Here is a 52,676-nt window from a genome sequence, read left to right as displayed (position 1 = left end):
CTATATGGACTACTACAACAACCGACGTATCAAGATAAAGTTAAAGGGCTTGCCACCTGCTATTCACAGACAACAAGCCCTTTTTGCCCTATAATAAAAGTGTCTAGCTTTTGGGGGTCACTTCAATTATACCAACCCCTTTTCCTCATATCCCTACCTGCGCTAAAGCTCTGGCGGACAAGCCTATCCCCGCCAGCAGGGAGAGGGACGATTGTTGGCAGTTTGGAAGGGGAAATCAAATACCAAATCTTCCCGATTCACTTCGTTCATCGGGATGCCTGATGAGGTAAGGAATCGGCACAAAGATACAGGGTAAAAATAAAAAAGGGGGGAAGGGTGTGCGCGGCTGAAATAGCGGGAGGGAAAGCGGTGAGATTGCTGCGTCACTAGGTTCCGCGCAATGACAGGAGGCAGAGGTCATGAGGCGGACGGCGCTTTTTTGCCGCGCCTGAGGGAGAGCATAAAGAGCTTGATGGCCGCCACTTCCACCCAGAAGACCATATTGGCCACCAGAAGGCGTTCGGCCAAGCCGAACCAGCCGCTGCCCTCCTGGGTTACCCGTACGATAATCAGGAGCACGACCGCCAGGATGAAGGTCACGCCGGAATAGCGGTAGAGGTCGCGCCAGTTTTCGTCCCGCTTGATGCTGGGGATAAAGCACAGGACAGCCACGGGGAAGAGGGAAAAGGTGAGGGTGGCGGTCTGCCCATGAATCCGTCCCTCGATAGTGCGCGCCATGCCAACGGGGTCGGTACGGAAAGCGCCGATAAGCAGCATGGCGAACCCGAAAAGGACAAAGAGAGCGACGCCCGCATGGAACCACCGCGCCTGTTTTATGTTAAAGAGCAGGCCGGCGGCGAATATCTCAATCAGCAGCCCCAGCGCCAGGAAACCTATCGTCTGGAGCCAGCCGATAGGCGTTAACGCCAGACTGCTGATAGAGTCCCGCACCATATTATAGCCATGCGTCGAGAAACCAGCGGTAAGGTCGCCGATAATGAGCAGCAGCGGTCCCAGCATACCGGCGACCGCCATGGCGCTATAGCCGTTCAAACGCCCGGTAAAAGCCGACAGGCGAACATTCAGCTCCGCGACGGCTTTCTTAGACCTCGTGAGAACAAAATCGCTGCCGTCTTTAAAAAAATCTTGCATCTGCACCGAAAAAACGGGCTTTCCGTATCGTCTATTGAGTCCCGATGGGCATGGATATCTCCCCGGTGGCGGGGTAAATAATATCAAAAAACACGGTGGCCCCGGCAGTCTTGTTAGTGCCGGTCTTGACGGGGTTGAGCTTCAAGATATAGGCGATGCCCTGCGCCTGGCTGGCCACAAAGGAGAACCTGTCAGAATCCACGCCGGTCACCGCTCTGGCCGAGGCATAGATACCGGAGTTGCCCGCGACGGTGAAGGTGACGTTATCACCGGAGGTGCAGTAGAAATAGCCGTCCACCTTATCCCCGGCGGCCAGAATGAGCACAATCTGCGTTTCCGATTTCAGGGTGATTTCCATCTGCTTGACGGCCCAGCCGGAAGTGATTTCCGCCTCCCGGATTATTTTAACGCTGGCGGGTTTTTCCGTGGTATTCCCGGCGGCGGCGCAGCCGAGCAGACCAACCAGAGACAACAGGACGGCGACAACTAAAAGTTTCTTAACCATCACACGACCTCTCAATAGCCCCTATAATATATATATCGTATATCCGGCGTGGAAGTTAGTCAATGGGTGGGGATAAGAAGGAAGGGGGTTTACAGTTTACAGTTTACAGTTTACAGTTAATAGTTGACAGTTGGGGTAAAAGGAAGAACGCGGGCTGCGACTTCTTTTTATCCGGATGGCTGAACGCTACGTCTTTACCACATGAAATGCCGGCGGTACCACCAGAAAGCGGAGCCGACGGTGATAAAGATGATGACCCACATGATGAGGACGATGACGCCCAGTACCAGGCCCGCCATGGCCATGCCCCGGCCCTTGAGGGCGGGGTTTTTATTGGTCTCGCTCAAGCCGAGAGCGCCGAAAATAATGGCCGGTATGGCCAGGAAATTCAAGAAAAAGCCGATTATGCCGAGCACCAGAGCAGCTAACGCCATACTGCTGGTGCGTTCAGCGGCGGGTTGGGATGGGGGCGAAAGCGCCGGCGCTGCCGGGGGCGGCGGGGATACAGGGGGCGGCAGGGCAGCGCCGCATTTATTGCAAAAGCTGCTGCCGTCCGGGTTCGGCTGGCCACATTTAGGACAGTACATTTCTTTTATTATAGCATAAGGGGGAAAAGGAGTTGACAGTTAACAGTTGATAGTTAATAGTTGGGGGTAAGGGGAGTAAGTGGCAAGTGACAAGTGGCCAGGAAGTGGTGAACTCTAAAGGGGGGAAAGGGGAGAAGAGACCGGAGGAAGCGAAGAACCACTTAGCTGTGTTTAAGCCGCTGGATAATGTCTTCTTTGGTAATGTTGTTCCAGAGACTCACTTTGTTGACGATATCATTGAGGGTACCTTTGGCGACGACTTTATGTTCTGGGACAGTAATGGCATGTTCACCTGAAGCTGTTATTTTTCTCATACGGATATGACTGCCGCGCTGTCTTACCATGCTATAACCCAAAGCCTGGAGAATTTTAACCAGCTGTGAGCCGCTAATTTGAGGCAGCTTTGGCATGTTCCAACTTCACCTCGGATATCGTAAGAATAGTAATGGGCTCATCAGTTTCCCCAAAATGGGTCTCTACAGCTTCTTTAATATTGGCATATAACTCATCCAGAGTACTGCCTTGCGTAAAGATATCCTCGCCGATACCGCGGGCGCACCAAAACTCGCCGTCAAAGTAGGTCTCCATCTTAACCAACATGTCCGCACCTCCCTGTTAAGGACATTATAGCATAAGGGGGAAAGGGAGTTGACAGTTAACAGTTGACAGTTATCAGTTGGAGAGAGGGGGTTAAGAATGATTATAAAAGACCGGCAAATGTCTCCTGGCTTATATCGGCCTGCTTTAAGATTGAGTGTAGAGTTTTTGGCGCGAGCACTTCACGATGGTAAGGAATAGTCACACGGCGACCTGTTTCCGGATGTTTGAGAATATAATGACTACCATGAACGCGATGTACGATAAAATCAGCTTTTAATAGTGTTTCAACCGTTTTTTTGCCGCTTACCCGGGGCAGCCTCATGCAATAACCTCGACAACGGCTTCTTCAACCGAATCCTCCGAAGGAACAGGCTCGCCGTCATCGGTGAGGCTGGCAATATAAAGCTCTATGGCTTCTTTGATATTAGCCAGAGCTTCTTCGCGGTTATCTCCTTCGCTGATACAGCCAGGCAGGATAGGAACAGATACCGTATACCCGCCCTCTTCATTAGGCTCAAGTATTACCCTGTAACTCCTTACCATGTCCGCACCTCCCTGTTAAGAACATTATAGCATAAGGGGGAAAAGGAGTTGACATTTTGCAGTTTACAGTTAACAGTTATCAGTTATCAGTTGGGGGGAGGGGGTTAAGTGACAAGTGGCAAGGAAGTGGTAAATACTAAAGGGGAAAAAGGAGAAGTTGACAGTAAACAGTTGAGAGTTGGAGGTAAGGGAGGTAAAATCCCTCTCTTATTTTCTTACGATTTCATCGGAATCTTCGACTTTACGAAAGGGAGACGTCAATACCCCTGATTTGTTTTAAGCCTAATATGGATTCCCGCTTGCTCCTTCGACAAGCTCAGGATGAGCGGGGATGACGGCTTGAGATGTTCAGGTCAATCCATTGATTGCGGTGAATGGGGGGGGGGGAATCCCCCTCTAACTCCCCCTTTTACAAAGTGGGAGGATGATTTGGCTGCGCCCGGCGGGGATGACGGCTTGAGACGCTTATGTCAATCCCTTGATGATGCCTTCCAGGGTGTTGCGCCAGCCCTTGCCTATTTTCTTGTAGTCGATGCGTATCTGGGTGCGGCCGATGGTAACGTCTTCGGTTAAGGAGGCGACGAACTTCCGGGCGTTGAAGGGCAGTCCCTGGAAGCGGCGCAGGATGATATGGTCTTCCTCCGTGGAGATGGACTCGATGCCGGCTTTGACGGCGAGGCCTTTGATACGTACCGCGTAGAGCAGGTTCTGCACCTCCGGCGGGGGGGTGCCAAAGCGGTCAGTATATTCCTTCAAAACATCGTCCAGGGAGGCGGCGGGGGCAATGCTACCCAGGGCGCGGTAAAGCTCCAAACGGGTATCAACATCGGATACATAAGTTGCCGGGATAAAGGCGTCCAGGGGGAGGTCAACGGTGGGAGGGGGCAGTTTGGGGGCCGGTTTTTCCTTACCGGCCATGACGGCTTTCTGCTCCTCGACGGCGTCCGCGAGGAGACGGGTATAGAGGCTAAAGCCGACAGCGGTGATGTGGCCGCTCTGGCGGTGACCCAAAAGCGTGCCGGCGCCGCGGATTTCCAGATCTTTCATGGCGATGCCGAAACCGGCGCCGAGCTCGGTGGCTTCATATATCGTGCGGAGTCGCTTATGGGCGACGGGGGTCAGGTGCTTGCCGCCATCGTAAAGGAAATAGGCGTAGGCCATGTTAGCGCCGCGGCCCACCCGGCCCCGCAGCTGGTAAAGCTGGGTGAGGCCGAACTTATCCGCCTTATTGACAATCATGGTGTTGGCGTTGGGCATATCCAGCCCGGACTCGATGATGGTGGTGCAGACCAGGATGTCCACCCTGCCCTGGGTGAAAGCGGTCATGACCTTTTCCAGCTCTTCCTCCGGCATCTGGCCGTGCCCGACGGCCACCTCCGCCTCCGGCACCAGCTCCCGCAGGCTGGCGGCCACCATAGCGATGCTCTGCACGCGGTTATGCACGAAAAAGACCTGGCCGTTGCGCTCCAGCTCCCTTAAAATAGCCTCTTTAACGAGGTGGTCGTTATATTCGGCGACATAGGTCTTGACGGGGAGGCGGGCTTCCGGCGGGGTCTCCATCGTGCTCATGTCCCGGACGCCCACCAGCGACATATGGAGGGTGCGGGGAATAGGGGTGGCGCTCAAGGTAAGCACGTCCACCTCCCGGCGCATCTGCTTGAGATACTCTTTATGGTTGACGCCGAAGCGCTGCTCTTCATCGATAATCAGGAGACCGAGGTTTTTAAAGACGATGTCCTTCTGGATGAGGCGGTGGGTGCCGATACAGATATCCACCGAGCCCGCCGCCAGGCCATCCACCACCTGGCGCTGCTCGCGGTCAGAGCGGAAGCGGCTCAAGACCTCGACCTTAACCGGGAAAGCCTCCAGTCGCTCGGAAAAAGTCTCAAAATGCTGCTGGGCGAGCACGGTGGTGGGCACCAGCACGGCCACCTGCCGTCCGTCCATGACGGCCTTGAAAGCGGCGCGGATAGCCACCTCCGTCTTGCCGTAGCCCACATCGCCGCAGATGAGGCGGTCCATGGGCTTGGGCTTTTCCATATCCTCTTTCACTTCATGCACGGCGTCAAGCTGGTCCGAAGTCTCCACGTAAGGGAAAGCCGCCTCCATCTCCTGCTGCCAGACAGTATCCCGCGAGAAAGAGAACCCGGGCACCACCTCCCGGGCGGCGTAGAGATTCAAAAGCTCCCGGGCCAGCAGGTCGGCGGCATCTTTGGCCTTCTGGCGGGTGCGCACCCACTCCTGGGTGCCGAGGCGGCTCAAGACCGGGGTGCGGTCGCCGGCGCCCACATAGCGGCTGACGCGGTCAATCTGGTCGGTGGGGACATAGAGCACATCGTTGCCGGCATATCGCAAGACCAGGTACTCCTTGTCCGAACCGGCGGCGTTGAGCATGGTGACGCCGGTAAATTTGCCGATGCCGTGCTCGATGTGCACAATGTAGTCGTCCGGAACGAAGTCGATAGTCAGTTTGCGGCGGGCGGCGGGACGCTTCTTGACCAGGCGGCGCTGCTTGACGAAGCCGAAAATCTCGGCGTCGGTAAACAGATACGTTGCGCCGCCCATCACCCAGCCCTCCGGCAGCGAGCCCTGCACCAGCACCAGCGTGCCCGGCTCCGGCGACTGCGTTACCGATTCGACCGGGGCGACGACGATATCTTCCGCATCGAACAGCTCGGAGAGGCGGCCGGCCTGGTGGCTGACGATGACGATACGTTTTTGCTGTCCCAGCAGCTCCACGATTCTGGCAATGAAAACGGGCAGCTTGCCGGCGTAGCCCGGCGAGGAAATAAAGTCCAGCGTCTCCCCGGCGCCCCAGGCCTCCAGCCGGAGAGACGGGCGGGCACTAATTAACGGCTCCAGCTCCTCCCAGTTAAAGTAAGGGCGGGGGAAATTCACCGGCAGCTCGCCGCGCTCGATTTTTTCCGAGCGCATCGCGGCGGCCTCGGCATCAGAGTCGCCGACCGTCTGCTCAATATATGCAGGCTCGTCCAGCACCAGCAGGGCGCCGGGCGGCAGGTAGTCCAGCAACTGGCCGCCGTTAAACAGGGGCGCGTAGAACTGCGCCTCCCGACCCAGCTGCCCGCCCAGGAACATCTCCTTATCACGGCGCAACTGCTCCTTGACCCCGACGGCGCAGCCCTTAAGGTCCAGGGTGTTTAAAATATCTTCCAAAGACGTTTTATCCAGGCGGCGGGGGGAAAGAAGCTCCGCAGCCGGGCCGACAATTATCGATGGCAGGTTGGTGACCGAGCGCTGGGTAGAGGGGTCGAAGGTGCGCAGGCTGTCTATGGAGTCGCCGAAGAACTCCAGCCGGACGGGGAGGGGGGCGGTGGGGGGAAAGATATCCACGATACCGCCGCGGTGGCTCATGGCACCCGGCACTTCCACGGTGTTTTCCAGCCGGTACCCTATAGACTGCAAGTCCGCCAGCAGGCGGAAGGGGTCGATGGTCATGCCCAGGGTAATAGTCTTCGGCGCGGCGGCGAACTCCCGGTAAGCGGCGGTGCGGGACATCAAAGCCGCCGCCGAGGCGATAATGAAGGGAGGGTCATCGTTGGTTTCAGCGCCATACCCGGCCAGGGCGGAAAGCACCTGAACGCGCTCCGTTTCCGTGGAGGTTTCCGGGGTGAGGCGCTCGTAAGGCAGGACGTCATGCTCCGGGAAAAGCATGATGCGCCCCGACCCGCACCAGCCGGAAAGCTGCTCGTGGAGTTTCCTGGCCCGCTCCGGCTGGGCGGTTACCAGGAGCAGCGGCAGGCGCAGGCTTCGATACAGGGCGGACGTGAGGTAAGGACGGGCGGCATCCAGCACCGCCACGGTAACGCCTTCCCGCGCGCCGAGCCTTTTTACCAGGCTTTGCCAAGCGGGCAGGGGCCGGACAAGGTCAATTAACCTGCTTAAATCCATGCTAAATCCCTTTTAACACAAACGCCGATAGGGCTCGTCCATAGATATGGGCCAGCCCTTTTCATGACATTCTAGCATAGACGGGGGGGACGGGAAAAGAAGTAGTTGGGGAGAGAGGGAGATAAGTGACCTTTCCTCCTAGCCCCCTCTCCGCTGGCAGAGAGGGGGGACGGGAAAGGGGGTATTTGGTAGTTAGTAGTTTGGAAAGGGCGGAGATAAGTAGAGATTAATGTAGAGATTAATAAAGTACAGTACCGGCTATATTCTGCCGAGTCGCGCTAACATGTCAATGATAATGGTGGACATGCCAAGTCCCGGCTGGCCCAGGCCTTTGCCGGTGAGGGGGTTATAGTATTCCCAGATGCCGTGCTTGAGGTAAAGCTCCGTCCACCTATCCAGAATGGCGGCGGCTTCCGTTTTAAAACCGTGCTTGAGCAGGCCTTCCATGACCAGCCAGTTGGCGGCGGGCCACATGGGGCCACGCCAGAGCAGCCCGGACTTACCGGGGTTAAAGGTCGTTTCCGACATGGCCACAGAGGGCACCGGGTAGGGCAGCCAGAATTTAGAGGGGTCGTTGATTTTACGGACCAGCTCGTGCTGCAAATTCAGCGGCAGGTCATCGAGGAGGAGGGGCAGCAAAGTCTGGATGGTCTCCGCGGGGGAGGCTATTTCGACCCCGCCCCGGTGATAATAAGAGACAAACTGACCGCGGGCGCCGTCCCAGCACTTGCGGATAACGGCCGCCTGGTATTTACGGCTCTGCGCGCGGCAGCGGGCGGCCAGGGCGGGGTCGAACTCATCGGCCAATAAAGCCAGGACACCCCAGTTATCGGCATAGACGCTGCATACGCCCACGTCCTCAACGTTAAACCACCCCGCCCGCAGTATCGCCGGCAGGTCCCAGCCCACCCGGCGGTAGCGGCGGAGCAAGCGCCAGAAACGGGGGTACATATCCCAGAAACGGGGGTTATCCAAATGAAAAACGGGGTCGTAAACCGGGCTGGCATCCATGCCCGACTCCCAGGGATGGATGATGGAAACCAGCCCGTCATCATCACTATCACGGGACTGCCACCATTCCAGGAAACGGACAACCGGGGGCACGAACTCAGCCAGCAAGGCTTTATCATGAGCGGCCTGCCAGACAGCCCTGACGGCATAGGCCAGCATGGGCAGCTGGGTGAGGGGGGAAAATCTGTCCCCGGTATAGCCGGTAAAAAAGCCCGCCAGCTTACCCAGCCACCGGTTGCGCCGCCAGAAGATGACGCCGGGAATAAAGCCGTCCGGCTGCTGGAACCGCAGCATGGTGCGCAGGTCAGCCACGGCGTTTTCCGGGCGGCGGCGGCTCCAGACTATCATGTGCCAGCCGGAGTCCCAGAGCCATTGAAAGGGGCCGTACTTGGTCAGGGCGGGGCGGTAGGTATGGAAAAGTTTACCCCAGCGGGAGCCGCGTATCTCCAGAGACGCCAGCAAAGCGTAGCAGCCGGCAACCAGCTCAGGCACATCATTATAGGACGCTACACTTGCTCTAATCATAACTAATTACGGGGCGGGGATATGGTGGGGCGATTCAAACCGAACTGCTGCGACCTTTCCTCAAACTCTTCCTGGGTCTCATCCTCCCAGGGGAGGTATTCCAGGGCGGCGGGGCTGCGGAAGGTATAAAGGAGCAGGTTAATAACATCCGACGAAGTATTACCGAGCTTCATCACCGAGCTTTTACGCACGGCGAACACCTGCCCGGTGACCAGAGTGGGCACGTTGGCGAAATAGACGTTAATCATGGCGAACTGGGCTTTGACATTCTTGATATTTATCTTCTCCTCCGAGAGTATCCAGCCGTAAGAAATACAGGTGGGGGAATATAAAAAGAGACAGGGCTGCATGTGGCTCAACCGGCCGATAGTCATGATTTCACCCTGCCCGAAAAAGATGCCGATAAACGGAATCCGGGAAAGGACTTTCCCGACGTTGGTCAGCTTCAATAAAATCCCGGACAGATAGACTATTACCAGGCAAAGCAGAAGACCGATACCGGAAAACAGGTAGGTATCATCCCCGGCCAGGTCCAGCATCGACCGGCCGATTTTGTCAGCATTGCTGTAGATGAACATGCCGATATAGACCACCAGCAGGACCGGCAGCCAGAAAACGAAACCGTAAAATAAAAAGGTTAATTGCTTTTTAATCAGTCCCATGCGCTTATCCTCCCGGTTATCGCCCCAAGGTGAGATTTCGAACGGTTAAAGAGTCGCTATACATATTCCTGTCACCCATAATTTTATCAGCGCGGGTAGCACAAGTCTACACCCTATCTAATATTCACACTTTTCCCCAGAAAATAACAACTCCAACCGGAGAGATAAAAATTTATCCAACCCGTTCCGCCTTATGCTATAATGTTACGAAGCTAATATTTTTACGAATATGAACAGCAAAAAAACACCAAAATCATCAAATCCGGCCTACCGGCGCATCGTCATAAAGCTGGGGACCAAGCTGCTGACCGGCGGCACCAACCACCTGGACCAGGCGATGATGTCCAGCATGGCCGGGCAGATAGCCAGACTGCACGAGCAAGGCGCGGAAATCATCATCGTGTCTTCCGGGGCGATAGCGGCGGGGCGGCATAAGCTGGGCATCACCGGGGCGGTGAAAGGCATCCCCTACAAGCAGGTGCTGGCATCCGTGGGGCAAAGCCGGTTAATGAACACCTACGAGCAGATTTTCCAGCCGTACAACATCACCGTGGCGCAGGCCCTGCTGACCAAAAGCGCCATCGCCGACCGGGCCGGGTACCTCAACACGCGCAACACCCTGATGGCGCTGATGGAGATGGGGGTAATCTGCATCGTCAACGAGAACGACGTGATATCCATCGACGAAATCAAGGAAGCCAAATTCGGGGATAACGATAACCTTTCCGCGATGGTGGCGAACCTGGTGGACGCGGACATGCTGATGATACTGACGGACATCGCCGGTTTATATACGGCCGACCCCGCCAAAGACCCCGAGGCACAGCTCATACCGCTGGTCAAGAAAATAGACGCGGGGATAAAGCGGCTGGGGGCGAATACCGCCAGCAACCTGGGAACGGGCGGCATGATAACCAAGATAGAAGCGGCACAGGTGGCCACGGCCTCCGGGGTGCACGCGGTCATCGCGGACGGCAAGGAAAAAGATATTATCTTGAGATTAGCTTCCGGCGAGAACGCCGGCACGCATTTCCCCGGCGCCGGCGAGCACCTGGAAAGCCGGAAACGCTGGATGGTCTCCGGGCTGTGCACCAAAGGCACGCTGATAGTGGACGCCGGCGCCGCGGCGGCGCTGCAAAAGCAGAACCGCAGTCTGCTGGCGGCGGGCATACAGCAGGCGGAAGGAAAGTTCAGCCGGGGGGATATCGTGGCGGTATGCGATACGGCAGGGACGCAGATAGGCTGCGGCATCACCAACTACAGCGCCGCGGACATCAGCAAAATCAAGGGAGCCCGCTCCAACAAAATCGCCGGGCTGATTAGCATCGATTACGGACCGGAGGTAGTGCACCGCAACAACCTGGCGCTACTGGAAAGAGAGGACACAAGTGCCCACAGGTAAACTCTATGACTCCCACACCGAGCAGCTCATCGCCAACGTCAACTACCAGTTCCAGAACGAGGAAGACCACAGCTGGTGGGGGGAGCTTACCCTGATAGAGTACCGGCAAGTCAAGGACGGCCCGGGCTATACCATCGAGCTGGAGGACGGGAGGAAGTGCCGCTGCAATATGAAAAAGCGGGTGAACCGGGCGGTAACGAGCCTGCCGCCGCGCTACGTATATCACTTCAGCGGGAGCGGGACGTTTGAGTAATCAGGCTTGACAATTGTATACATGTTGTATACAATAATAAAGATTGGATATCTACCAAGTGTTGCGGATCGAGTCGCTGGAAATAGATGACCACATACTGGACAAGATAGAATCCAAGCATAAAATAACTTTTGAAGAAATAGAACAAGCCTGCCAAACAGAAACACACCATGTCCGCCGCAGTAAAGAAGGCCTTTATAAATTGTTCAGCCAGACAAATAGCGGACGCTACATCCTGGTAGTACTGGTAAATACAAGCGGAAGTAATTGGAAGATAGTCACGGCCAGAGACATGATTGACAGCGAAAGACGTCTTTTTAAAGCGATGGGAGGTAAGTGAGATGGCGGATATAGATAAAGATATTGAGAAAATCGACCGGGGCGATAACGCCTGGGAAGAAACGGATGAAGTGGTAAATATCGAGACCAGGAAGCCATTGGATAAAGTAATCCCGGTCCGCCTGCCGGCGGACAAGTGGGAACAAATCCGGGAAGAGGCCCGGGAGCTGGGTATCGGCCCTAGCACACTAAGCCGCATGTGGATACTGGAACGTCTCCGCCAGAAAGTGAAAACACCCCTAAGCGGAGCGGCGAGGAGCGATAAATGAAAAACGCCACCGATGATTTGAAAGCCAGGGGCCGGGCGGCCAAGGTTGCCGCGCACCGGCTGGCTTACCTTTCCACCGATATCAAGAACCAAGCCCTGAACAACATCGCCGATGATATCTTATCGAGGAAAGACGAAATCCTGGCCGCCAATGAAAAGGACTACAAAGCCGCCAAGGCTACCGGCATGGGAGAAGCTTTGCTCGACCGCCTGATGCTGAACGACAAACGGCTGGAGGGCATCGCGGCGGACACCCGCGCCGTGGCCGCTTTGCCGGACCCGGTGGGCGATACCTACGAAATGCGCACCATGCCCAACGGACTGCAAATGGGTAAGAAACGGGTGCCCATCGGGGTAATCGGGGCGATATACGAAAGCCGGCCCAACGTCACGGTGGACATAGCCTCACTGTGTTTGAAGTCCGGCAACGCCGTCATCCTGCGAGGCGGCAAAGAGACCATCAACTCCAATACCGCCATCGTGAAAGTGCTACAGGCGGCCTGCAAACGCGCGGGAATGCCCGCGGGGTGCGTACAGTTCGTCGATAATACCGACCACGCCCTGGTGGACGTGATGCTCAAGATGAATGACGTCATCGACCTGATTATTCCCAGGGGCGGGGCCGGCCTGATAAAGTCGGTGGCGGAAAACGCCGTAATGCCGGTGCTGACCGGGGGCATCGGCGTGTGCCATACCTACGTGGACAAAGCCGCGGATATCCGCAAGGCGGTGGACATAGTTTACAACGCCAAGGTGCAGCGGCCCACCGTCTGCAACGCCCTGGACACGGTGCTCGTCCACGCCGACATCGCGGAGGAATACCTGCCGGAGATGGCCGCCGCGCTGAACCGGGACAAGGTGGAGCTGCACTGCGACGAAAGGGCGCTGGCGGTGCTGGCGGCGGAAGAAGGACTGAAACTGATGCCCGCCACGGAGGCGGACTGGGGCAAGGAGTTCCTGGCGCTAATCGCGGCGATAAAGGTGGTGGACTCCCTGGAGGACGCGCTGGAGCACATCGAGAAATACGGCTCCGGGCATTCCGAGGCGATAGTCACCGAGGACTACGGCAGCGCCATGCGTTTTCTCAACGAGGTGGACGCCGCCGCCGTTTACGTTAACGCCAGCACGCGGTTCACGGACGGGGGGCAGTTCGGGCTGGGGGCGGAGGTGGGGATAAGCACGCAAAAGCTGCACGCGCGGGGGCCGATGGGGCTGAAGGAGCTGACCACCTACAAGTGGATTATCTTCGGGACGGGGCAGGTAAGGCCGTAGAGTTATTGACAGTCCGTTCCGGCCGATGTAAAATCGCCGAGAAAGTAAAAAGAGATAACGATGTTGACCGAATATGTCCAGGCGGCGCTGAAAAAGGCCAAATACGAGATTCTGCCTGACGACGGCAGCTATTACGGTGAAATACCGGGCTTCAAAGGCGTCTACGCCAACGCCGCAACGCTTGAAGAATGCCGCAATGAGCTCCGGGAAGTCCTGGAAGACTGGATATTGGTGGGTATTTCCCGCCATTCACCTTTACCCATTATCGACGGCATTGAACTGAAGGTGAAGGAAACCGTATAGTGCCGCGCTTCGGGCCTATCAAGCGGGTGGCTTTCATCAAATTCATGCGAGCGCTCGGTTTTGAAGGGCCTTATTCCGGCACCAAACACCAATTCATGATAAAAGGCGAGCTGCGCCTGCGTTTACCCAATCCACACCAGGGTGAAATAAGCAGCGGGCTTCTTTCCCGGATTCTCGAACAGGCAGGAATCAGCCGGGAGAGCTGGGAAAAGCTTTAGTCGATACCAATGATTTCTTTTCAGGGGCGGTAAGGCCGTAGAGGTCTGGTGTCATTCTGAGCATATATACCCAGAATGACAGATGATTGATTAATTTGATGTTTCGTGCAATTAGCATGACAATCCACTCAGGGGCGATTACTTCCCAGCCTTCAAAACATCCTGCTGGGCTTTGAAAAGCTGCTGTATCCCCTTTTCCCCCAGCACCAGGATGTCATCTATGGACCGGCGGGTGAAGGGGCTGCCCTCGGCGGTGCCCTGGACTTCCACGAACTCCCCTTTGCTGGTCATGACGATGTTGAAGTCCACTGCCGCCCGGGAGTCCTCGTCATAGCAGAGGTCCAGCATCATGTAAGTGTTGACGATGCCGACGCTGGTGGCGGCCACCCCGCTTTTCAGCGGCATGCGGGCAATCATGCCCATGTGCATGAGCTTTTCCATTGCCCGGTACAAAGCCACGTAAGCGCCGGTGATGGAGGCGGTGCGGGTGCCGCCGTCCGCCTGGATGACGTCACAATCCACAATTAGCGTCCTCTCCCCTAAAGCGGACAGGTCCGCCACCGCCCGCAGCGAGCGCCCGATGAGGCGCTGGATTTCCTGATTGCGCCCGCCCACACGCCCCTGAACGGAGTCGCGCTGGGAGCGGGTGACGGTGGCGCGGGGCAACATGGCGTACTCGGCGGTTATCCAGCCGGTGCCGCTGCCCTTGAGGAAGGATGGCACGCGCTCTTCCACGGTTACGGCGCAGAGGACATGGGTCTTGCCCAGCTTGATTAAAGCCGAGCCCTCCGCGAAAGCCTGGTAATCCGGAATTATCTGGAAAGGCCGCAGCTCATCATAGTTACGCCCGTCAACTCTTTTCACGTGAAATCTCCAATCTTAACTCATTTTAAGCCGCTCATGGTGAGCCTACTGAACCATGGAGGTACTATAATTTCACCCTTCGACAGGCTCAAGGTGAGCGGTGAAGTAAAAATATTCTGAGCAAGTCATTAATACGGTCAGAGTATAGCATTGATGGTGGGGGATGGCAATAAAATAAAGGCAGTTTACGATATTGACATTTGAGCTGGTTAAGAGTATATTTTGTGCCGAATGTAGACAAGGAGGGGAAATATGTCAAACGGCGACGATAAGCATCCTTTCATGTCAAAGCATTTGATTCTAGTATTAGCTTTACTACTTGCGCTGCTGGTCACCGAATGCCTGATATTTTGGCTAATCGGAACGAATGATCAAAAAGACCTGCTGGCTCTAACGTTCGGGACCTTCGGTACTTGGATTGGAGCCGGCGCCGCCTATTTTTTTGGGCGGGAGAACATGAAAACGGCGACCGAATCCATGCTTAAAATCAATCGTTCAACAAAAGATATTTTATCAAATGTATCCATAAAAGAATTGAACCCAAGAGGCATTAATAAACTTACACTATCCGATACAATCTCAAAAGCCCTAGAATGGGTAAATCAAAAAGTACAGGAGTATATCCTGGTCATAATTGATGACAACGGTAAATTTTGTGCGGCCGTAAGCGACGAGGCTATTTACCAATATATTTTGAAAAAGAAGGACCTGATTTCAGACAAGAGTATCACAGTAGCGGATTTTTATAAAGGCATAGAAGAAGATACGATGAAGGATCTCATCGACTTTTACGAGTCCTCGAAAAACAAGGACCTGGTTCATCTAACTAAATTTGCCGTTGAACTGACTGAAGACATGACGGCAGCCGCGGCTACCCAAAAAATAGAACAGGGCCATACCTACCTGGGCGTTATCCTGGATTCCGAGAGAAAGCCGACCGGCTATATCAGCACCAACGACCTGCGGAAATACCTCATGAACTATTGATGCAACGGTACGATATATTCCGGTATTTACTATTCATTCGAGGCCAAGCAAATATTCTTTAACCCATTTCAAGGCCGTTTCCGCGGCGGCGAGTTTGTTTTCCTCCCGCGCGGCGTGGAACTCGTGTTTACGGCTGAAGGCGCCGCCTTGATGGGCCAGGCCGATATAGAAAAGCCCTACCGCTTTACCCGGCGTGGCGCCGCCCGGCCCGGCTATCCCCGTATCCGCCACGCAGATATCCACCGCTAAAGCTTTGCGGCCGCCGGCGGCCATTTCCTCGGCGACCTGCGGGCTGACCGAGCCGTACTTTTGCAGCGTGGCCGTTTTGACGCCGATAACCTTCATCTTGGTCTCGTTGGCGTAAGCGGTGACCGAGCCTTTAAAGTAGTCCGAGCTGCCGGGGACGTTAGTGATAAGGTGGGATATCAGCCCGCCGGTGGCGGACTCCACCGCGCCCAGGGTGAGGCCCTTTTGCCTTAATAGCTCACCGATTTCATATGCGATGCCGTGCATGTTATGTCACCTCCCGGGGACGATACCACCCACCTTATTCCCTTCCCATGGATTCCAGCTTTCGCTGGAATGACAACGAAATTATAACCACGGGACAATGTTATTACCGATATATGAGGAAGTCAATGACAAGCTATTCAACCCACCCCCTTGATTCCCGTTTTCTCCTTCGACAAGTCCCGATTCCTGCGTCATGTCCCGATTCCCTATGGTCATGCGGGACACCGGATGAGGTACGAATCGGTGCGGGATGGCGACAAAGTCGCTCACTCAGGATGAGCGGGAATGACGGCTATTTTAAAGCCACAGGAAAAATACCATTTTTAATTAATGAGCAAGTCTATAATCTATTATTCACCCCCACACCCCGAGATTCTTCCCCCGATTACATCGGGGTCAGAATGACAACGAGACTAAAGCCACGGAAAAACGTTATTCCTGATATGCTCGAAGTTACGCTTGACCCCGTCCGCCCCAGCGACGCCACCCATGTGACCGGGGAGCAGCAGCTCGATGTCCAGCCGGGAAAGGGCTTCAATAGAAATCTTGAGGTCGTCGGCGCTGCCGCCGGGCAGGTCAACGCGGCCGGTGTTCATCTGAAACAGAACATCGCCGCAAAAGAGTACCTTGGGCTCCCGCCAGTAATAGCAGACGCAGTCCGGCGAGTGGCCGGGGGCGGGAATCAGCTCCAGGTCAATGCCACCGAAAGACAGGCGGCTTTCACCCAACAACAGGTCCTCTTTGAACTCCGCCGGCTCCTCCCCGAAAAGGCGGGTGCCGTCCACCACCACCATCTGATAGTTCCGCTTCTGGACGGGGTGCAAGGCAATCCTGGCGCCGGAAAGGGCCTTGAACGCCTCGTTGGCGGCGGAGTGGTCGATATGCAGGTGGGTATTGACGATAAGGCCGATATTCTTAATATCAATACCGTCCTCTTTCATCCCCGCCACCTTCACGTTGAGATAGGCCGGATTGCCGGGGTCCACGATGATGCCGGGGCCGCCGGCGATGACGTAAGTATTGCAGTCCATCATGCCCTGCTCCGGGTAGCCGTATAGATTATTTGCCAGTTTCATGTTATATTATCTCCGAACGAACCTTTATTAAGCACTCGACCACATTATATATCATCCGCGGGGCGGCGATAAACTGAAGAGGAGGCCTGAATATGATAATCGCAGCATGGATAATCGCCGGGCTGGGTGTTATCAGCGCGGTACTGGGTACGCTCTCCATCATCCAGGTGCCATCCGACCCTATTTTTACCTACAAACTCACCTGGCAATACTGGATGGCGCTGGCAATCGTGCTGGTACTGCTTTCGATTACCTGTTTCCTGGGACGCAGACAGGACATCGACTAGCCGCATGAATCATTGACCGGCAGGAATATCAAAACTAAGTGAGCGCAAACAAGGAAGAACAGGGTATCCGGCTGGCGGTAAAGGTGACGCCCAACGCCGGCCGCAACGAGATAACCGGCTTTGATGAAGACACACTGAGGGTAAAGATTGCCGCGCCGCCGGACAAAGGCAAAGCCAACAAGGAACTGGTGGATTTTCTCAGCGGGCGGCTGGGGGTAAAAAAGACTTCCGTGGCCATTATCCGGGGGCTGACCAGCCGCAATAAAGTAATCAGCGTTACCGGCATCAGCCGGGAAGAAATCATCAAGCGCATTTCAGGCTAAAACAGCTTGGTATTATGAGCTCTTCCTAAGAATTCCTTCCCAAGAAGGACGGCTCAATAATCCAGGAGCGGAAGGGAAATCCCCAACCCCCCGAGATTCTTCGCTACCCTGCGGCATGGTTCGACGAGCTCACCACAGGAGTTCAGGGTAACCGCTCAGAGTGACAGTGTTTTTATGTTATTCCGGCGAGATTCCCGCTTTCTCCTTCGACAAGTCCCGATTCCTGCGTCATGTCCCGATTCCCTATGGTCATGCGGGACACCGGATGAGGTACGAATCGGTGCGGGATGGCGACAAAGTCGCTCACTCAGGATGAGCGGGAATAATGGCTTTTTTAGAGCCAGGAATCACTTTATTGCTAATTCAGCAAGTCAATAATGAGTCATTCTTCCCCCACTCCGAGATTCTTCCCCCGATTGCATCGGGGTCAGAATGACACGTGCATGCTGCTTTCAGGTTAAAAAGAGAGGGGGGCGTTGGCCCCCCTCCGTTTTTTTTACTTATGATAGTGAGCTAGCCTATTGCGCCTGCTTCCTGTTCTTGCGCCGGCGCCACCAGGCGAAGTACAGGATTATCAGGATGGCGATCCAGATGGGGCTGAAAATACCCAGCCAGATGAAGAAGGCAGCCACGCCGCGGAAGAAAGCCAAGAGGGCGTTCCAGGCGTTGCCGCCCACGCTGCCGCCGCTCCAGCCTCCCATCACGGTGATATAGTCCGTCCGGGTATACTCGGCGGGATTGCCTTTATCGTCGGTTATCTTAACGGTGACGGTGAAGTTGCCGCTCTTGTGGTAGGCATGGGACGGGTTGGCCTCGGTGCTGGTTTCACCGTCGCCGAAGTCCCACGTATAGCTGTAAGGGGCGAACCCGCCGACAATGCTAGGATAGAACTGCACAGCTTCCCCCTGGTTGACAGTCCGGGTATTGGCGTTGAACTCGACGGTAAGCTTGGACTGCTCCAGGGTAACGTTAATCAGGGCCAGGGCGGAGCTTTCCTCCAGGTACTGCATCTGCCCTTTAATCTGCTCGATTTGGCCCCGGGTATTGGTAAGCTCGCGCTGGACATTGAGAATATCATCGACATCGCCAGCCATTTTCATCAGCTCGAGGAGCTGGGCTTCAGAGGCCTCAAGATTGGTCAGCCGGGCGGAGAGGTCGACGTACTGTTCGGTCACATCCTGTCCCGAGGTGCTTTCCGCCCTGATATCCACGGCCAGGGCATGCAGCGCGGCGAGGGTCTCATTGTATTTAGCGGAGTCCACGCGGAAAGCGATGCTGGCGTAGAGCCGGTTCTGGTCTTCCTGGAGGCTGGAGCTGATGACGAAACCCCCGTTGGCGCCGGCCAGAGCGGTTATCTGCGACATGGCGATGGAAACATCATCGACGACCAGGGTCAGGTAGCCGTTCATGATAACCATACGGTCGGAGGAAGAGGTCGTCTGGGCGGAGCTATAAGCATAGTCCCCGCCTTTAGAACTGTCCCCCGACATAATCACGGTGGGAATGGGCAGCGTTATAGTTGCCGGGGGCGTTATAGCGCCATCCCAGGAAATCGCCGCTTCATTGTGCGCGTAAGTTGCGTCCGGCAAAGTGACCTTGGCGGGGCTTTCATTCCGGGCACAGGCAACCACCGTGCCGGTAAGCATGATGAGAATCAACAGACCGAGTAAAATTTTTTTCACTTCAGCCTCCTTGCTATTGGCGTTCTGCTATATTATAACGCCGCAGGCGGCCAAAGGTTACTGCTATGAAGAAAAATATATGGCGGCGAAGAAATAACGAGGGAAGCAACGGGGCTAGCGGTTGACGGCCTCCCGGACGCTGGCGCGCTTTTCCTTGAATTCCCGGATGATTTCCCGGCCCTCGTCAGTCAGGCGGGCGAAGCCGCCCTTAGCGCCCCCGGTGGACTTTACCACCAGCGGCCGGGGCGAGAGGCGGTTCATCGCCTCCACCCAGAGCCAGGCGTTGCGGTAGGTCAGCTTCATGGAGCGGGCCGCCGCCGATATCGAGCCCAGCTCGTCAATGCGCTCCAGCAGCATCGCCCGGCCCCACCCCATTAAAAGCTTACCGTCTTTTTCCAGCCAGACCTTGCTTTTCACCACGATGCCGGACTCCGGCGGGTGGCCGAAACGCTGCCCGTGCTTCACCCCGAACTCCGGTACGCTTTTACCCGCGGCTTTTTTCTTACCCATAATAATTACCCTGAATTCTTATATTATCAACAATATAACGTACTGTCAATTTCCCGATACCGCGGGCGTCACCGCGGCCATCCGCGGAGGCTACGGGGAATCAGGCCTTTTGTGACTATTTTGTGACACCGGCCCGGATTATTGTGACGCCGCTGTTACCTGCTCTTCCTATGCTATGTGTAATACGTTCGTTTCGTTAAAAACACGCAAAATAAAGGATTATCGCTTTCGATAGTAAGGAGCCCTACTTGCCAGCTAAAAAACATCCGGAAACGGTAAAGTTAACCTCCAAGAATATCGCGGACTATTGCCAGGTAAGCAAAAGCACGGTGCTGGAATGGATCAAGAGCGACCGGCTTAAAGCTTTCCGGCTGCCCAGCGGCCATTACCGCATCGATAAAAAGGACTTCAAGGACTTCCTGGTCAAGTGGAACATGCCCGTCAAGGGATGGCCTTTCGATAACAAGCTCAGGTAAGAAAGGGGGTGATTCACCGGGAAAATACCATGGCATTATGCGCACCGGATGAAGGAGTCAGCACTTATTAATCTTGCCCTACAAGGAGAAAATCATGATGAAGACGGTAAATACCATCGAAACCGCCGGTCAAACCAGGAAAGCGGCCCAGAGATTGAGCTCCAGGATGGAAGCGATAGCCCGGGGCGTGCAGGCACGCTACGAGGAAAGCACGGGATACACCAAGACAGTGACCGATGAAACCATTAACATCGCGAGGTTGTTAGGCGTTCCCGCCGCGGAAATTGAAAGATGGGCGAATAACCGGCAGCACCACCTGGCCCATGATTCAGATAAATTACGTGAAATCAAGTCATTACTCAATAAGGCGGCGCGCGGCTAAAGAGATTTCCCGCACCGCCCCCGCCGCTTAACGGCGGTCTTTATTAAAAATATCAACAGCAAAAACCGTATTGGCCACGCGGCTCCGGCGGCAGCCGGAAACCGGGCAAAAAATGCGTGCGCACTCTATACGATGTCCCATAAATGCATTTTCTCTGATTACCCCCTCTTTCCGTGCGCCCGCATGGTTACTTAGGCGGCCGGTTTATAATATAATGGAACGGTAACCCTGATATCGAGCGGAGGTAACCATGCCCCTGATGAGCGGCGCGGAAGCGCTGACGGCTTTACTGGCGCGGGAGGAAATCCCGGTGGTCTTCGGGCTGCCCGGCGTGCAAATCATGGAGGCCGTGGACGCCATTTACCGGGACAAAAGCATCCGCTGGATATCCGTCCGCCACGAGCAGACGGCCGCCTACATGGCTTACGGCTACACCCTGACCACCGGTAAGATAGGCGCGGCCATGGTGCTGCCCGGGCCCGGCGCGCTGAACACGGCCGCCGCCATCGGGACCGCTTTTGCCGCCTCCGCCCCGGTGCTGCTGATTTCCGGGCAGATAGAAAGCCAGTACATCGGTTTTCACCGCGGCGTCCTGCACGAACTGGACGAGCAGCTCGACGTGTTCCGCTACATCACCAAGTACAACGCCCGCGCCCAGCGGGTGGAGGACATACCGGACATCCTCTGCCAGGCGCTGCGGCAGCTAAAGACCGGCCGGCCCCGCCCGGTTGAAATAGAAATACCATTCGATTTATGGGCGAAGCGCGGGGAAATGACCTTCTCCTCTACCGATAAACTGCCCCCGATTGCCCCGGAGCCCAAGGATATCCGCAACGCCGCCGCCATACTGGCCAAAGCGGAGCGGCCGCTGATACTGGCGGGGCGGGGCGCCATTAAAGCCGGGGTGGCCGAAGAAATCACCCGGCTGGCGGAAAAACTGAAGTCGCCTGTCGTCATGACGCCGGAGGGGCAGGGGCTGATACCGTGCAGGCACCCTTACTGCGCCGGGAACTACACCCTGTGGCTCAACCCGGTATTCCAGGAGGCGGACGCGATAATAGTCATCGGGAGCAGGCTGCGGGCTTCCGGGAATACGCGACTCAACCTGAGGCTGGAGCAGAAGCTTATCCAGGTGGACTGCGATGCCGGGGAACTGGGGAGGAACCACCGCGCGGACGTCGGCATTGCCGCGGACGCCGGGCTGACTTTGAAGGCTTTGATGCCGACCCTGGACGGCCCGCCCGCCAGCCGCTGGAAGAAGTCCGAAATCGCCTGGCTGCGCACCACCTTAAAACAGAAGCTGGAGAAAGCCGCGCCACTGCAAATGGCCTACATCCAGGCTATTTACGGGGCAATCGGGGACGAGGGGATAATCGTGCCGGATGTAACCAACCTGGGCTACTGGTGCGATATCGCCTACCCGGTCAACAAAATGTACAAGTACGTGGACTCGTCCTACTTCGCCACGCTGGGATTCGCTTTTCCCACCGCCCTGGGCGCCAAGGTGGCCCACCCGGACAAACCGGTGGTGGCCATCTGCGGGGACGGCGGGTTCGCCTACGCCTCGGCAGAGCTGGCCACCGCCGTCCAGGAAAAGATAAACGTGATTGCCCTGGTCTTTACCGATAACGCTTACGGGACGGTGGCGGGGATACAGCGCCGCCAGTACGGGGAGAGGTACATCGGGAACAAGCTGCACAACCCTGATTATGTCAAGTTTGCCGAGATTTTCGGGGCGGTGGGAATGAGGGCGGAAAACCCGGCGGAGCTGGGGGAGAAGCTACGGGAGGCACTGGGGGCGGACAAGCCGGTGATAATAGAAATACCGGTGCCGCAGCTGGACACGCCGTGGGACACGCTTTTAGGATAAGTGACAAGTAGCAAGTGACAAGTAGCAAGGAATATTTAAGATTAAGTGTGGCCCCACCCCACTAGTTTACCCCATAAATAAATCAAGCCGGAGTACCCGGGTCCCGATTTACACCGGGATGGATGTTTAGCTGGTGCTAATCCCTTCTGACTTAATCTTCGACTTTTTCAAAGGGAGACGAATTACCCCTAAATCGTGGTTTGCCGAGAGTGGATTCCAGCTTTCGCTGGAATGACAACGGGAAAAGGGGAAACGAATTGCTGCGATACTCTCGCAACGACGGGTGACGCTGGATTCCCGCCCCCGATTGTCATACGGGGCATGGCTGCGCGGGAATGACAATTTCCTGATTATTTCTTTAGTTTTAGGACCTTAGGCTGGAAGTTAAGCGTGGCAAATAAATCGTCAATAGTTTCAGCGCGCTGGATGAGGGCCACCGAGCCATCAGAGTGGAGGAGCAACTCTTGAGGGCGCGTCCAGCCGTTATAGTTGCCGCCCATAGCCGGGCTGTGGGCGCCGGTATCGTGCTGGACCATGATGTCCCCTATTTGCGCTTTGGGCAGCAGGCGCTGTTTAGCAAACTTGTCATTGTTCTCACATAAAGGCCCGACCACGTCAACGACTTCCTCCCCACCCTGCCGCGGCTTCCCCTGCGGTTCCAGGATGGTGATGTGGTGATAGGCGGACTCGTAGATGGCGGGGCGGGGGTTGGCGGACATGGTGGCTACGTCCACGCCGACGTACTCACGGTACTTGGACATGCGGTTGATGACCGCAGCCACTAAAGCGCCGTGGGGGCCGGTCATGTAACGGCCGAACTCGGTGAAGAGTCGGGGCACATAGCCGTACTGCTTTTCAAACGCGTCAATCAGGGCTTTAGCTTCCCGGACAAACGCCGGCATATCGAAAGGCTTATCATCGGGGCGGTAAGGGATGCCAACCCCACCGCTGATATTGAAGAAATCGAACTTGATGCCCAACGCCTGCGTCACCATCCCCATAACGTCCAGGAGCATTTTCACCGTCTCCACCATGTACCGGTAATTACGCTCGTTGGAGACAATCATGGAATGCAGGCCGAAGCGTTTGGCGCCGCGCTTAACGGCCAGGCGGTAGCCTTCGACAATCTGGTCGTGGCGGAGGCCGTACTTGGCTTCCACCGGGATGCCGATGATTTGATTGCCGGTACGGCGTTCGCCGGGGTTATAGCGGAAGCAGACAAGCTCCGGGAAGTCCGGCACGGCGTCAATCATAGAAATATCATCGATATTCAGGATGCAGCCGCCGCCGGCCAAGGCCAGCTTGAACAGCTCCGGGGAGGTATCGTTAGAGGAGAACATGATGTCCTCCCCGTGAAAGCCGTTTTGCCGGGCCAGCATCAGCTCGGAGGCGGAGCTGCAATCCAGGCCGAAGCCGAGCCGCTGCATGATTTTCAGTATGGCGGGGTTGGGCAGCGCCTTGACGGCGAAAAACTCCCGGTAGCCGTGAAGACCGCCGAACTCTTTTTTCAGCCGCCCGCCGGTATCCAGGATACCCTGCTCGTCAAAGATGTGGAAGGGCGTGCCGAAATATTTAATGATTTCCGGCAGGCGGGGGAAAAGCCTGGTTTGAAAAGCCGCGGACATGGGCATGGCGGTCGTCTCCTCTTGATATAAACTCAAAGCTAATTCGATTTACTAAGTTCCAAGCTGGACAAGCTGGCCGACCATATAGCTGCAACGGTCCGAGGCGAGGAAGGCCACCACCGAGGCCACATCCGCCGGCTCGCAGAGTCGTTTTAGCAGAGAAGCCTGCCGCTCACCTTCCAGGAACTCCTGGGGGGCGCGGTAAATCAGTCCCGTTTTACCCAGCCCCGGCCCCACCGCGTTAACGATTATCCCCTTATCCGCCACCTCCCGCGATAAAGCCCTGGTGAACTGGACGACGCCGCCCTTGGCCGCCCCGTAAACGGATATGTTGGGGATGCCCTGCCCGCCGGAGGTATTGATAATGCGGCCGTAACGGCGTTCTATCATGTGGGGCAAGACGGCGCGGGCCACCCGCATCTGGCCGAGGAGGTTAACGCCGATATCGAACTGCCAGTCTTCCTCCGTCATCTCCAGGAAGGGGCGGAGTATGCTGCTGGCGCCGGCGTTATTCACCAGGATATCAATCCGGCCGAACTTCTTAATGGACTCGGCCACCATGGCGTCCACCGTTTCCCGTTTGGTGACGTCCACCTTGACAGCGAGGGCGCGGCGCTTTAGAGCCTCGACCTCCCGGACGGTCTGCCGCGCCCCTTCAAGGTCAATATCCGCGGCGATAACGTCACAGCCTTCTTCCGCCAGCGCGAGGCAGATGGCCTTGCCGTAGCCTATCTGGCTGCCGGCGCCGGTGACCAGGGCCACTTTATCCTTGAGTTTCAAATCCATAGCGGACCATCCTTCCTTGCCCGTTTATCCCCACCGCCAGCCCGATGTCACCCTTCGACAAACTCAGGGTGAGCGGGACCATATTCCTTTAAGACTCCGTCTCCATGAGCTGGATAACGCCCTGGAGGGGCACCTGCAGCCAGCCGGGGCGGTTGTTAAGCTCATAGTCGATTTCATAGACGGCCCTTTCCAGCAGGAAATCATCCAGCAGTATCCTGAGCTGCTCCGGGTCCTGAGGGACCAACCCGGCATCCTTAATACTGTTAAGATAGGAAGCAAGGAAAGCGGCCGAAACCACGGTATACCAGTACTCCGTCCAGTCCTGGAGGAGGGCCAGCTCGTCCGGGGGGCGGGGCGCCAGCGATACCTGGCGCAATAAAGCGTTATGGGCGGCATAGTGGAAAGAGCGTATCATGCCCGCCACATCGCGGAGGGGCGAACGCTTCAAACGCCTTTCACTCAGGTGGCGGGCGGTCTCGCCCTCAAAATCGATAATAATGAAGTCCTTGCCGGTGTAAAGCACCTGTCCCAGGTGAAAATCACCATGACAGCGTATGCGCACCCCGGCGATATTCCGGCGCTGGATTAAACGGTAGCGCTCCACGATTTGCCGCTCCAGGTCAATGACCCGCTGACAGGGTTCCCTGATTTCTTCCGGCAGGCCGTCCAGTTTTTCCCGCAACAGCTGTAAAGTACGGATGGTGTTGCCGCGCATGGACTGGTAAAGCGAGGTCTGGTAGCCGGAGGAAAACGGCTCCGGGGCGAAATCACGGTCGTCCGGGGCGGAGGCGAGCGCCCGGTGCATTTCCGCGGTGCGCTGTCCCAGGAGCTGGATGGAGACCAGGTAAGCGCCGAAAGCCTTGTGGGCGGGGGTAGCAGCCTCCCCGGCCAGAGACACCAGGTTTTGCCGCGAAAGCGGCGGGCGGTCCTTCACCGGCTGGGTGAGCATATACTGGAAGTAGCTGTCCAGCGACTCCTGAGTATAGTGCCAGGCGTCACCTTCATTGGGGATAAAGCCCTGAAGGATACCCAGGCTGATGGGACGGGTGTTGGTCTGGAAATATTCCAGAGCGCCGACCAGTGGCGGCCCGCTGGTGAAGTCCGTCTTCTCCGTGAGAAAGCGGCCTATTTCCAGCTCCGGGTTAATGCCTTCCCCCGGCTGGCGGAACAGCTTGAATACCAGCTTATCACCGTAGACAATGGAGGTGTTGGTCTGCTCCGTCTTGACGATGGCGGGCTCGGGGACGGCCCCGCCGGGAGGCAGGGCGGCGGCATAAGCGTGGGTGGAGGAGGTCATGATGCGGCCGTGCCTGCCGCGAAAACGCTGTTTCCGGCCGATGCTTTGCAGCAGGCACAGACAGAAGTTTTTATCCAGCATGGCGTCACAGAGCAGGGTCTCCGCGGAACCGTCCGGCGGCTGCAAACGGGCGACGACAGCCTGGGGCTGCTCGCTACGGATGACGCGCATCTGCCCGGCGGAGATAACGCTAAGCGGGACGGCGTAGGTCTCCGGCTCGCCCTCCACGAAGTTAAGCTGAATCAAGATAAAATAGGCGGTACACTTGGGCGTGTGCATGGGAATGACGTCCCTGATGCGGGACGACTGTATATAGCGGGCTTTGCTGCGGAACCAGCGGCGGCCCTTCAAATAGTCCTGCAAGACGGTTTCCATCAGGTCCAGGTTCTCGTCCTCAAAAAGCTCTTCCACCCCCCTGGGGATAGTGGGCACCATGGCGATTTCCTCGGCGGGGAGGACGCGGGGCTGCTCCACGCCGGTCTGCCGCGGCTGGAGCGAGAACCAGAAATAGGCGTAAGGGCAGAGGGTAAAGTGATACCGGCCGTCCGCGACCGGCGCGAACTCCACCGGCCCGAAGAGATTGATAAGCCGCCAGCCGTTGAACTCATCAAGGGCAACCTGGGTCTGCTGGGCCAGGTGAGACAGATTGGCGACGACCAAAATGGTCTCCCCCTCATAGCGGCGCAGAAAAGCCAGCACCTTGTGGTTATCCGGCTGGAGAAACTCAATGGTGCCACGCCCGAAGGCCCGGTAGCGCCGGTTCAAAGCGATAATCATTTTCATCCAGGACAAGAAGGAATCAGAATTATCTTCCTGGGTGGCCACGTTGACGGACTCATAATGGTAGCCGGGGTCGGTAATGGTGGGGAGATAAAGCTTTTGCGGGTTGGCGTTAGAAAACCCGGCGTTCATACCGGCGCTCCACTGCATGGGCGTGCGCACCCCGTTGCGGTCGCCGAGATAGATATTATCGCCCATAGCAATCTCGTCCCCGTAATAGACCACCGGGGTGCCGGGCAGGGAGAAAAGCAGGGCGTTCATCAGCTCCAGCTTGCGGCGGTCGTTATTGAGCAACGGCGCCAGGCGGTGGCGGATGCCCAGGTTGAGGCGGGCGGTGGGGTCCTTGGAATACACCCTATACATGTAGTCGCGCTCTTCATCGGTCACCATCTCCAGCGTCAGCTCATCGTGGTTGCGGAGGAAGATGGCCCACTGGCACTTTTCCGGGATGGGCGGCGTCTGCCGCAGGATGTCCACGATGGGGAAACGGTCCTCCATGCCGATGCCCATGAAGAGGCGGGGCATGATGGGGAAATGGAAAGCCATGTGGAACTCATCCCCCTGCCCGAAGTAAGGGACAGCGTCCTCCGGCCACTGGTTGGCCTCCGCCAGGATGATGCGGTTTTTAAACTTGCCGTCGATATGAGCGCGCAGCTCTTTCAGGAAGGCGTGGGTCTCCGGCAGGTTCTCACAACTGGTGCCCTCCCTTTCGTAGAGGTAAGGCACGGCATCCACGCGCAGCCCGTCCACGCCCATGCCCAGCCAGAAATCCACCACCTTGAAAATAGCCTTGTGCACGGCAGGGTTATCATAATTGAGGTCCGGCTGGTGGGAATAGAAACGGTGCCAGTAATACTGCCGGGACAGGTCATCCCAGGTCCAGTTGGAGTATTCCGTGTCTTTAAAAATAATGCGGGCTTCCTTGTACTTATCCCGCGAATCGCTCCAGACGTAAAAATCCCGGGCGGGGCTGCCGGGGGGCGAGCGGCGGGCTTTCTGGAACCAGGGGTGCTGGTCCGAGGTATGGTTGATAACCAGCTCCGTAATGACGCGCAGGCCGCGGCGGTGGGCTTCATCCAGGAAGTCTTCAAAGTCGGCCATCTGGCCGTAAACGGGGTTGATGTTAAGATAGTCGGATATATCATACCCCTCGTCCTTGAGTGGGGAGGGGTAAAAGGGGAGCAGCCATAAAGTGTTGACGCCGAGCTCCTCCAGGTATTCCAGCTTCTTAATCAAGCCGGGGAAGTCGCCGATGCCGTCGGCGTTGCTATCGTAGAAAGAACGGACATGAAGCTCGTAAATGGTGGCGTCTTTATACCAGAGAGGGTCGTCCCGGAGGGGCGGTGTAACGATTCTTTTTCTCATCTCAAGCTATCCGTATTATACTGGCAGTCCCAGTTACTTCGAACCTTTTTGCTCTTGAAGGAAAAGCTCCGCCCTGCGGAGCATCTCTTGCCGGGTATCTTTTTCACAGCGGCAGAAGATGAACTTATAGTATATCACTTTATCCGGGTGTTCCACGGCACCGACGAGGAAACAGTTTTCCAGCTCCAGCCACTCTCCTTCTTTGTTCAGAACCAATACTTTGTCTTCCATGGGGCCCTCCCTATATAAGCCTTTTTTTAACCAGCCAAACATGCCAAACCAACCGTTTTTCATATTCCGTGGTGGGGAAGGGGGGACTCGAACCCCCACGCATTGCTGCACTGGATCCTAAGTCCAGCCCGTCTGCCAGTTCCGGCACTCCCCCTAAAGCCGAACCTCACTCTCCCGTACTATAACATTTTACCTCTACAGTCTCAAGTAGTAGGAACCCATTGACAAAAAAGGAAGGCGCTGCCATTATACCTAGATAGTCTATGTATAATGGTTGTCCAGGTATATGCCCACGCCGGGGCAGCCGCCGGTAACCCAGAGGCTATATTTAAAGAGGTCACACCGATGAGATTATTAAGTCTGGCTATTTGTTCCCTGGGTATCTGGGTTTTCCTGAGCGCCTTCGTGCACGGGTCATGGGTAGGCATCGTGTTCGGCGGAATCGCGGCGGTGCTGGCGCTGGCCGGGGCGGCCAAGAGAGAGTAAGCACTCTCCGGCTTTTTCTTTTGCGGCTGGGCCCCGGCGCTCCCTTCACGCCTCTTGCAAAGATAAAACAACTCTGATACCATGACATCAACAGCCAATATAGATAAATACCGCCAACGAGGTGATACATGGAACCGAAACGCGACCTCTTCAAGGGAAGCTCCAACTCCCTGCTCCTGTGCCTGCTGGAGCACCAGTCGATGTACGGTTACCAGATAGTCAAGGAGCTGGAAGCGCGGAGCCAGGGATATTTCAAGTTCAAGGAAGGCACGCTTTATCCCGCCCTGCACCGCCTGGAAAAGTCCGGGCTGATATCCAGCCAGTGGCAATCGCTACCTAACGGAAGGCAGAGACGATATTACAATATCACCGCCAAGGGCAACGCCAAGCTGGCGATGGAAAGAACGCAGTGGCTGGACTTCTTCACGGCGGTGACACTGATCTTGCAACCGGAGAGGGCAAGGATATAAGAGGGCGGGGAAATGCTGCAGGATTTAACGCAATATCTGGAGAATATCAGGTTCAATGCACGCCTCGAGTACGCCGATGAAAACGGCGTAATGAGCGAACTCGAAGCGCACATCGAGGACAAGCTACAGGATTTGACAGACACCGGGCTCAGCCAGGAAGAAGCCATCAAGACCTGCATGGGAGAAATGGGCAGCACCAAGTGCGTCGCCCGGCAGATTTACGAGGCTTACAGCCAAGGCGACTGGAAACACGTACTGCTGGCCGCCATGCCCCACTTCCTCTGCGGGCTGCTTTTCCTGCTGGGCTGGTGGCAGTACCCCGCCTGGATTTCCGTATCACTGGTACTGATTATCGCCATTACAATTTACGGCCTCAGCCACGGCAAACCTACCTGGATATTCCCCTGGCTGGGCTACTCCATGCTGCCGGTGGTGGCGGTGGGGCTGGTATTGTTTTCCCTGCCCCGGGGCTGGTCACTGCTGGCGCTGCCTATCTACTTACCCCTGGCCATCTGGTGGCTGGTACACGTCACCATCATGACCACCAAGCGGGACTGGCTTTTCAGCTCGCTGATGCTGATACCGGTGCCCATCATGCTCGGCTGGTTCCTGGCTATTTCGCCGTCCGGCAGGTTCACCGACGATTCGCTGGAGAGGATAAGCTACTACGCCCCGTTAATCGGATTAAGCTTCATGGCGCTGGCGCTGACTATCGCCATTTTTGTCCGCATACGGCAGCGGGGACTGAGGGTGGGGCTGCTGGCCGCTTCCGGGGCGGCGACGCTGATAGTAATCGTTTACTATGCTACCGGACGTCTGAATAACCTGGCTTTCCTGGGGCCGGTAATGGTGGAGTGGGGAGTGCTTTTATTCCCCCCGCTGCTGGAAAGACGGCTCAAACGCAACAAGGCCAAGGCTATCGCGAAAGGGACCGGGGACATAAGCGTCACGCCTACAGCCTGAAGACGCCTTTCAAGAGGTCGCCTTACGAAGAAAGCAGCCGTCGTCACGGATACTACCGCCTGCGTGCCGTAACGCACTTTAGCGTGCAGGCATGTCGTCCCGATTCGGGGATTCACGGAAGCTCATCGGGACTCCTCGCAATGACAACATACGGCAACGGGCCGACAGGCTCATGGTTCGACAGGCTCATGGTTCGACAGGCTCATGGTTCGACAGGCTCATGGTTCGACAGGCTCATGGTTCGACAGGCTCATGGTTCGACAAGCTCATGGTTCGACAGGCTCATGGTTCGACAGGCTCATGGTTCGACAGGCTCATGGTTCGACAGGCTCATGGTTCGACAGGCTCATGGTTCGACAGGCTCATGGTTCGACAAGCTCATGGTTCGACAGGCTCATGGTTCGACAAGCTCATGGTTCGACAGGCTCACCATGAGCGGAGGCGGCGGCCCTTCCATTTACCTATCTAGTCAAACCATACCAAACCGTTTATAATCAAAAGGTATGGTAAGTTCCCAGGTAATCGCGGACGCGAACCGCCCGGCCGGCAGCTTGGAACCCCTCCCCACCCCGCAAAGCCGTCCCGCCATCGTCGTGGTCAGCGGGCTGCCCGGCACCGGCAAGTCCTATTTCTGCCGCCGTTTGGCGGAGCGGCTGCCCCTGGTCATTCTGGAGAGCGACGCCCTGCGCAAGCAGCTTTACCCCCGGCCAGACTACTCGGCGGAAGAAAGCGCCCGGGTTTTCCGCACTATTTTCCGCCGGATGGCGGAGCTGGTTAAAAAAGGCCGACCGGTTATCCTGGATGCCACCAACCTTACCGAAAAGCACCGCCAGCCTATTTACCGCATCGCGGAACGAGAGAACGCCAGGCTGGTACTGGTACGCGTCACCGCCCCGCCGGAACTGGTACGTCAACGATTGCGCCGCCGGGCCGGGGACGCCAACAACAACTCCGACGCCGATTGGGCCGTTTACCGGGAGATGAAGCCCACCGAGGAAAAGATACAGCGCCGCCATTTCACCGTGGATACAGCGCGGGATATTACGCCCGCCCTAGATAGAGTGGTTAAAGAAATCAGCCGCTTAAAGGAGACGCAACATGGAGATTAAAGCCGCCGCCGGTGATATCACCAAAGCCAAAGCCGGGGCCATCCTGCTGACCCATTACGAGGGGGTAAAAACCCCGGAGGGGGAGGCCGCCGCCGCGGATAAAGCACTGGGCGGGGTTATCGCCGGGTTAATCAAGCAGGGAGACATCAAGGGCAAACTCAATGAAGTGACCCTGCTCCACAGCCTGGGCAAACTGCCGGCGGAACGCGTGGCAATCGTCGGCCTGGGGAAGAAAAAAGAGCTGACAATCGATAAGGTGCGGGGGGCGACCGGCCAGGCCTGCCGCTACCTGCGGGACAACGGCGCCAGCGATATCGCCGCCGCGGTCATGGGCGAAGGCGCCAACGGCATTAAAAGCGATGCCGCCGTCCAGGCGATGACGGAAGGCGCGCTGCTGGGGCTTTACACCTTCAAAAAGCACATGACCAAGAAAGACGACGCTAAAAAAGAGGTCAAAACGCTGACTATCTACGCCGCCAGCAAGGACAAAGCGGAAAAAGCCATCGAACCGGGGAAGGTACTGGCGGAAGCCGCTACCTGGGCGCGGGACATGGTCAACGAGCCGTCCAACTTCATGACCCCGTCCGATATGGCGGCGGAGGCGATGAAGATGGCCAAGAAGTACGGCATTAAAGCGGAGATATTCGAAAAAGATAAAATAAAAGAGCTAAAGATGGGGGGGCTTATCGGGGTGGCACAGGGCAGCCAGCAGCCACCGCGGTTCATCATGCTTACCTATAAAGGGCGGGAGGGCGAGGGCATAGACGTGGCGCTGGTGGGCAAGGGGCTGACCTTCGATTCCGGCGGCATCTCCATCAAGCCGTCCGAGAGCATGGAGGACATGAAGGGGGATATGGCGGGGGGCGCATCCGTGATGGGGGCCATGATGGCGATTGCCCGGCTCAAGCCGGGGATTAACGTTACGGCTTTAGTGCCCGCCACGGAGAACATGCCGTCCGGCTCCGCCCAGAAGCCCGGCGATGTCGTCACCGCCCTGAACGGCAAGACCATCGAGGTGATTAACACGGACGCGGAAGGCCGCCTTATCCTGGCGGACGCGCTGAGCTACGCGGTAAAGCTGGGGGCCAAGAGCATCATCGATGTGGCCACGCTGACCGGGGCCTGCCAGGTAGCCCTGGGCAATATTTGCACCGGCGCTTTCAGCAATAACCAGGCGCTGGCGGACAAGGTTATCGCCGCCGGTAAAGAGACGGGCGAGCCCGCCTGGCAGCTGCCCATGTTCGACGAGTACAAGGAGCTTATCAAGAGCAATTACGCGGATATCAAGAACACCGGCGGCCGCTACGGCGGCGCCATCACCGCCGCCAAGTTCCTGGAAGAGTTCGTGGACAAAACGCCCTGGGTGCACCTGGACATCGCCGGGACATCGGACACCGATAAGGAAAAGGGCTACCTGGTCAAGGGCGCTACCGGCACACCGGTGCGGACGCTGGTGAGCTTTGTCCTGACACAGGCGAAGAAATAGATATTACGCCACTGACGTGACGGGCGGGACTCGGCAGTCCGCCAGCCAGAAATGAACAGCAATACGGGGAGGGCTGAAAATGAAAATAAAGTACCTGGCACATGCCGCCTTCCTGATTACCGCGGAGAACGGCACCAGAATCGTCACCGACCCCTATAAGCGGTCGGAGAGCCTCAAATTCGGCGCTATCAACGAGACGGCGGAGATAGTTACCGCCAGCCACGAGCACGGCGACCATAATAATATCGCCGCGGTGAAGGGCAATCCGCAGTCGGTGAACGCCGCCGGAGAGGTAAAGGGCATTAAAATCAAGGCCGTCCCCACCGCCCATGACGATAAAGACGGCAGTCAGCGCGGCCAGAACACCGTCTTCTGTTTCCTGGTGGACGGCGTCAACATCTGCCACCTGGGCGACCTCGGGCACGAGTTGACCGCGGCGCAGGTAGAGGCCATCGGCAAAGTGGACGCGCTGCTGATACCGGTGGGCGGCTTCTTCACCATCGACGCCGCCACGGCCACCAAAGTCTGCGAACAGCTCAAGCCTAAAGTCATCATCCCCATGCACTACAAGACAGAAAAGCTGGACTTTCCCATCTCCGGCGTGGAGGACTTTCTCAAGGGCAAGAACAACGTCACCCGTTCTCAAGAAAGTGAATTAGAGCTAAAAGCGGACAGCCTGCCCGCATCACCGCAAATAATCGTGCTGAAGCCGGCGCTGTAGGGCTAGTGTCATTGTGGGCTAAGCGTGGCAATCCGCCCTGCCTTAACCCCACCCCTGGATTCCCGCCCCCGATTGTCATACGGGGCACGGCGGCGCGGGCATGACAACATAAAAAAAGCGAACATGACGACGTCGATTATATGAACGAATACTGGGACAAGCGCTACAGCGCCGAGGGCAAAATATGGGGAGATGCCCCCAGCGGCACCGCCGTCACCGCCCTGGAGCTGTTCCGACAGAACAAGGTCAATAAAGTGCTCGTGCCGGGGTCGGGTTACGGCCGGAACACCCGGCTGTTTGCCGCTTCCGGATTCAAAGTTACGGGCGTGGAAATTTCCTTCGAAGCGTGCCGGCTGGCAACCACTTTCGATCCCCGGACACGTATCTTCAACCTTTCCGCTTTGGACATGACTGCCATCAAAGACAAGTTCGACGGGCTTTACGGCTTTAACGTTTTACACCTCTTCCGCGCCGGGGACCGGCAGAGCTTTGTACGCCAGTGCGCCGCCAGGATGAAGAAAAACGGCATCATGTTTTTTACCGTTTTTTCCGAAAGGGAGCCCAGCTACGGCAAGGGCGCGGAGGTGGAACCGGGCACCTTCGAAAGCAAGCCGGGCCGGCCGGTGCATTACTTTACCGAGAACGACCTGAAAGAGCATTTCAAAGGCATGGAAATAACGGCAACGGGCCTGGCGGCCGACCCGGAAGACCACGGCGAGGGACCGCATACCCATATCCTGCGCTATATCTGCCTGAAAGCTGGATAATGATAAATCCCAACGACGTACAACTGATTATCTTCGACATGGACGGCACCATCATCGCCTCTTTGCCGGCCGTTTACGAGTCCATCAAACGCGCTTTTAAAAAGCTGGACTGGCCGGTCAATTTCAGCGCGGATGAAATCAACCAGTTCTTCGGGGTGACGACGGCGTCCACCAAAGGCAGCCTTTACGAGTTCATCACCCCGCCCTACAGCCGCCTGACCATCCCGGAGGTGCGGGAAAAGGTGCGGGACGAGTACGAAGACGCCTTCAGGGACGTGCTGGAGATGTTCCCGGGCGTCAAGGAAACGCTGGCCGCTTTAAGGAAAAGAGGCTATAAGCTGGCGCAGTACACCAACGCCTCCACCGCTTACCTCAACATCGTTATGTCTAGCCTGCAAATCCGCGAATACTACGACTACGTGGAATGCATCCAGGACAACGGACTGGCCAAGCCGGAGCTGGTCAGGAAAATACGGGGCATCTTCGGGGGGGCGGCGGCGGCGATAGTGGGCGACCGGGTGCATGACATCGAGGCGGCGCGGGAGACCGGCTGTTTATCCATCGGCGTGCTTTACGGCTACGGGGACAAGGAGCCGGAGGCGGCGGATATCACCATCAGTGAATTTTCTGATTTACTTAATATCTTTACCAGAAATAGTTAACAAGTACGATGTCAGGCACCTCCCGGCCCGGGTAAAATACTAAAGGAATATCCCCCGAACCGTGCCGCCGACATAATTATCAATAATACCGACCGGCAACATCCCGCGCGCCGCCGGTCCCGTTAACAGCGTTAACTCGTAACATTTTGTTACGGTATAAAATTTTAACAATATACGTTCAACATCTAGTTTCTATTGACCCCCTATGGTAGAATAGTATATAGGGGGTATAGTCGGCTTTGTAATTGGACAGGTGATTTGGATATAAGCTGTATTATCCTGGCTGGCGGTAAAAGCGTACGCTTCGGACATGACAAGATATTAGAAAAAATAGGCAGCGCCAGCCTGCTCGAACAGGTAATATCCCGCACCGGGCCTTTAAGCCAAGAGATCGTTATTGTAACGGCGAAAGAGAGAAGCTTCGCGGAGCTAGCGGCCCACCCGAAAGTCAAGATAGTCAGCGATATTTTCCCCGGGCAGGGCTCTCTGGGCGGCATTTACACCGGACTGGTAAATTCAAATTCGCTTTATAATCTCGTGGTGGCTGCTGATATGCCTTTTTTAAACGAAGCGCTATTACGATACATGATAAACGCAGCGGACGGCTATGACTACACCCTGCCGAAAATCGGCCACTGGTACGAACCACTGCACGCTATATATGCCAAGAACTGCATCGAGCCCATCAAGGCGATGCTGGAGCAAGGCAACAAAGTCATCGTCGAGCTGTTTAAATTCGTAAAAGTCAGGTTTATCGAAGACGAGGAGGTCGACCGGTTCGACCCCAAGCACCTGAGCTTTTTCAATATAAACACCGCGGCGGACATGGAAAAAGCCAAAAATATCATGGGGGAAGCCGGAGCATAATGTTATCCGTTGAAGAAGCCCTGCAAAAAATACTCGAAGCGGTGGATGTCCTGGACGCAGAGACCGTCCCCATATTGGACGCCGCCGGCCAGGTATTAGCCGAGGACATCACCGCCAGCGTGACCGTTCCGCCGCTGGACAACTCCGGCATGGACGGCTACGCCGTGCAGTCCGCGGACACGCGGGGGGCCAGCCAGGCTTCACCTAAAATTTTAAAGGTAATAGATACGGTCATGGCCGGGGCTATTTCCGATAAGGAAGTCCAACCGGGCACGGCCATACGCATTATGACCGGGGCGCCCGTACCCCGCGGCGCGGATAGCGTCGTTCAATTTGAAAACACCGATGATGATAAAAGTAAAAAAGACGGCAAGCCGGTAACCAAAGTAGGCATCCTGGCGCCGGCCGCGCCCGGCCTGAACGTGCGGCGGGCGGGCGAAGATATCAGCCGCGGCCAGGTAGTCCTGAAAAAGGGCGCCGTCATCAGGCCGGCGGAAATAGGCCTGCTGGCTTCCGTGGGGCGACTTGAGGTAAAAGCGATACGCCGGCCGGTAGTGGCCGTGCTGTCCACCGGCAACGAACTGGTGGAGGTAGGCCAACCGCTGCCGGAAGGCAAGATTTACGACAGCAACGCCTACAGCATAGCCAGCCTGGTCAAGCGCTACGGCTGCGTCCCTAAAATCCTGGGGATATCCCGGGACGACGAGCAGGAGCTCGTCAGCAAGCTGAAGCAGGCGCAGGACGCGGACATGCTGCTGACCACCGGCGGGGTGTCCATGGGCGATTATGACATGGTGAAAGAAATTTTAGAAAGAGACGGGGAGATGGTCTTCTGGAAGGTCCGGGTCAAGCCGGGGAAACCGCTGGCCTTCGGGAAGATAAAGGGGAAAGATAAAAACGGCCGTCCCCGCAGCATCCCCCACCTGGGGCTGCCCGGCAACGCCGTGAGCAGCATGGTAAGCTTCGAGCTTTTCGTGCGGCCGGCGCTCCTGAAGATGATGGGCAAGAAGAAATACGCCAAGCCCGCCGTGCCGGCCATCCTGGAGGACAGCGTGACCAATGACGCCGGCCGCCGCATCTACGACCGCGCCATCGTCGAAAAGCGCGACGGCCACTATTACGCCCGGCTGACCGGGCCGCAGGGCTCCGGCATTTTGACCTCCATGAGCCTGGCCAACGGCCTGGTGCTTATCCCGGAGGAAAAGACCAGGGTAAACAAAGGCGAGACCGTCCAGGCGCTGATGCTGGACTGGAATGAAGAAGTAAATATTTAACCCGGGTAAAAACGGTAGAGAAATATGCGTTCGATAATATCAATAGTGGGCAAATCAAGCTCCGGCAAAACGACCCTGCTGGAAAAGCTCATCGCAGAGCTGAAACGGCGCGGCCATAAAGTGGCCATCGTCAAGCACTCCCACCATAAAGACGACCTGGACACCGCCGCCAAGGACACCTGGCGTTTTACCCAGGCCGGCAGCGCACTTTCCGCCATCAACTCGCTGGACCACCTGGCCATCTACCGCCGCATGGAGGAGTACTTCGACCCGCGTGATTTGCCCAGCTACGTGACCTGGGACTTCGATATTCTATTAACGGAAGGGTTCAAGGGCAGCAGCTATCCCAAGATAGAGGTGCACCGCGGCGAACAGGGTAAGGAACTGCTGACCGACCCCAAGCTGCTGCTGGCGGTGGTTACCGACGAGCCGCTGGACATCAGCGTGCCGCAGCTTTCCCATGAAGATGTTAACGGCGTGGCCGATATTATAGAAAAAGTAACCGCTGCCCGGGACAACCGCACCGACCTGGAAATGGTGGTGAACGGGGTGAATACCGCGGTCAACCCGTCCCTGCAAGACCTGCTGGCGCGCACCCTGGCCGCCATGATACCCGTCCCCCGGGGCGACGGTGAAATTAAAAGCCTGCACATCTCCCTGAGGAGGAACAGTTGATTTTCGAAACCTCGGAATTCGTGTTTAAAGTACCGTCCGTGGTAGCCAGAGCGCGGCGCGTCCTGATAAAGCCCAGCGCGTGTTACCCGCTGCCGTACCCGGTTTCCACCAGCGCCGATATGCTGGCCGCCATTATCTCCAGCATACGCCGCGTCAGCGACGCGGATATCCTTTTGCTGGAAGGCACACCCGGCGGCGTGCCCACCCGCCCCATTTACCAGGCGCTGGGCTACAATTTCCCGCGGGTATTGACGCTGGATGTCAAGGACTGTATCTTCGTGGAGGTGGACAACCCCCTCCCCAAGCCCTTCGCCGTGCCGACCTTCTGGGTACCGAACGTAATTCTTTCCAGCGACTATCTTATCACCGTGGCGCCGCTAAAGACCTATAACGGCACCGGCTGTTTCACCATACCCAACCTGCTTTCGCTGCTGCCCAGCAGCAAGTACCACGGGGAAACCCCCGGCGGCTGGGAAAGCCTGTTCAACCTGGGGATAGACAAAGTGCTGGCCGACCTCTATTTTACGCTGCCCTTCGACCTGGGCATCGTCGAGGCGAGACAGAAATTCGCCGTGAGCGAGAATCCCAGCGAGGGTGAGGTGGAGGAATACGACAAGATATTTATCGGCGAGCCTTATGACGCCGACCGCGAAGTGGCCGACGCCCTGGGACTGAAGATAGGCTACCTCGACCTGATAAAGTCCGCCAAGGTGGAACTACAGGCGTAGTCCAGCCGGAAAAGCTAATACCTGACCTTGAAATCCCGGTAATTCCCCGTGCCGGCCGCCCATTCCGTATCCACGGCATCCACGCTGGCGCCGGGGGGGCCCTTCCGGAGATAGGCGACGAGTTTTTCCAGGTCCGGTTTATCCCCTTCCGCTACCACTTCAACCACGCCACCGGGAAGATTGCACACATAACCGGTCAGGTGCAACTGCGCGGCGCGGTCTAACACGAAGACCCTGAAAAAAACTCCCTGCACATGGCCGTGAACCGTCGCCCGGAGAGACGCCATCTCAGCCATCGACAACCACCCCCGAAACTCCCTTATTCAAGAGAAAAAGCTATTCCTCTTCTTCCCGCGGCTTCCTCTTCTTTTTAACGACCTCTACCTCAACCGGCGCTGACGTAACCGTAACCGGGGCTATTTTCTTGTTGTCTTTCTTAGTTTTCTTTTTTTCCCGATGGGCAAAATCTCCGCGACTACTCATAATAACACCTCGCTAAGGTATCTTTAGTACTACTTTTGCAGTTTAGCAGATAGAAACTACTTCGTAAAGTCCCCGTTAAGGTGTTCCAGCGCCAGGCGGGCGGCTTCCGTTTCCGCCGCTTTTTTAGTCCTGCCGGCGCCGCGCCCCATGACCCGGGAGTTCACCATCACCTCCACCACGAAGTTTTTCTCATGGTCCGGGCCGCTTTCCGAGACCAGGCGGTAAGCGGGCGCCGCCTGATATTTTGATTGTGTTAACTCCTGAAGCCGGGACTTATGCTCCAGCCCATCACCATGCCGGGTCAACCTGTCCCATTCATCAGCGAGGAGGTTTTTAATCAGCGCCTCGGCGGCGAAGATACCACGGTCCATAAAGACGGCGGCGATAAGCGCTTCCAGCGCCCCGGCCAGGTTGGGGGTCTTATTGCGGCCGCCGCTCGTTTCCTCCCCCTTCCCCATGTACATGAAGTCGCCCAGCCCTATCTTCCTGGCCATGCCGGCCAGCGTCTCCCGGCGTACCAGCGCGGCGCGGAGCCGGGTCATCTCCCCTTCCATCAGGTTGGGGAACTCCCGGTACAGCTTATCCGCCACGACAAAGTCCAGCACGGCGTCACCCAGGAATTCCAGTCTCTCATTGTGGCCGAGGGTATGGGCGGGGTTTTCATTGACGTAGGAGCTGTGCACCAGGGACTGTTCCAAGAGGGAGGGGTTTTTAAAAGAAATACCGAGGATTTTTTCCAGCTTGGCTATGTCCGGCACTGGCGCTCTCCTTTTGATAATACAATAATCCGTTGTTCCGGCAGTGTCAAATAATTTCAACTCTATCCGGTTTTGGTGAGACGCTCTAACGCCGGGACCGGCAAACACGAGCGAATTATGGAACAAATTGACGGCGGTTATTGTCTCCATAAAAACATCGTGCTATAATCTATCTGTCACTGGGGAGTCGTCTAGTGGTAGGACAGCAGACTCTGGATCTGTATGCGAAGGTTCGACTCCTTCCTCCCCAGCCACAATCAAAGACAGGCTGTTATGGCAAAAGAAGAGAGCGGCATCGATGAACTAATGCGCCTTTCCCGCCAATTTGCCAAACAGCAGGAAGACCGCGCCAAACAGGAACACCAGCGGGCGGAGCAGGGGAAAAAAGTCAAGGGCGTGCTCCAAGGCCTGCAAAACCTGAACCTCAACATGGCGCTGGACCAGCTCAAGACCGTAGCCAAGCCGGAAATCATCCGCCAGGTATCCACCCTGAAAGGCGGTCAGAGCACGGAAACCCTGCGCAAGATTATCACCCGCCTGGTAGACGACCTGGAAAAGCAGTTGAGCCGGGCCTCCGGCACCAAGGCGGAGATTGCGCCGATGGTAAACGCTACCCGGACCCTCAGCATCCTGCTGGACCTGTATTTTTCACTGAACTAATCAAGTTAAAATCCCCTACTTTACGCCAGCTTCCAACCACACCCCCGTTATTAATCTCTCTCCGCTGTTTACACATGATTTCCAGCAAGTTATAATATATACAAGCCTTTGCATTACATCCGTAACAAACGTATAATTTCACAGCAGGATATTTTCTACTTATGAAACTCGGCATAGATATAGGGTCGGTAACAGCCAAGGTCGTCGTCCTAGACGGGACCGGCAATATTCTGGACTCAAGGTACGTCCGCACCCGGGGACAGCCCGCAGAGACGGTGCTGGCTATCCTGGAAGAGCTATTGGTTAAATACCCGCCGGAACAGTTCGATACGGCCGGGGCTACCGGCACCGGCGGACAGCTAGTCACTACTTTGCTGGGCATCCCTTTCGTTAACGAAATTACCGCCCAGGCCGCCGGTACCACCCGTTTCCACCCGGAGGTGCAGACCATCCTGGAGATAGGCGGCGAGGACTCCAAGCTAATCGTCCTGAAAAAAGAGTCGGGAGAGACCGCCCCCAAGGTGACGGACTTCGCCCTGAACGGCGCCTGCGCCGCCGGCACCGGCTCCTTTCTAGACCAGCAGGCTTCCCGCATGGGTATTCCCATCGAGGACTTCGGGGATGTGGCGTTAAAATCAGAAAACCCGCCGCGGGTGGCGGGGCGGTGCAGCGTCTTCGCCAAGAGCGATATGATTCACCTCCAGCAGGTGGGCACGCCGGTGCATGACATCGTGGCGGGGCTTTGCTTCGCCATGATACGCAATTTCAAAGGGCAGGTCATCCGGGGTCGGGACCTGGACAAACCGGTATCTTTCCAAGGCGGGGTGGCGGCCAATAAAGGCATCCGCCGCGCGGTACTGGAAGTGCTGGAACTGGCGGAAAAAGACCTGATTATCCCGGAGAACTTCGCGGTATTGGGGGCGGTGGGAGCGGCACTGGTCAGCCGGGAGAGCGCCATACCGGCGGATACCATCCAGCGCCTGAAGGACCACATCAACAGTCGTGATTATAAGTTCGTCACCCTGCCGCCGCTACAAGGCGATAACTATGCCATAGACATCAAGCCAATACCGCTGATAAACGATGAGCAGATCGAGGCATACATCGGGGTGGATATCGGCTCCATCAGCACCAATGTGGTGGTGATAGATAAAGACAACCTGGTGCTGGCCCGGCGCTACCTGATGACCGCCAGCCGTCCCATCGAGGCGGTCAAGCAGGGACTGCTGGAAGTGGGCAGAGAGCTGGGCGATAAGGTGATTATCAAGGGCACCGGCTCCACCGGCTCCGGGCGGTACATGACCGGGGAGTTCTTCGGGGCGGACGTCATCCATAACGAGATTACCAGCCACGCCCGGGCGGCCGCCTTTGTCTGCCCGGAAGTGGACACGATATTCGAAATCGGCGGGCAGGACGCCAAGTACATCAGCCTGCAAAACGGCACCATCGTGGATTTTGCCATGAACAAGGTCTGCGCCGCCGGCACCGGCTCCTTCCTGGAAGAGCAGGCGGAGAAACTGGGCATCAGCATTAAAGAGGAGTTCGGCAAGCTGGGTCTGGCTTCAAAGCACCCGCTCGACCTGGGAGAGCGCTGTACCGTTTTCATGGAAAGCCAGCAGAACTACTGCAAGCAGCGGGGGGCGGACAAAAAAGACCTGGTGGCGGGGCTGGCCTACTCCGTGGTAAAAAACTATCTCACCAAGGTAGTGGAAGACCGCAAAATCGGCGACCACATATTATTCCAGGGGGGCACCGCCTTTAACCGCGCCGTGAAAGCCGCCTTCGAGGCGGTGCTGGGCAAGAAAATAACCGTGCCGCCCCAGCATGACATCCTGGGGGCTATCGGCGTGGCCATGCTGGCGAAGGATGAAGTGACCGCCAGCGGCCAAAAAACCGTTTTCCGCGGCTTCGACCTCGCCAGCCGCAAGTACGAACTGTCATCTTTCGAGTGCGAAGCCTGCTCCAACCGCTGTGAAATCCACAAGGTCGTTTTTCAGAACGAAAAGCCGCTGTTCTTCGGCTCCCGCTGCGGCAAATGGGACAGCCTGGAAAAGAAAGAGAAACGCCAGTCTTCCAAGATACCGCGGCTGTTCGAGGAGCGGACCAACGCTTTAATCAACACCTATCCCAAAGACAAACCGGACAAGCCCAACGGCCAAACGGTAGGCATACCCCGGGTACTGTTCTTCCACGAGCTGTACCCGCTCTGGAAAGGCTTTTTCACCGAACTGGGCTTCCAGGTGATATTGTCCGACCCCACCAACCGGCACATCATACGGCAGGGGGTAGAGAACATCGTGGAGGAGCCGTGTTTGCCCATCAAGCTGGCGCATGGGCACGTGCTCAACCTTTTAGCCAAGAAACCGGATATTATCTTCCTGCCGGTACAGTGCACCATGGAAAAACTGGCGGATGATTTCAGCAAGTCCTGGAACTGCCCGCTGACGCAGAGCCTGCCCTACCTGCTGCTCAGCTCCACCCGTATAAAAGAGGCGCTGGAAGCGCCGGAGGGCAAGAAACCGCTGGTATTGAGGCCGGTCATTCACCCGGACCGCGGCCGGGACTGGCTGAAAAAAGTGCTGGTCAACACGGCGCGGGATGCCGGAATAAAATCCCCGGCTTTAATTGAAAAAGCGATTACCACCGGCTTTATTGCCTTCGACCGGTTCAACGCCTGGCAGCAGCACCGGGGACAGGAAGTGCTGGCCCAGCTCAAGCCGGAGGAAAAAGCGATAGTGGTCATCGGGCGGGCTTACAATACCTATGACGAAGCCATGACGCTGAACATCCCGGAAAAGCTGCGGGACATGAATATCATGGCCATACCCATCGACTTCCTGCCGCTAAAATCGGTGGCGGGGGAGGTGGTTAAAGCCCACCCCAACATGTACTGGAAAGCCGGGCAGAAAATCCTGGCCGCCGCCCGCATCATCGCCACCGACCCCCGCCTTTTCGGGCTATATGTCACCAACTTCGCCTGCGGGCCGGACTCATATATTACCAAGTTCTTCAGCAAGGAAACGGAAGGCAAGCCCTTCCTGACCATAGAAATAGACGAACATTCCGCCGACGCCGGCATCATCACCCGCTGCGAGGCTTTCATCGACACGATACGCAACGCCCGCACCCGCGGCACCAGCAAAATTATCCCGACGATCAGCATCTCCTCCAACCATACCAGCAGCCGGCGGGTTTACGTGCCCTACATGATAGACCACGGCTACCTGCTGGCGGCCGCCATGCGCCACGGCGGCGTAGACGCCGAGCCTTTACCGGAGTCCGACGAGCTTACTTTGGAAATAGGCCGCAGGTACACCACCGGCAAGGAGTGCTATCCCAGCATCATCACCACCGGGGACATCGTCAAGAAAACGATGACGCCGGACTTCGACGCGGAGCATGCGGCTTTCTTCATGCCGGCGGCCAGCGGGCCCTGCCGCTTCGGGCAGTATAACCGATTGCACCGCCTCATCCTGGACGAGCTGCAATTGTCCAACGTACCCATCCTCGTCTTCGACCAGACGGGCGGGTATCATAACGACCTTTCCAACATGGGCAAGGGCTTCCGCATCAACGCCTGGCGGTCTTTTATCATCCTGGACTCCATGCAGAAAATGGTGCTGGAGCGGCGTCCCTATGAAGTCAACAAGGGCGAGATGGACATTGTCTACCAGGAGTGGCTGGACAAACTGATAAAGAACGTGGGGCAGGACGGCGCGACGCTGGCGGCGTTCTCGCGGCAGGCCCGGGAGGCGCTGGAAGCGGTCAAGATAGATAAAAGCACCCGCAAGCCGCGCGTCGGCATCGTGGGAGAGATATTCGTGCGGAGCAATAACTTCGCCAACGACGGGCTGATACGCAAACTGGAAGCGCTGGGGGCACAATGCGGCGTGCCGCCCATCGAGGAGTGGTTCGACTATATCGACCACCAGCGCAAATTCCGCTACCGAAAACGGCTTGAAGGGAGCTGGCGCGACTGGACGAAGCAGAAGTTGACCGAGATTGCCATGGAACGCATCGTGGAGAACATCCGCAAAGAGTTCGACCCCGCTATAGAGTCGTTCCGGCGCGAGCTTTCCGCCCAGGAAATCATCAACCGCGGCCACCAGTACCTGACGCCGGCGGTGGAGGGCGAGGCCATTTTAAGCATGGGGCGCGTGGTGGAATACGCCGAGCACGGCTATGACGGCGTGGTGAACATCCTGCCCTTCGGGTGCATGCCGGGGACGATAGTGAGTTTGCTTTTACACCAGTTCCGGCAGGACTACGGGCTGCCCGTGCTGAATGTGGTGGTGGAGGGGACCAAAGACCCCGGCGAGAGCATCCGTTTCGAGGCGTTCATCCAGCAGGCGCGGGAACATTTGGGGAAAAGTAACAAGTAACAAGATATGCCGATTGTAATCGGCATCCCGTATGAGTAAGGGAATCGGGACAAGTAACAAACCCCACTCCTTTTCCCCGCCCGTCAAAAACCCTCCTAGACCATTGTGTTCATCATCTACTCATGTTATTATATGCATAGATGTATGTTTATGCATATAGTGATGGTGCGTCATGAAAGAACTGCTAAAAGTCCATAAAGCGTTGTCCGATGAATCCCGCCTCCGGGTGTTGAACCTCCTGGATGAGCGGGAGTGCTGCGTCTGTGAGGTCATGCAGGCTCTGGACATCTCCCAGTCAAAGGCTTCACGTATCCTCACCGCCCTGCACGATGCCGGTATCCTCAAGCTGCATAAAGAAGGTCTGTGGTCGCTGTACGCTATCGATTGGGAAAATATGGGCAGTCACCTGAAAGACATCGTGGCGGGGACGGCCGCCGCTTTCAAAGAGGACCAGAGGATGCTCGCCGAGCGGGAACGGCTGCGGCAGGCCAAACGGGTGGGACCAGGCTGCGCCGGCAAGATGCGCGGGGAGAAGTCCGCCTGTAATACCGCCGCCAGGAAAAAGGCAAAGGCACCGGAAAAGGCTCTTTAAAATGACTTTCTCAACTAAGTCCCCTTTTGAAGACTACAAGATAACCGTAATCATCGGCGACGGCGGCTGAGAATGAGCCGGAGGCAAGGGAATGACGCGTGCCGTCATCAAACTCGCGGGGGATATAAGCTACGCCATGCCGCTTATGGCCAGCCGTATCGAGACTTGCGCCTACAACGCGGAGGAGGCTATCGCGGCTTTCCGCTATAAAGACTACGGCGTGGTAGTACACCCGGATGAAGTAATGGCCCTGAATGCGGGCAGCGAGGCGGCGGCGGTGGAGGTGATGGACTATATTAAGGAAATCACCGGGGGGGGAAAGGAGTAAAACAATTGAAAACGGTATTGTTTATCTGCGTGCACAACTCCGGCCGCAGCCAGATGGCCGAGGCGTTTTTCAACCGGCTGGCGGGGGGGCGGGCCAAAGCGATTTCCGCCGGCTCCAAGCCGGATACACAGGTCAATCCCACCGTGGTTGAAGTCATGAAGGAAGCGGGTTTTGACATCAGCGGGAACCTGCCCAAGAAGCTGACCATGGAGATGATGAAGGGCATCGACCGGGCATTTACGATGGGCTGCGAGGACGCTTGCCCCTGGACGACGGCCCCTACCGAGGACTGGGAGCTTGAAGACCCCAAGGGCAAACCAATCGAGGGGGTGCGGAAAATCCGCGATGAGATTAAAGAGCGGGTGAGCAAGCTGGTTGAGGACATGTCGGGAAATGAACGGAAGTAACGCGGCGGCCGGGCGCCTTTCCTTCCTGGACAGGTTCCTGACGCTGTGGATATTCCTGGCGATGGGTCTCGGGGTGCTGCTGGGGTGGCGGACCGGGGTAGGCGACTTCATCAATTCCTTAAGCGTGGGGACGACATCCATACCCATCGCGGTGGGTTTGATACTGATGATGTACCCGCCGCTGGCCAAGGTGCGCTACGAGGAGATGGGGCGGGTGTTCCGCAACTGGAAGGTGCTGGGGCTATCGCTGCTGCAGAACTGGGTAATCGGGCCTATACTGATGTTCCTGCTGGCGGTGCTGTTCCTGGGCAAGATATGGCCGCTGCCGGCTTACATGTACGGGCTGATAATGATAGGGCTGGCGCGGTGCATCGCCATGGTGATTGTGTGGAACGAACTGGCGCGCGGCGACCGCGAATACGCGGCGGGGCTGGTGGCTTTCAACTCCGTTTTCCAGATTCTTTTCTACTCTATTTACGCCTGGATATTCATCACCGTGCTGCCGAAGTACTTCGGGCTGGAAGGGTCGGCGGTGGAGGTGACGATGGGGGACATCGCCAGGAGCGTGCTTATCTACCTGGGGATACCGTTCTTCGGGGGGATGCTGACGAGGTTCGTCTTTTTGAAGACCAAGGGGCGCGAGTGGTACGAGCGCAAGGTCATCCCCAAAATCAGTCCCATCACGCTGGGGGCGCTGCTGTTCACCATTATCGTGATGTTCTCGCTGAAGGGGGAGGTTATCGTTCAGATACCGCTGGACGTGCTGAAGATAGCGGTGCCGCTGCTTATCTACTTCGTGGTGATGTTCCTGGTGTCTTTCTGGATGGGGCGGCGCGCAGGGGCGGACTACGCGCAGACGGCGAGCATCGCGTTTACGGCGGCTTCCAACAACTTCGAGCTGGCGATTGCGGTGGCGGTGGCGGTGTTCGGCATAAATTCCGGGGAGGCCTTCGCGGCGGTGATAGGGCCGCTGGTGGAGGTGCCGGTGCTGATCAGCCTGGTGAGCCTGGCGTTATGGTTCCAGAAGAAGTACTGGGGAGACAGGGTGAGAGTTAACAGTTAATAGTTATCAGTCCCCGCTCCTTTGCCCCACCGGGGAGAAGCTTTAAAGTCTTTAGCCCCCTGCCGCCGGGCCCCGGACGGGGCAAGCCCGAATTGTTTTTTTAAATTTTTTCTGTTTTTCCGTACGTGAACAGCTTGGGGATTTGTTTTTTAGTTTATGGTAAGTCAGCTACAAATTCCGGGCAATTGTTTTTTAGTTTATGGTAAGTAGGTTGATAGTTAATAGTTTATAGTTGACAGTTGACAGTTGACAGTTGATAGTTAACAGTTAACAGTTAACAGTTAACGATTTACAGTGGATATTATAGAGGGTATAAGGGGGAAAAGGAAGTGGTGGATGTCATACCTTTCCCCCTTAGTCCCCTTCTCCGCTGGCAGAGAGGGGGAAAATATTTTATTGAGGGGGCAAAATCCTCCTCGGCTCCTCCTTTATGAAAGGAGGACGATGTTTTTTGGGGAGGTGGGGGGAAGAAGTTTGAGAAAAATACGTACTAGTGTATAATTAGCCAAAATAGCCCAATTGGAAAAACGGAAGCAGGTAATGGCGACTACCGAACACACGATAAACGACGCCCTGGCAGCAATCTTGATGGAGACCCGTAGCCTATGGCGTCAAATAGGCGTGGTGAAGTCTGAAAACATCGATGTCCTGAAGGGTAGCGGCAAGAGGCCCGATATCCTGATAAACGAGCCCAACGTTTCCCCTGTTATCGTTGAGACGGAAATATTACCGGCAAATACGGTTGAATCAGACGCCAGGCAGCGACTCGGCGAGCGTTTGACCCCGTCACACGGACGAATATTGTCATCGCTGGCAATCAGGCTGCCGGAGCGGCTGCGGGACTTTTCCGGGCAACAATTAAAGGACGAAATCCTCAACACAACTGACTTTGAAATGGCTCTTTACACCGGGGAAAGCCCGGAATCATTCGTGCGCTGGCCGCAAAGCGGATGGGTAAGCGGGAATATTACCGATTTATCAATGCTAATACAGTCAGCGACCGTGCCACCGGCGGTTATCGAGGAAGCGGCCAACAAACTGGTCGAGGGGGTCAGCGAGGCCGCCGCCCTACTGAAAGACATGGCAGTAGCCCACCCGGGGGCACTAAAGAAGATATGCGAAGAGCTACGCCAACAGGACGGGGAGCAAACGCGGAGAATGGCCACGACGATTCTGGCCAACGCGCTGGTGTTCCATGAGAGCCTGGCACGCGGCGAGGGTGATTTGTATGACGTGCGGACACTGGAAGAACTGCGGGGCAAGCATGGCGGCGTAAATAAAGGCGAGGTAATAGAAGACTGGAAGAGGATTCTGAAAGTCAACTACTGGCCCATTTTCGACATCGCCCGGCGTATATTGGAGGTTCTACCCGCAGATACCGCGCATCCCCTTCTTGAAAGGCTGGTCACGACAGCAGGCGAACTGGTGGCCAACCACATGATGCGCTCCCATGACCTTACCGGCGCAGTATTTCAACGCCTGATAGCCGACCGCAAGTTCCTGGCGGCTTATTATACACATCCGGCCTCAGCGGCGCTGCTGGTCGGCCTGGCAATCAACCCCGATAAGACACCGGGCGGCGGCTCCTGGTCAAAGGAAAAGGATGTGACAGACCTCCGTATTGCCGACTTTGCCTGCGGCACCGGCACGCTTTTATCCGCCGCTTACCGGCGCGTCAGCCAACTGCACGAAGCTGACGGCGGCGACGCCGAGATGATACACCCCGCGATGATGTCTACGGCATTGATTGGATGCGATGTGTTACCGGCGGCGGCCCACCTGACCGCTTCCATGCTGGCGAGTGCCCACCCGACGGTCAAATATAAAGGCAGCAAGATATTTAACGTTGGATATGGCCCAAGGGAGGGCGGCGGCGTTGCACTAGGCTCTTTAGACCTGCTGGACCTCCAGCGCTTGTTTGACATTGTTTCGATTACGGCAAAGGCGGTGGAAGCTAACGGCCAGAGCGAACAGGAGGTCTGGAAAGAAATCAATCACTGGTCGATAGACCTGGTTGTTATGAATCCGCCTTTCACCCGTGATACCGGCCATGAGGGTGTAAAGACTACCGTACCAAACCCGATGTTTGCTGCTTTTGGTTCTAAAGAGGAAGAACAGAAGGAGATGGCCAAAGCCGCCCAAAAACTTTTACGTGGGACAAGCGCTCACGGTAATGCCGGCGAGGCGAGTTCTTTCCTGGTACTGGCCGACCGCAAGTTAAAAAATGGTGGAACTCTTGCTATGGTTATGCCGTTGAGTTTAATGTCGGGAGAATCATGGGAAGAGTCCCGGCAATTACTCCGGAAATCATACAATGACCTTATCCTGGTATCTATTGCCAGTGCGGGTCACAATGATATGTCTTTTTCAGCGGATACTGGAATGGCTGAATGCTTGGTTATCGGTCGCAAAATTGGACAGGGCAGCAGGTGGGCCAGGGCAACATTTGTAATATTAAACGAACGTCCTTCTTCCACGATGACTGGCGCTATCATGGCAATGCAAATTCAACGTTTAAAGGAAGAAAAATTACGCAAGCTGGAAGACGGGCCGTCAGGCGGCAGTCTGTTCCATTTTGGTGATGATGTAGTAGGCTATGCGATGGATGCTCCATTACCTGAAAAAGGTCCATGGAACATAACCCGCATTAAAGATGGTGCATTAGCCCAAGTTGCCTACCAAATGACCGACCACAATTCTATATGGTTGCCAGGCATGGTTAAAAACGATACTATCACAGTTTCTATCGATACAGTCTCGGCAATAGGAAAGGTTGGGCCGGTTGACCGCGATATAGCCGGGAATACATCGGACGGAGGAATTCGCGGTCCCTTCCGAGTAGAAGCTATAAAAATAAAGTCTGCTCCCACCTATCCGGTCTTATGGGCACATGATGCCGCCAAGGAAAGATGCATTGAGTTTGAGGCAGATAGTGAGGGTATTATACGGCAAGGAAAAAACTCTGCTGAAGATAAATATGTTCAAGAAAAAGCCAATAGAATTTGGGAAATATCTTCCCATTGCCATTTTAATCGGGATTTTCAATTCAATAGCCAATCAACAGCGATGCAGTTTACAATTAAAAAGACTATAGGAGGACGAGCGTGGCCTTCAATCAAGTTATCAAATATTGAGCAGGAAAAGGCATTGGTTTTATGGTCGAATTCGTCCTTAGGACTTTTACTTAGATGGTGGCATAGTAATAAGCAACAATCAGGTAGAGGCAGCATAGGTGTATCGGCACTTGAATCACTCCCAGTACTCGATGTGACCAAGTTAGCCAAAGACGCCTTAGCTAAGGCAGTGGCCATTTTTGACGAGATGAAGGATAAAGAGCTGCGGCCGGTCAATGAAATCGCCCGGGACGCCGTCCGCGCGGAGATTGACACACGGCTGGCGACGGAAGTGCTGGGATTCCCGACGGAACTGGCGGCACCGGATGGGCCGCTGGCACTGTTGAGGCAAAAACTGGCGCTGGAGCCATCCATTACCGGGAGCAAGGCGGCGGGGGGATAAGGGGACGGCTGGATTCCCGGGCGGGGTCGGGAGTGACAACAGGGGGAAAAGGAAGGAGCGCCCACTCCGCCCCGGATGCTTCGCTGCGCTCCAGAATGACACTTTTTTGGGGGTGGGGGAAGGCGGGGGGAAAAGGGGAAAGCTTAAAGCTAACCTCACCCCCTGTGTCCCCCTCTCCGCTGGCAGAGAGGGGGAAGCGTGGAAGGGTCTGGATTCCAGCCCCAATTGGCATACGGGGTATACTACTTGCGCTGGAATGACAACGGGGGGAAAGGGGGAGGGTGCGACCACTCCACCCCGGATTCTTCGCTGCGCTCCAGAATGACAGGGGCATCCTTGATTTAGTCGGCGGGGAGAGATTATACTTTAGTTACAAGTTTTTTACGTTACGGAGGCAAGAGCAATGGCGTTAATAGATTTTGGAGGGGTGAAGGAAGAGGTGGTAATGCGGAGCGAGTTCCCGATGGAGAAAGCCCGCGAGGTCTTAAAGAAAGAAACGATTGCGATTATCGGGTACGGCGTACAGGGGCCGGGGCAATCGCTGAACATGAAGGACAACGGCTTCAACGTCATCATCGGGCAGAGCAAGGAGTTCATGCGGGACTGGGACCGGGCGGTGGCGGACGGGTGGAAACCGGGGGTCGATTTATTCGAAATCGAAGAGGCGGCCAAACGCGGCACGATTATCGAGATGCTGACCAGCGACGCCTCCCAGCGGCTGATATGGCCCACCGTCAAGAAGCAGCTGACCAAGGGCAAGGCGGTCTATTTTTCCCACGGTTTTTCCATCGTCTATAAAGACCAGACCGGCGTGATACCGCCGAAGGACGTGGACGTTATCATGGTGGCGCCCAAGGGGTCCGGGACATCGCTAAGGCGCAACTTTTTAAGCGGGGCGGGCATCAACGCCAGCTTCGCCGTTTTCCAGGACGCCACGGGGCGGGCCAGGGAACGGTGCATCGCCATGGGCATCGCCATCGGGGCCGGATACCTGTTCCCCACCACCTTTGAGAACGAGGTGTTCAGCGACCTGGTGGGGGAGCGGGGGGTACTGATGGGCGCGCTGGCGGGCATCATGGAGGCGCAGTACGACACCCTGAGAGCCCACGGGCACACGCCCAGCGAGGCCTTTAATGAGACGGTGGAAGAGCTGACGGAAAGCCTGATAAAGCTGGTGGCGGAGAACGGCATGGACTGGATGTACGCCAACTGCTCGGCCACGGCGCAGCGCGGCGCGCTCGACTGGAAGCCGAAGTTCAAGAAAGCGGTCATGCCGGTGTTCAAAGACCTCTACGAGAAAGTAGCCAGCGGCGCGGAGACGAAGCGCGTTATCGATAGCGTGGGCGGGCCGGACTACCGGGAGGTTTTGGGCAAGGAACTGAAGGAGATACACGACTCCGAGATGTGGAAGGCGGGCAAGACCACCCGCGACCTGCGGCCCAAGGAGGGGGAGAAGAGCGGGGCGAAAACCGCCAAGGGGATTGGGGGGAGGCAGGGGAACTAGGTAATTTGTAGTTTGTAATTTGTAATTGAGAGAGGGGCGGGGTAATGAAGTGACCCCCAAAAGCTAGACACTTTTATTATAGGGCAAAAAGGGCTTGTTGTCTGTGAATAGCAGGTGGCAAGCCCTTTAACTTTATCTTGATACGTCGGTTGTTGTAGTAGTCCATATAGTT

55 protein-coding genes and 2 tRNA genes are annotated in these 52,676 nt (G+C 56.4%); 34 read left to right on the top strand and 23 right to left on the bottom strand.

What is annotated here, in order from left to right; translation table 11 throughout:
- Positions 1-417: 417 nt before the first annotated feature.
- The 9 genes from WC370_07395 to WC370_07355 form a co-directional block, all read right to left on the bottom strand.
- Positions 418-1,152 (bottom strand): DUF998 domain-containing protein, encoded by a 735-nt coding sequence (locus WC370_07395; GenBank protein ID MFA5309290.1) that lies wholly within the window; start codon positions 1,150-1,152, stop codon positions 418-420.
- Positions 1,153-1,183: 31 nt separating this feature from the next.
- On the bottom strand, positions 1,184-1,657 hold the full coding sequence (locus WC370_07390; GenBank protein ID MFA5309289.1) for a hypothetical protein: 474 nt from the start codon (positions 1,655-1,657) through the stop codon (positions 1,184-1,186).
- A gap of 194 nt (positions 1,658-1,851) precedes the next feature.
- The gene (locus WC370_07385; GenBank protein ID MFA5309288.1) at positions 1,852-2,244 is read right to left on the bottom strand and encodes a DUF4190 domain-containing protein; all 393 of its coding nucleotides are present in this window, start codon (positions 2,242-2,244) and stop codon (positions 1,852-1,854) included.
- A 161-nt stretch (positions 2,245-2,405) separates the two neighbouring features.
- Positions 2,406-2,654 (bottom strand): type II toxin-antitoxin system HicA family toxin, encoded by a 249-nt coding sequence (locus tag WC370_07380; GenBank protein ID MFA5309287.1) that lies wholly within the window; start codon positions 2,652-2,654, stop codon positions 2,406-2,408.
- Positions 2,632-2,844, bottom strand: coding sequence for a hypothetical protein (locus tag WC370_07375; GenBank protein MFA5309286.1), 213 nt, complete (start codon positions 2,842-2,844; stop codon positions 2,632-2,634). Before WC370_07375 ends, WC370_07380 begins: the two co-directional genes overlap by 23 nt.
- 318 nt (positions 2,845-3,162) lie before the next feature.
- Complete coding sequence (locus tag WC370_07370; protein MFA5309285.1) at positions 3,163-3,387, bottom strand: type II toxin-antitoxin system HicB family antitoxin; 225 nt, start codon at positions 3,385-3,387, stop codon at positions 3,163-3,165.
- Positions 3,388-3,852: 465 nt separating this feature from the next.
- The gene (mfd, locus tag WC370_07365) at positions 3,853-7,296 is read right to left on the bottom strand and encodes a transcription-repair coupling factor (GenBank protein MFA5309284.1); all 3,444 of its coding nucleotides are present in this window, start codon (positions 7,294-7,296) and stop codon (positions 3,853-3,855) included.
- Positions 7,297-7,554: 258 nt separating this feature from the next.
- Positions 7,555-8,832, bottom strand: coding sequence for a hypothetical protein (locus WC370_07360; protein MFA5309283.1), 1,278 nt, complete (start codon positions 8,830-8,832; stop codon positions 7,555-7,557).
- 2 nt (positions 8,833-8,834) lie between these two features.
- A complete protein-coding gene (locus WC370_07355) occupies positions 8,835-9,494 on the bottom strand; it encodes a hypothetical protein (GenBank protein ID MFA5309282.1) in 660 nt (219 codons plus the stop codon).
- Positions 9,495-9,723: 229 nt separating this feature from the next.
- Here WC370_07355 and proB point away from each other — a divergent pair, with 229 nt between their 5' ends.
- The 7 genes from proB to WC370_07320 are packed head-to-tail and all read left to right on the top strand — an operon-like array spanning position 9,724 to position 13,549.
- Complete coding sequence (proB, locus tag WC370_07350) at positions 9,724-10,896, top strand: glutamate 5-kinase (GenBank protein MFA5309281.1); 1,173 nt, start codon at positions 9,724-9,726, stop codon at positions 10,894-10,896.
- Complete coding sequence (locus tag WC370_07345) at positions 10,883-11,149, top strand: hypothetical protein (protein MFA5309280.1); 267 nt, start codon at positions 10,883-10,885, stop codon at positions 11,147-11,149. The genes proB and WC370_07345 overlap by 14 nt, the downstream gene beginning before the upstream one ends.
- A gap of 58 nt (positions 11,150-11,207) precedes the next feature.
- Complete coding sequence (locus WC370_07340; GenBank protein ID MFA5309279.1) at positions 11,208-11,489, top strand: hypothetical protein; 282 nt, start codon at positions 11,208-11,210, stop codon at positions 11,487-11,489.
- A 1-nt stretch (position 11,490) separates the two neighbouring features.
- Positions 11,491-11,757, top strand: a complete 267-nt coding sequence (locus WC370_07335; GenBank protein MFA5309278.1) for a hypothetical protein — start codon at positions 11,491-11,493, stop codon at positions 11,755-11,757.
- A complete protein-coding gene (locus WC370_07330; GenBank protein MFA5309277.1) occupies positions 11,754-13,028 on the top strand; it encodes a glutamate-5-semialdehyde dehydrogenase in 1,275 nt (424 codons plus the stop codon). The genes WC370_07335 and WC370_07330 overlap by 4 nt, the downstream gene beginning before the upstream one ends.
- 60 nt (positions 13,029-13,088) lie before the next feature.
- The gene (locus WC370_07325; GenBank protein ID MFA5309276.1) at positions 13,089-13,331 is read left to right on the top strand and encodes a type II toxin-antitoxin system HicB family antitoxin; all 243 of its coding nucleotides are present in this window, start codon (positions 13,089-13,091) and stop codon (positions 13,329-13,331) included.
- Positions 13,331-13,549: a type II toxin-antitoxin system HicA family toxin gene (locus WC370_07320; GenBank protein ID MFA5309275.1), complete on the top strand. Its 219-nt coding sequence runs from the start codon at positions 13,331-13,333 to the stop codon at positions 13,547-13,549. The genes WC370_07325 and WC370_07320 overlap by 1 nt, the downstream gene beginning before the upstream one ends.
- A 138-nt stretch (positions 13,550-13,687) precedes the next feature.
- Here the strand turns inward: WC370_07320 and rph are convergent, their stop codons facing one another.
- Positions 13,688-14,413: a ribonuclease PH gene (gene rph, locus WC370_07315; GenBank protein MFA5309274.1), complete on the bottom strand. Its 726-nt coding sequence runs from the start codon at positions 14,411-14,413 to the stop codon at positions 13,688-13,690.
- A 252-nt stretch (positions 14,414-14,665) separates the two neighbouring features.
- Here rph and WC370_07310 point away from each other — a divergent pair, with 252 nt between their 5' ends.
- A complete protein-coding gene (locus WC370_07310) occupies positions 14,666-15,400 on the top strand; it encodes a CBS domain-containing protein (GenBank protein ID MFA5309273.1) in 735 nt (244 codons plus the stop codon).
- A 33-nt stretch (positions 15,401-15,433) separates the two neighbouring features.
- On the opposite strand, the gene WC370_07305 is transcribed toward WC370_07310, so the two are convergent.
- Together WC370_07305 and WC370_07300 are read right to left on the bottom strand one after the other, a co-directional pair.
- Complete coding sequence (locus WC370_07305; GenBank protein ID MFA5309272.1) at positions 15,434-15,913, bottom strand: CinA family protein; 480 nt, start codon at positions 15,911-15,913, stop codon at positions 15,434-15,436.
- Positions 15,914-16,326: 413 nt separating this feature from the next.
- Positions 16,327-16,989: an MBL fold metallo-hydrolase gene (locus WC370_07300; protein MFA5309271.1), complete on the bottom strand. Its 663-nt coding sequence runs from the start codon at positions 16,987-16,989 to the stop codon at positions 16,327-16,329.
- Between the two features lie 92 nt (positions 16,990-17,081).
- Between WC370_07300 and WC370_07295 the strand changes: the two genes are divergently transcribed.
- Together WC370_07295 and WC370_07290 are read left to right on the top strand one after the other, a co-directional pair.
- A complete protein-coding gene (locus tag WC370_07295) occupies positions 17,082-17,276 on the top strand; it encodes a hypothetical protein (GenBank protein MFA5309270.1) in 195 nt (64 codons plus the stop codon).
- A gap of 38 nt (positions 17,277-17,314) precedes the next feature.
- The gene (locus WC370_07290; GenBank protein ID MFA5309269.1) at positions 17,315-17,599 is read left to right on the top strand and encodes a DUF167 domain-containing protein; all 285 of its coding nucleotides are present in this window, start codon (positions 17,315-17,317) and stop codon (positions 17,597-17,599) included.
- A 518-nt stretch (positions 17,600-18,117) separates the two neighbouring features.
- On the opposite strand, the gene WC370_07285 is transcribed toward WC370_07290, so the two are convergent.
- On the bottom strand, positions 18,118-19,281 hold the full coding sequence (locus WC370_07285) for a DUF4349 domain-containing protein (GenBank protein ID MFA5309268.1): 1,164 nt from the start codon (positions 19,279-19,281) through the stop codon (positions 18,118-18,120).
- A 114-nt stretch (positions 19,282-19,395) separates the two neighbouring features.
- The gene (locus tag WC370_07280) at positions 19,396-19,791 is read right to left on the bottom strand and encodes a LysR family transcriptional regulator (GenBank protein MFA5309267.1); all 396 of its coding nucleotides are present in this window, start codon (positions 19,789-19,791) and stop codon (positions 19,396-19,398) included.
- Positions 19,792-20,039: 248 nt separating this feature from the next.
- Between WC370_07280 and WC370_07275 the strand changes: the two genes are divergently transcribed.
- From WC370_07275 to WC370_07265, 3 genes are all read left to right on the top strand, one after another.
- Positions 20,040-20,267 carry a helix-turn-helix domain-containing protein gene (locus WC370_07275; protein MFA5309266.1) on the top strand — a complete coding sequence of 76 codons (228 nt, stop codon included), beginning with the start codon at positions 20,040-20,042 and terminating at the stop codon, positions 20,265-20,267.
- Between the two features lie 94 nt (positions 20,268-20,361).
- Positions 20,362-20,649, top strand: coding sequence for a hypothetical protein (locus WC370_07270; protein ID MFA5309265.1), 288 nt, complete (start codon positions 20,362-20,364; stop codon positions 20,647-20,649).
- Positions 20,650-20,899: 250 nt separating this feature from the next.
- Complete coding sequence (locus WC370_07265) at positions 20,900-22,519, top strand: thiamine pyrophosphate-dependent enzyme (protein MFA5309264.1); 1,620 nt, start codon at positions 20,900-20,902, stop codon at positions 22,517-22,519.
- 350 nt (positions 22,520-22,869) lie between these two features.
- Here WC370_07265 and WC370_07260 read toward each other — a convergent pair whose 3' ends face one another.
- The 5 genes from WC370_07260 to WC370_07240 form a co-directional block, all read right to left on the bottom strand.
- Positions 22,870-24,150 carry a diaminopimelate decarboxylase gene (locus WC370_07260; GenBank protein MFA5309263.1) on the bottom strand — a complete coding sequence of 427 codons (1,281 nt, stop codon included), beginning with the start codon at positions 24,148-24,150 and terminating at the stop codon, positions 22,870-22,872.
- 45 nt (positions 24,151-24,195) lie between these two features.
- Entirely contained in the window at positions 24,196-24,930 is a 735-nt protein-coding gene (locus tag WC370_07255; GenBank protein MFA5309262.1) for an SDR family oxidoreductase, read from the bottom strand.
- Positions 24,931-25,018: 88 nt separating this feature from the next.
- Entirely contained in the window at positions 25,019-28,372 is a 3,354-nt protein-coding gene (gene treS, locus WC370_07250) for a maltose alpha-D-glucosyltransferase (GenBank protein ID MFA5309261.1), read from the bottom strand.
- A gap of 33 nt (positions 28,373-28,405) precedes the next feature.
- Positions 28,406-28,603 carry a hypothetical protein gene (locus WC370_07245; GenBank protein MFA5309260.1) on the bottom strand — a complete coding sequence of 66 codons (198 nt, stop codon included), beginning with the start codon at positions 28,601-28,603 and terminating at the stop codon, positions 28,406-28,408.
- Positions 28,604-28,672: 69 nt separating this feature from the next.
- A tRNA-Leu gene (locus WC370_07240) sits at positions 28,673-28,757 on the bottom strand.
- Between the two features lie 191 nt (positions 28,758-28,948).
- Here WC370_07240 and WC370_07235 point away from each other — a divergent pair.
- The 12 genes from WC370_07235 to WC370_07180 all read left to right on the top strand — a co-directional run bounded on the left by WC370_07235 (position 28,949) and on the right by WC370_07180 (position 38,811).
- Positions 28,949-29,089: a hypothetical protein gene (locus WC370_07235; GenBank protein MFA5309259.1), complete on the top strand. Its 141-nt coding sequence runs from the start codon at positions 28,949-28,951 to the stop codon at positions 29,087-29,089.
- Between the two features lie 128 nt (positions 29,090-29,217).
- Positions 29,218-29,559 carry a helix-turn-helix transcriptional regulator gene (locus WC370_07230; protein ID MFA5309258.1) on the top strand — a complete coding sequence of 114 codons (342 nt, stop codon included), beginning with the start codon at positions 29,218-29,220 and terminating at the stop codon, positions 29,557-29,559.
- Positions 29,560-29,571: 12 nt separating this feature from the next.
- The gene (locus WC370_07225; protein MFA5309257.1) at positions 29,572-30,522 is read left to right on the top strand and encodes a hypothetical protein; all 951 of its coding nucleotides are present in this window, start codon (positions 29,572-29,574) and stop codon (positions 30,520-30,522) included.
- 503 nt (positions 30,523-31,025) lie between these two features.
- Positions 31,026-31,631, top strand: coding sequence for an AAA family ATPase (locus tag WC370_07220; GenBank protein MFA5309256.1), 606 nt, complete (start codon positions 31,026-31,028; stop codon positions 31,629-31,631).
- Entirely contained in the window at positions 31,621-33,117 is a 1,497-nt protein-coding gene (locus WC370_07215; GenBank protein MFA5309255.1) for a leucyl aminopeptidase, read from the top strand. The genes WC370_07220 and WC370_07215 overlap by 11 nt, the downstream gene beginning before the upstream one ends.
- Before the next feature lie 79 nt (positions 33,118-33,196).
- Positions 33,197-33,838, top strand: a complete 642-nt coding sequence (locus WC370_07210; GenBank protein MFA5309254.1) for an MBL fold metallo-hydrolase — start codon at positions 33,197-33,199, stop codon at positions 33,836-33,838.
- Between the two features lie 140 nt (positions 33,839-33,978).
- Positions 33,979-34,605, top strand: coding sequence for a class I SAM-dependent methyltransferase (locus WC370_07205; protein ID MFA5309253.1), 627 nt, complete (start codon positions 33,979-33,981; stop codon positions 34,603-34,605).
- Positions 34,605-35,267 (top strand): HAD family hydrolase, encoded by a 663-nt coding sequence (locus tag WC370_07200; GenBank protein MFA5309252.1) that lies wholly within the window; start codon positions 34,605-34,607, stop codon positions 35,265-35,267. Before WC370_07205 ends, WC370_07200 begins: the two co-directional genes overlap by 1 nt.
- A gap of 258 nt (positions 35,268-35,525) precedes the next feature.
- Positions 35,526-36,134, top strand: a complete 609-nt coding sequence (locus WC370_07195) for a molybdenum cofactor guanylyltransferase (GenBank protein MFA5309251.1) — start codon at positions 35,526-35,528, stop codon at positions 36,132-36,134.
- A complete protein-coding gene (gene glp, locus WC370_07190; GenBank protein MFA5309250.1) occupies positions 36,134-37,408 on the top strand; it encodes a gephyrin-like molybdotransferase Glp in 1,275 nt (424 codons plus the stop codon). Before WC370_07195 ends, glp begins: the two co-directional genes overlap by 1 nt.
- Positions 37,409-37,432: 24 nt before the next feature.
- Positions 37,433-38,083, top strand: a complete 651-nt coding sequence (gene mobB / locus WC370_07185; GenBank protein MFA5309249.1) for a molybdopterin-guanine dinucleotide biosynthesis protein B — start codon at positions 37,433-37,435, stop codon at positions 38,081-38,083.
- Positions 38,080-38,811 (top strand): DUF362 domain-containing protein, encoded by a 732-nt coding sequence (locus tag WC370_07180; protein ID MFA5309248.1) that lies wholly within the window; start codon positions 38,080-38,082, stop codon positions 38,809-38,811. The genes mobB and WC370_07180 overlap by 4 nt, the downstream gene beginning before the upstream one ends.
- Before the next feature lie 14 nt (positions 38,812-38,825).
- On the opposite strand, the gene WC370_07175 is transcribed toward WC370_07180, so the two are convergent.
- The 3 genes from WC370_07175 to rnc are packed head-to-tail and all read right to left on the bottom strand — an operon-like array spanning position 38,826 to position 40,052.
- On the bottom strand, positions 38,826-39,107 hold the full coding sequence (locus tag WC370_07175; protein ID MFA5309247.1) for an acylphosphatase: 282 nt from the start codon (positions 39,105-39,107) through the stop codon (positions 38,826-38,828).
- 40 nt (positions 39,108-39,147) lie between these two features.
- On the bottom strand, positions 39,148-39,294 hold the full coding sequence (locus WC370_07170; GenBank protein MFA5309246.1) for a hypothetical protein: 147 nt from the start codon (positions 39,292-39,294) through the stop codon (positions 39,148-39,150).
- 56 nt (positions 39,295-39,350) lie between these two features.
- Entirely contained in the window at positions 39,351-40,052 is a 702-nt protein-coding gene (gene rnc / locus WC370_07165; GenBank protein ID MFA5309245.1) for a ribonuclease III, read from the bottom strand.
- 180 nt (positions 40,053-40,232) lie between these two features.
- Between rnc and WC370_07160 the strand changes: the two genes are divergently transcribed.
- From WC370_07160 to ilvC, 9 genes are all read left to right on the top strand, one after another.
- Positions 40,233-40,306: transfer RNA gene (locus tag WC370_07160), tRNA-Gln, on the top strand.
- 19 nt (positions 40,307-40,325) lie between these two features.
- A complete protein-coding gene (locus WC370_07155) occupies positions 40,326-40,712 on the top strand; it encodes a hypothetical protein (GenBank protein MFA5309244.1) in 387 nt (128 codons plus the stop codon).
- Positions 40,713-40,873: 161 nt separating this feature from the next.
- Entirely contained in the window at positions 40,874-45,094 is a 4,221-nt protein-coding gene (locus WC370_07150) for an acyl-CoA dehydratase activase (protein ID MFA5309243.1), read from the top strand.
- Between the two features lie 172 nt (positions 45,095-45,266).
- Positions 45,267-45,686, top strand: a complete 420-nt coding sequence (locus WC370_07145) for a metalloregulator ArsR/SmtB family transcription factor (protein ID MFA5309242.1) — start codon at positions 45,267-45,269, stop codon at positions 45,684-45,686.
- A gap of 91 nt (positions 45,687-45,777) precedes the next feature.
- Entirely contained in the window at positions 45,778-46,014 is a 237-nt protein-coding gene (locus WC370_07140; GenBank protein MFA5309241.1) for a hypothetical protein, read from the top strand.
- Positions 46,015-46,019: 5 nt separating this feature from the next.
- Complete coding sequence (locus WC370_07135; protein MFA5309240.1) at positions 46,020-46,421, top strand: arsenate reductase ArsC; 402 nt, start codon at positions 46,020-46,022, stop codon at positions 46,419-46,421.
- Positions 46,408-47,484 carry an ACR3 family arsenite efflux transporter gene (gene arsB / locus WC370_07130; protein ID MFA5309239.1) on the top strand — a complete coding sequence of 359 codons (1,077 nt, stop codon included), beginning with the start codon at positions 46,408-46,410 and terminating at the stop codon, positions 47,482-47,484. Before WC370_07135 ends, arsB begins: the two co-directional genes overlap by 14 nt.
- Before the next feature lie 540 nt (positions 47,485-48,024).
- Positions 48,025-51,000, top strand: coding sequence for a hypothetical protein (locus WC370_07125; GenBank protein MFA5309238.1), 2,976 nt, complete (start codon positions 48,025-48,027; stop codon positions 50,998-51,000).
- A 403-nt stretch (positions 51,001-51,403) separates the two neighbouring features.
- Positions 51,404-52,504, top strand: coding sequence for a ketol-acid reductoisomerase (gene ilvC / locus WC370_07120; GenBank protein MFA5309237.1), 1,101 nt, complete (start codon positions 51,404-51,406; stop codon positions 52,502-52,504).
- A gap of 76 nt (positions 52,505-52,580) precedes the next feature.
- Here the strand turns inward: ilvC and WC370_07115 are convergent.
- On the bottom strand, positions 52,581-52,676 hold a 96-nt coding region (locus tag WC370_07115), incomplete at its 5' end, for an IS3 family transposase (protein ID MFA5309236.1).

This window comes from Dehalococcoidales bacterium (assembly GCA_041652735.1).
Classification (GTDB): Bacteria; Chloroflexota; Dehalococcoidia; order Dehalococcoidales; family RBG-16-60-22; genus RBG-13-51-18.
Note: the sequence above shows the minus strand (reverse complement) of the source record. Positions and strands in the feature narration are given on the sequence as shown.

Bases quoted from the DNA above. Each gene is read 5' to 3' on its own strand.
- WC370_07175 (MFA5309247.1), bottom strand. From the start codon at position 39,107: ATGGCTGAGATGGCGTCTCTCCGGGCGACGGTTCACGGCCATGTGCAG.
- WC370_07355 (MFA5309282.1), bottom strand. From the start codon at position 9,494: ATGGGACTGATTAAAAAGCAATTAACCTTTTTATTTTACGGTTTCGTT.
- WC370_07150 (MFA5309243.1), top strand. From the start codon at position 40,874: ATGAAACTCGGCATAGATATAGGGTCGGTAACAGCCAAGGTCGTCGTC.
- WC370_07210 (MFA5309254.1), top strand. From the start codon at position 33,197: ATGAAAATAAAGTACCTGGCACATGCCGCCTTCCTGATTACCGCGGAG.
- glp (MFA5309250.1), top strand. From the start codon at position 36,134: ATGTTATCCGTTGAAGAAGCCCTGCAAAAAATACTCGAAGCGGTGGAT.
- WC370_07300 (MFA5309271.1), bottom strand. From the start codon at position 16,989: ATGAAACTGGCAAATAATCTATACGGCTACCCGGAGCAGGGCATGATG.
- WC370_07310 (MFA5309273.1), top strand. From the start codon at position 14,666: ATGTCAAACGGCGACGATAAGCATCCTTTCATGTCAAAGCATTTGATT.
- WC370_07235 (MFA5309259.1), top strand. From the start codon at position 28,949: ATGAGATTATTAAGTCTGGCTATTTGTTCCCTGGGTATCTGGGTTTTC.
- WC370_07370 (MFA5309285.1), bottom strand. From the start codon at position 3,387: ATGGTAAGGAGTTACAGGGTAATACTTGAGCCTAATGAAGAGGGCGGG.
- proB (MFA5309281.1), top strand. From the start codon at position 9,724: ATGAACAGCAAAAAAACACCAAAATCATCAAATCCGGCCTACCGGCGC.
- WC370_07245 (MFA5309260.1), bottom strand. From the start codon at position 28,603: ATGGAAGACAAAGTATTGGTTCTGAACAAAGAAGGAGAGTGGCTGGAG.
- WC370_07335 (MFA5309278.1), top strand. From the start codon at position 11,491: ATGGCGGATATAGATAAAGATATTGAGAAAATCGACCGGGGCGATAAC.
- WC370_07375 (MFA5309286.1), bottom strand. From the start codon at position 2,844: ATGTTGGTTAAGATGGAGACCTACTTTGACGGCGAGTTTTGGTGCGCC.
- WC370_07325 (MFA5309276.1), top strand. From the start codon at position 13,089: ATGTTGACCGAATATGTCCAGGCGGCGCTGAAAAAGGCCAAATACGAG.
- arsB (MFA5309239.1), top strand. From the start codon at position 46,408: ATGAACGGAAGTAACGCGGCGGCCGGGCGCCTTTCCTTCCTGGACAGG.
- mfd (MFA5309284.1), bottom strand. From the start codon at position 7,296: ATGGATTTAAGCAGGTTAATTGACCTTGTCCGGCCCCTGCCCGCTTGG.
- WC370_07330 (MFA5309277.1), top strand. From the start codon at position 11,754: ATGAAAAACGCCACCGATGATTTGAAAGCCAGGGGCCGGGCGGCCAAG.
- WC370_07170 (MFA5309246.1), bottom strand. From the start codon at position 39,294: ATGAGTAGTCGCGGAGATTTTGCCCATCGGGAAAAAAAGAAAACTAAG.
- WC370_07380 (MFA5309287.1), bottom strand. From the start codon at position 2,654: ATGCCAAAGCTGCCTCAAATTAGCGGCTCACAGCTGGTTAAAATTCTC.
- WC370_07305 (MFA5309272.1), bottom strand. From the start codon at position 15,913: ATGCACGGCATCGCATATGAAATCGGTGAGCTATTAAGGCAAAAGGGC.
- WC370_07395 (MFA5309290.1), bottom strand. From the start codon at position 1,152: ATGCAAGATTTTTTTAAAGACGGCAGCGATTTTGTTCTCACGAGGTCT.
- WC370_07295 (MFA5309270.1), top strand. From the start codon at position 17,082: ATGATAATCGCAGCATGGATAATCGCCGGGCTGGGTGTTATCAGCGCG.
- WC370_07265 (MFA5309264.1), top strand. From the start codon at position 20,900: ATGCCCCTGATGAGCGGCGCGGAAGCGCTGACGGCTTTACTGGCGCGG.
- WC370_07360 (MFA5309283.1), bottom strand. From the start codon at position 8,832: ATGATTAGAGCAAGTGTAGCGTCCTATAATGATGTGCCTGAGCTGGTT.
- ilvC (MFA5309237.1), top strand. From the start codon at position 51,404: ATGGCGTTAATAGATTTTGGAGGGGTGAAGGAAGAGGTGGTAATGCGG.
- WC370_07385 (MFA5309288.1), bottom strand. From the start codon at position 2,244: ATGTACTGTCCTAAATGTGGCCAGCCGAACCCGGACGGCAGCAGCTTT.
- WC370_07230 (MFA5309258.1), top strand. From the start codon at position 29,218: ATGGAACCGAAACGCGACCTCTTCAAGGGAAGCTCCAACTCCCTGCTC.
- WC370_07145 (MFA5309242.1), top strand. From the start codon at position 45,267: ATGAAAGAACTGCTAAAAGTCCATAAAGCGTTGTCCGATGAATCCCGC.
- mobB (MFA5309249.1), top strand. From the start codon at position 37,433: ATGCGTTCGATAATATCAATAGTGGGCAAATCAAGCTCCGGCAAAACG.
- WC370_07125 (MFA5309238.1), top strand. From the start codon at position 48,025: ATGGCGACTACCGAACACACGATAAACGACGCCCTGGCAGCAATCTTG.
- WC370_07200 (MFA5309252.1), top strand. From the start codon at position 34,605: ATGATAAATCCCAACGACGTACAACTGATTATCTTCGACATGGACGGC.
- WC370_07215 (MFA5309255.1), top strand. From the start codon at position 31,621: ATGGAGATTAAAGCCGCCGCCGGTGATATCACCAAAGCCAAAGCCGGG.
- WC370_07390 (MFA5309289.1), bottom strand. From the start codon at position 1,657: ATGGTTAAGAAACTTTTAGTTGTCGCCGTCCTGTTGTCTCTGGTTGGT.
- WC370_07140 (MFA5309241.1), top strand. From the start codon at position 45,778: ATGACGCGTGCCGTCATCAAACTCGCGGGGGATATAAGCTACGCCATG.
- WC370_07255 (MFA5309262.1), bottom strand. From the start codon at position 24,930: ATGGATTTGAAACTCAAGGATAAAGTGGCCCTGGTCACCGGCGCCGGC.
- WC370_07280 (MFA5309267.1), bottom strand. From the start codon at position 19,791: ATGGGTAAGAAAAAAGCCGCGGGTAAAAGCGTACCGGAGTTCGGGGTG.
- WC370_07270 (MFA5309265.1), top strand. From the start codon at position 20,362: ATGATGAAGACGGTAAATACCATCGAAACCGCCGGTCAAACCAGGAAA.
- WC370_07155 (MFA5309244.1), top strand. From the start codon at position 40,326: ATGGCAAAAGAAGAGAGCGGCATCGATGAACTAATGCGCCTTTCCCGC.
- WC370_07220 (MFA5309256.1), top strand. From the start codon at position 31,026: ATGGTAAGTTCCCAGGTAATCGCGGACGCGAACCGCCCGGCCGGCAGC.
- WC370_07260 (MFA5309263.1), bottom strand. From the start codon at position 24,150: ATGCCCATGTCCGCGGCTTTTCAAACCAGGCTTTTCCCCCGCCTGCCG.
- WC370_07225 (MFA5309257.1), top strand. From the start codon at position 29,572: ATGCTGCAGGATTTAACGCAATATCTGGAGAATATCAGGTTCAATGCA.
- WC370_07205 (MFA5309253.1), top strand. From the start codon at position 33,979: ATGAACGAATACTGGGACAAGCGCTACAGCGCCGAGGGCAAAATATGG.
- treS (MFA5309261.1), bottom strand. From the start codon at position 28,372: ATGAGAAAAAGAATCGTTACACCGCCCCTCCGGGACGACCCTCTCTGG.